This is a genomic window from Frigoribacterium sp. CFBP 8766 (genome assembly GCF_014841435.1).
Classification (GTDB): Bacteria; Actinomycetota; Actinomycetes; order Actinomycetales; family Microbacteriaceae; genus Frigoribacterium.
On record NZ_JACYTX010000002.1, the window covers coordinates 400,986 to 458,656 of the forward strand.

Annotated in this window: 56 protein-coding genes (2 of these 56 cut by a window edge); 11 read left to right on the forward strand and 45 right to left on the reverse strand. The window is 72.7% G+C overall.

The genetic code is table 11. From position 1 onward, the window contains the following. The 16 genes from carB to IFT90_RS07795 all read right to left on the reverse strand — a co-directional run. A protein-coding gene (gene carB, locus IFT90_RS07720; protein WP_192041700.1) for a carbamoyl-phosphate synthase large subunit crosses the window boundary here: on the reverse strand, positions 1-801 show its start. It extends 2,475 nt beyond the left edge of the window; 801 of the gene's 3,276 nt are visible here — the first part of the coding sequence; its start codon is at positions 799-801; its stop codon lies beyond the left edge, outside the window. Further along, positions 801-1,985: a glutamine-hydrolyzing carbamoyl-phosphate synthase small subunit gene (gene carA / locus IFT90_RS07725; RefSeq protein WP_192041701.1), complete on the reverse strand. Its 1,185-nt coding sequence runs from the start codon at positions 1,983-1,985 to the stop codon at positions 801-803. Before carA ends, carB begins: the two co-directional genes overlap by 1 nt. Then, positions 1,978-2,502, reverse strand: coding sequence for a hypothetical protein (locus IFT90_RS07730; protein WP_192041702.1), 525 nt, complete (start codon positions 2,500-2,502; stop codon positions 1,978-1,980). Before IFT90_RS07730 ends, carA begins: the two co-directional genes overlap by 8 nt. Beyond that, on the reverse strand, positions 2,499-3,869 hold the full coding sequence (locus IFT90_RS07735; protein ID WP_192041703.1) for a dihydroorotase: 1,371 nt from the start codon (positions 3,867-3,869) through the stop codon (positions 2,499-2,501). Before IFT90_RS07735 ends, IFT90_RS07730 begins: the two co-directional genes overlap by 4 nt. Next, entirely contained in the window at positions 3,866-4,822 is a 957-nt protein-coding gene (locus IFT90_RS07740) for an aspartate carbamoyltransferase catalytic subunit (RefSeq protein ID WP_192041704.1), read from the reverse strand. The genes IFT90_RS07735 and IFT90_RS07740 overlap by 4 nt, the downstream gene beginning before the upstream one ends. Next, positions 4,819-5,361 carry a bifunctional pyr operon transcriptional regulator/uracil phosphoribosyltransferase PyrR gene (pyrR, locus tag IFT90_RS07745; protein ID WP_192041705.1) on the reverse strand — a complete coding sequence of 181 codons (543 nt, stop codon included), beginning with the start codon at positions 5,359-5,361 and terminating at the stop codon, positions 4,819-4,821. The genes IFT90_RS07740 and pyrR overlap by 4 nt, the downstream gene beginning before the upstream one ends. A 104-nt stretch (positions 5,362-5,465) precedes the next feature. After that, on the reverse strand, positions 5,466-5,876 hold the full coding sequence (gene nusB, locus IFT90_RS07750; protein WP_123545902.1) for a transcription antitermination factor NusB: 411 nt from the start codon (positions 5,874-5,876) through the stop codon (positions 5,466-5,468). A gap of 18 nt (positions 5,877-5,894) precedes the next feature. Continuing rightward, positions 5,895-6,458, reverse strand: coding sequence for an elongation factor P (gene efp, locus IFT90_RS07755; RefSeq protein WP_123545904.1), 564 nt, complete (start codon positions 6,456-6,458; stop codon positions 5,895-5,897). An 80-nt stretch (positions 6,459-6,538) separates the two neighbouring features. After that, positions 6,539-7,630 carry a 3-dehydroquinate synthase gene (gene aroB, locus IFT90_RS07760; protein WP_192041706.1) on the reverse strand — a complete coding sequence of 364 codons (1,092 nt, stop codon included), beginning with the start codon at positions 7,628-7,630 and terminating at the stop codon, positions 6,539-6,541. After that, the gene (locus IFT90_RS07765; RefSeq protein WP_371740876.1) at positions 7,627-8,211 is read right to left on the reverse strand and encodes a shikimate kinase; all 585 of its coding nucleotides are present in this window, start codon (positions 8,209-8,211) and stop codon (positions 7,627-7,629) included. Before IFT90_RS07765 ends, aroB begins: the two co-directional genes overlap by 4 nt. Further along, the gene (mltG, locus tag IFT90_RS07770) at positions 8,208-9,455 is read right to left on the reverse strand and encodes an endolytic transglycosylase MltG (protein WP_192041707.1); all 1,248 of its coding nucleotides are present in this window, start codon (positions 9,453-9,455) and stop codon (positions 8,208-8,210) included. Before mltG ends, IFT90_RS07765 begins: the two co-directional genes overlap by 4 nt. 3 nt (positions 9,456-9,458) lie before the next feature. Continuing rightward, entirely contained in the window at positions 9,459-9,968 is a 510-nt protein-coding gene (gene ruvX, locus IFT90_RS07775; protein WP_192041708.1) for a Holliday junction resolvase RuvX, read from the reverse strand. A gap of 7 nt (positions 9,969-9,975) precedes the next feature. Then, complete coding sequence (alaS, locus tag IFT90_RS07780; RefSeq protein ID WP_192041709.1) at positions 9,976-12,648, reverse strand: alanine--tRNA ligase; 2,673 nt, start codon at positions 12,646-12,648, stop codon at positions 9,976-9,978. A gap of 67 nt (positions 12,649-12,715) precedes the next feature. Beyond that, positions 12,716-12,952: a hypothetical protein gene (locus IFT90_RS07785; RefSeq protein ID WP_192041710.1), complete on the reverse strand. Its 237-nt coding sequence runs from the start codon at positions 12,950-12,952 to the stop codon at positions 12,716-12,718. Positions 12,953-13,145: 193 nt separating this feature from the next. Beyond that, on the reverse strand, positions 13,146-13,775 hold the full coding sequence (rpsD, locus tag IFT90_RS07790; RefSeq protein WP_123545916.1) for a 30S ribosomal protein S4: 630 nt from the start codon (positions 13,773-13,775) through the stop codon (positions 13,146-13,148). A gap of 256 nt (positions 13,776-14,031) precedes the next feature. Further along, on the reverse strand, positions 14,032-15,441 hold the full coding sequence (locus IFT90_RS07795) for a replication-associated recombination protein A (RefSeq protein WP_123545918.1): 1,410 nt from the start codon (positions 15,439-15,441) through the stop codon (positions 14,032-14,034). An 83-nt stretch (positions 15,442-15,524) separates the two neighbouring features. Between IFT90_RS07795 and IFT90_RS07800 the strand changes: the two genes are divergently transcribed. The 3 genes from IFT90_RS07800 (at position 15,525) to IFT90_RS07810 (ending at position 18,281) form a co-directional block, all read left to right on the forward strand. Continuing rightward, positions 15,525-16,310, forward strand: coding sequence for a peptidylprolyl isomerase (locus tag IFT90_RS07800; RefSeq protein ID WP_371812183.1), 786 nt, complete (start codon positions 15,525-15,527; stop codon positions 16,308-16,310). Positions 16,311-16,394: 84 nt separating this feature from the next. Further along, a complete protein-coding gene (locus IFT90_RS07805) occupies positions 16,395-17,633 on the forward strand; it encodes a DUF349 domain-containing protein (protein ID WP_199861745.1) in 1,239 nt (412 codons plus the stop codon). Between the two features lie 93 nt (positions 17,634-17,726). Then, a complete protein-coding gene (locus IFT90_RS07810; protein WP_192041713.1) occupies positions 17,727-18,281 on the forward strand; it encodes a hypothetical protein in 555 nt (184 codons plus the stop codon). Between the two features lie 27 nt (positions 18,282-18,308). On the opposite strand, the gene IFT90_RS07815 is transcribed toward IFT90_RS07810, so the two are convergent. From IFT90_RS07815 to IFT90_RS07895, 17 genes are all read right to left on the reverse strand, one after another. Continuing rightward, complete coding sequence (locus tag IFT90_RS07815; protein WP_223269375.1) at positions 18,309-20,591, reverse strand: bifunctional (p)ppGpp synthetase/guanosine-3',5'-bis(diphosphate) 3'-pyrophosphohydrolase; 2,283 nt, start codon at positions 20,589-20,591, stop codon at positions 18,309-18,311. A 96-nt stretch (positions 20,592-20,687) separates the two neighbouring features. After that, positions 20,688-21,053 (reverse strand): rhodanese-like domain-containing protein, encoded by a 366-nt coding sequence (locus IFT90_RS07820; RefSeq protein ID WP_371740878.1) that lies wholly within the window; start codon positions 21,051-21,053, stop codon positions 20,688-20,690. Then, positions 21,050-22,063, reverse strand: a complete 1,014-nt coding sequence (gene secF, locus IFT90_RS07825; protein ID WP_192041714.1) for a protein translocase subunit SecF — start codon at positions 22,061-22,063, stop codon at positions 21,050-21,052. The genes IFT90_RS07820 and secF overlap by 4 nt, the downstream gene beginning before the upstream one ends. Next, a complete protein-coding gene (gene secD, locus IFT90_RS07830) occupies positions 22,063-23,823 on the reverse strand; it encodes a protein translocase subunit SecD (protein ID WP_192041715.1) in 1,761 nt (586 codons plus the stop codon). Before secD ends, secF begins: the two co-directional genes overlap by 1 nt. A gap of 93 nt (positions 23,824-23,916) precedes the next feature. Beyond that, positions 23,917-24,351: a preprotein translocase subunit YajC gene (gene yajC / locus IFT90_RS07835; RefSeq protein ID WP_192041716.1), complete on the reverse strand. Its 435-nt coding sequence runs from the start codon at positions 24,349-24,351 to the stop codon at positions 23,917-23,919. 82 nt (positions 24,352-24,433) lie between these two features. Further along, positions 24,434-25,459, reverse strand: coding sequence for a Holliday junction branch migration DNA helicase RuvB (gene ruvB, locus IFT90_RS07840; protein WP_192041717.1), 1,026 nt, complete (start codon positions 25,457-25,459; stop codon positions 24,434-24,436). Beyond that, the gene (ruvA, locus tag IFT90_RS07845; protein WP_192041718.1) at positions 25,456-26,070 is read right to left on the reverse strand and encodes a Holliday junction branch migration protein RuvA; all 615 of its coding nucleotides are present in this window, start codon (positions 26,068-26,070) and stop codon (positions 25,456-25,458) included. The genes ruvB and ruvA overlap by 4 nt, the downstream gene beginning before the upstream one ends. Then, entirely contained in the window at positions 26,067-26,642 is a 576-nt protein-coding gene (gene ruvC, locus IFT90_RS07850; RefSeq protein WP_192041719.1) for a crossover junction endodeoxyribonuclease RuvC, read from the reverse strand. The genes ruvA and ruvC overlap by 4 nt, the downstream gene beginning before the upstream one ends. Positions 26,643-26,651: 9 nt before the next feature. Further along, positions 26,652-27,416 (reverse strand): YebC/PmpR family DNA-binding transcriptional regulator, encoded by a 765-nt coding sequence (locus tag IFT90_RS07855; protein WP_123545939.1) that lies wholly within the window; start codon positions 27,414-27,416, stop codon positions 26,652-26,654. 108 nt (positions 27,417-27,524) lie between these two features. Then, positions 27,525-28,148 (reverse strand): pyridoxal 5'-phosphate synthase glutaminase subunit PdxT, encoded by a 624-nt coding sequence (gene pdxT, locus IFT90_RS07860; protein ID WP_192041720.1) that lies wholly within the window; start codon positions 28,146-28,148, stop codon positions 27,525-27,527. Further along, positions 28,138-29,058 (reverse strand): pyridoxal 5'-phosphate synthase lyase subunit PdxS, encoded by a 921-nt coding sequence (gene pdxS, locus IFT90_RS07865; protein ID WP_192041721.1) that lies wholly within the window; start codon positions 29,056-29,058, stop codon positions 28,138-28,140. Before pdxS ends, pdxT begins: the two co-directional genes overlap by 11 nt. 54 nt (positions 29,059-29,112) lie before the next feature. After that, positions 29,113-29,721, reverse strand: coding sequence for an HIT domain-containing protein (locus IFT90_RS07870; RefSeq protein ID WP_213016643.1), 609 nt, complete (start codon positions 29,719-29,721; stop codon positions 29,113-29,115). Between the two features lie 2 nt (positions 29,722-29,723). Beyond that, entirely contained in the window at positions 29,724-31,634 is a 1,911-nt protein-coding gene (gene thrS, locus IFT90_RS07875) for a threonine--tRNA ligase (protein ID WP_244638438.1), read from the reverse strand. Positions 31,635-31,813: 179 nt separating this feature from the next. Continuing rightward, positions 31,814-33,388: a phenylacetate--CoA ligase family protein gene (locus tag IFT90_RS07880; RefSeq protein WP_192041723.1), complete on the reverse strand. Its 1,575-nt coding sequence runs from the start codon at positions 33,386-33,388 to the stop codon at positions 31,814-31,816. Next, positions 33,385-34,437 carry a hypothetical protein gene (locus IFT90_RS07885; RefSeq protein ID WP_192041724.1) on the reverse strand — a complete coding sequence of 351 codons (1,053 nt, stop codon included), beginning with the start codon at positions 34,435-34,437 and terminating at the stop codon, positions 33,385-33,387. Before IFT90_RS07885 ends, IFT90_RS07880 begins: the two co-directional genes overlap by 4 nt. Positions 34,438-34,521: 84 nt before the next feature. Next, a complete protein-coding gene (gene sufU / locus IFT90_RS07890) occupies positions 34,522-34,971 on the reverse strand; it encodes a Fe-S cluster assembly sulfur transfer protein SufU (RefSeq protein ID WP_192041725.1) in 450 nt (149 codons plus the stop codon). Next, positions 34,968-36,326, reverse strand: a complete 1,359-nt coding sequence (locus IFT90_RS07895) for an aminotransferase class V-fold PLP-dependent enzyme (protein ID WP_371812184.1) — start codon at positions 36,324-36,326, stop codon at positions 34,968-34,970. The genes sufU and IFT90_RS07895 overlap by 4 nt, the downstream gene beginning before the upstream one ends. A gap of 160 nt (positions 36,327-36,486) precedes the next feature. Here IFT90_RS07895 and IFT90_RS07900 point away from each other — a divergent pair, with 160 nt between their 5' ends. The 3 genes from IFT90_RS07900 to IFT90_RS07910 are packed head-to-tail and all read left to right on the forward strand — an operon-like array spanning position 36,487 to position 40,473. Further along, positions 36,487-37,713, forward strand: coding sequence for a cobalamin-independent methionine synthase II family protein (locus IFT90_RS07900; RefSeq protein WP_192041727.1), 1,227 nt, complete (start codon positions 36,487-36,489; stop codon positions 37,711-37,713). 25 nt (positions 37,714-37,738) lie between these two features. Then, a complete protein-coding gene (locus IFT90_RS07905; protein WP_192041728.1) occupies positions 37,739-39,157 on the forward strand; it encodes a PLP-dependent transferase in 1,419 nt (472 codons plus the stop codon). After that, positions 39,154-40,473, forward strand: a complete 1,320-nt coding sequence (locus tag IFT90_RS07910) for an LLM class flavin-dependent oxidoreductase (RefSeq protein ID WP_192041729.1) — start codon at positions 39,154-39,156, stop codon at positions 40,471-40,473. Before IFT90_RS07905 ends, IFT90_RS07910 begins: the two co-directional genes overlap by 4 nt. Before the next feature lie 10 nt (positions 40,474-40,483). On the opposite strand, the gene IFT90_RS07915 is transcribed toward IFT90_RS07910, so the two are convergent. The 4 genes from IFT90_RS07915 to IFT90_RS07930 all read right to left on the reverse strand — a co-directional run bounded on the left by IFT90_RS07915 (position 40,484) and on the right by IFT90_RS07930 (position 43,695). Next, a complete protein-coding gene (locus IFT90_RS07915) occupies positions 40,484-41,308 on the reverse strand; it encodes an amino acid ABC transporter ATP-binding protein (protein ID WP_192041730.1) in 825 nt (274 codons plus the stop codon). Next, positions 41,295-41,960: an amino acid ABC transporter permease gene (locus IFT90_RS07920; protein WP_371740880.1), complete on the reverse strand. Its 666-nt coding sequence runs from the start codon at positions 41,958-41,960 to the stop codon at positions 41,295-41,297. Before IFT90_RS07920 ends, IFT90_RS07915 begins: the two co-directional genes overlap by 14 nt. 1 nt (position 41,961) lies before the next feature. Next, positions 41,962-42,828, reverse strand: coding sequence for a transporter substrate-binding domain-containing protein (locus tag IFT90_RS07925; RefSeq protein WP_371812185.1), 867 nt, complete (start codon positions 42,826-42,828; stop codon positions 41,962-41,964). A 114-nt stretch (positions 42,829-42,942) separates the two neighbouring features. Then, a complete protein-coding gene (locus tag IFT90_RS07930) occupies positions 42,943-43,695 on the reverse strand; it encodes an NRDE family protein (protein ID WP_192041731.1) in 753 nt (250 codons plus the stop codon). A 208-nt stretch (positions 43,696-43,903) separates the two neighbouring features. Between IFT90_RS07930 and coaBC the strand changes: the two genes are divergently transcribed. Then, positions 43,904-45,172: a bifunctional phosphopantothenoylcysteine decarboxylase/phosphopantothenate--cysteine ligase CoaBC gene (gene coaBC, locus IFT90_RS07935; RefSeq protein WP_192042314.1), complete on the forward strand. Its 1,269-nt coding sequence runs from the start codon at positions 43,904-43,906 to the stop codon at positions 45,170-45,172. Here the strand turns inward: coaBC and IFT90_RS07940 are convergent. After that, entirely contained in the window at positions 45,132-45,938 is an 807-nt protein-coding gene (locus IFT90_RS07940; protein ID WP_192041732.1) for a DUF817 domain-containing protein, read from the reverse strand. The two genes, coaBC and IFT90_RS07940, sit on opposite strands and share 41 nt — an antisense overlap. 194 nt (positions 45,939-46,132) lie before the next feature. On the opposite strand from IFT90_RS07940, the gene IFT90_RS07945 reads away from it, so the two are divergent. After that, on the forward strand, positions 46,133-46,405 hold the full coding sequence (locus tag IFT90_RS07945; RefSeq protein WP_123545960.1) for a hypothetical protein: 273 nt from the start codon (positions 46,133-46,135) through the stop codon (positions 46,403-46,405). A 78-nt stretch (positions 46,406-46,483) separates the two neighbouring features. Here IFT90_RS07945 and IFT90_RS07950 read toward each other — a convergent pair whose 3' ends face one another. From IFT90_RS07950 to IFT90_RS07980, 7 genes are all read right to left on the reverse strand, one after another. Beyond that, positions 46,484-47,563: an ATP-binding cassette domain-containing protein gene (locus tag IFT90_RS07950; RefSeq protein WP_192041733.1), complete on the reverse strand. Its 1,080-nt coding sequence runs from the start codon at positions 47,561-47,563 to the stop codon at positions 46,484-46,486. Continuing rightward, a complete protein-coding gene (locus IFT90_RS07955; protein WP_192041734.1) occupies positions 47,560-48,423 on the reverse strand; it encodes an ABC transporter permease in 864 nt (287 codons plus the stop codon). The genes IFT90_RS07950 and IFT90_RS07955 overlap by 4 nt, the downstream gene beginning before the upstream one ends. After that, positions 48,420-49,337 carry an ABC transporter permease gene (locus IFT90_RS07960; RefSeq protein ID WP_371740882.1) on the reverse strand — a complete coding sequence of 306 codons (918 nt, stop codon included), beginning with the start codon at positions 49,335-49,337 and terminating at the stop codon, positions 48,420-48,422. The genes IFT90_RS07955 and IFT90_RS07960 overlap by 4 nt, the downstream gene beginning before the upstream one ends. Before the next feature lie 2 nt (positions 49,338-49,339). Beyond that, complete coding sequence (locus tag IFT90_RS07965; RefSeq protein ID WP_192041735.1) at positions 49,340-50,473, reverse strand: ABC transporter substrate-binding protein; 1,134 nt, start codon at positions 50,471-50,473, stop codon at positions 49,340-49,342. Between the two features lie 181 nt (positions 50,474-50,654). Further along, a complete protein-coding gene (locus tag IFT90_RS07970; protein WP_192041736.1) occupies positions 50,655-52,043 on the reverse strand; it encodes a glycosyltransferase in 1,389 nt (462 codons plus the stop codon). Beyond that, entirely contained in the window at positions 52,040-53,128 is a 1,089-nt protein-coding gene (locus IFT90_RS07975; RefSeq protein WP_192041737.1) for a hypothetical protein, read from the reverse strand. The genes IFT90_RS07970 and IFT90_RS07975 overlap by 4 nt, the downstream gene beginning before the upstream one ends. After that, positions 53,125-54,057, reverse strand: a complete 933-nt coding sequence (locus IFT90_RS07980; RefSeq protein ID WP_192041738.1) for a WcbI family polysaccharide biosynthesis putative acetyltransferase — start codon at positions 54,055-54,057, stop codon at positions 53,125-53,127. Before IFT90_RS07980 ends, IFT90_RS07975 begins: the two co-directional genes overlap by 4 nt. Positions 54,058-54,311: 254 nt before the next feature. Here IFT90_RS07980 and IFT90_RS07985 point away from each other — a divergent pair, with 254 nt between their 5' ends. The 3 genes in view from IFT90_RS07985 to IFT90_RS07995 are tightly spaced (each overlapping or abutting the next) and all read left to right on the forward strand, a layout consistent with a single transcriptional unit that may run on beyond the window. Continuing rightward, positions 54,312-55,514, forward strand: coding sequence for a glycosyltransferase (locus IFT90_RS07985; protein WP_192041739.1), 1,203 nt, complete (start codon positions 54,312-54,314; stop codon positions 55,512-55,514). Continuing rightward, positions 55,511-56,728 (forward strand): glycosyltransferase, encoded by a 1,218-nt coding sequence (locus tag IFT90_RS07990; protein ID WP_192041740.1) that lies wholly within the window; start codon positions 55,511-55,513, stop codon positions 56,726-56,728. Before IFT90_RS07985 ends, IFT90_RS07990 begins: the two co-directional genes overlap by 4 nt. Further along, on the forward strand, positions 56,725-57,671 hold the 5' portion of the coding sequence (locus IFT90_RS07995; RefSeq protein ID WP_192041741.1) for a glycosyltransferase. It continues 118 nt past the right edge of the window; only the first 947 of its 1,065 coding nucleotides appear in the window; its start codon is at positions 56,725-56,727; its stop codon lies off the right edge, out of view. The genes IFT90_RS07990 and IFT90_RS07995 overlap by 4 nt, the downstream gene beginning before the upstream one ends.

Below are 57,671 nucleotides of genomic sequence, written 5' to 3' on the forward strand. Positions count from 1 at the left end.
GATGTCGCGGAGGTTCTGGTACTCGCGGTCGGTCAAGGTGAGCGCGGGCGCGACCGTGATCGAGTCGCCCGTGTGCACGCCGACCGGGTCGACGTTCTCGATCGAGCAGACGACGACCGTGTTGTCGGCCGTGTCGCGCATCATCTCGAGCTCGTACTCCTTCCAGCCGAGGATGCTCTCCTCGAGCAGGACCTCGGTGGTCGGGCTCTGGTGCAGGCCGTCGGTGACCATGCGGACGAGCTCGTCGCGGGTGTACGCGAAGCCCGAGCCGAGGCCGCCCATCGTGAACGACGGACGGATGACGAGCGGGTAGCCGAGGTCCTCGGCGAAGTCGACCGCCTCCTCGACGGTGTGCGCGATGTAGGACTTCGCGACGTCGGCGCCCGACTCGAGCACCAGCTCCTTGAAGAGCTGTCGGTCCTCGCCCTTCTGGATCGCCTCGACCTTGGCGCCGATCAGCTCGACGCCGTGCTTGGCGAGGATGCCCTCCTCGTCGAGCGCGATGGCGGCGTTGAGCGCCGTCTGGCCGCCGAGGGTCGGCAGGATCGCGTCGGGCCGCTCCTTGACGATGATCGCCTCGAGGACCTCGGACGTGATGGGCTCGACGTAGGTGGCGTCGGCGAAGTCGGGGTCGGTCATGATCGTGGCCGGGTTCGGGTTCACGAGGATGACGCGCACGCCCTCCTCGCGGAGGACGCGGCACGCCTGGGTGCCCGAGTAGTCGAACTCGGCCGCCTGGCCGATGACGATCGGCCCGGAGCCGATGACGAGGACCGAGTTGATGTCTGCGCGCTTGGGCATCAGTTGCTGCTTTCCAGGTCGGAGCCGAAGTCGACGGGCTGGCCGGACTTGCGTGCCACGACCGCCTCGCGGAAGCGGTCGAAGAGGTGGTTGCTGTCGTGGGGCCCGGCCGCCGCCTCGGGGTGGTACTGCACCGAGAAGGCCGGGATGTCGAGGGCGCGGAGGCCCTCGACGACGTTGTCGTTGAGGCTGAAGTGGCTGACCTCGACGCGGCCGAAGCCGGCGGGCGAGTCGAGCACGCCCTCGACGGGCGCGTCGACCGCGAAGCCGTGGTTCTGGCTCGTGATCTCGACCTTGCCGGTCGTCTTGTCGAGCACCGGCTGGTTGATGCCGCGGTGGCCGAAGGGCAGCTTGTACGTGTCGAAGCCGAGAGCCCGGCCGAACAGCTGGTTGCCGAAGCAGATGCCGAAGTAGGGCAGGCCGTCGCGGAGGGCGCCACGCAGCAGCTCGACCTGGGCGTCGCTGGCCGCGGGGTCGCCGGGACCGTTCGAGAAGAAGAGGGCGTCGGGCGCGAGGGCGCGGAGCTGGTCGGGTGTCGTGTCCTGCGGGAGGACGTGCACGCGGAAGCCGCGCTGGGCGAGGTAGCGCAGCGTCGACGTCTTGACTCCCAGGTCGAGCACCGCGACCGAGCCGACGAGCTCGCCCTCGGCCTCGAGCACGTAGGGCTCGACGGTCGAGACCTGGCTCGAGAGGCTGAGGCCGCGCATGTCGGCCGAGCCGCGCACGAGGGCGAGCTGCTCGTCGTCATCGAGCTCGGCGTCGGGGCCGCTGAACACGCCGCCGCGCATCGAGCCGACGTCGCGGAGGCGACGGGTCAGCGCGCGGGTGTCGATGCCGCGGATGCCCACGACGCCGTCGGCGACGAGCTGGTCGTCGAGGCTGCCCTGGGCTCGGTGGTTCGAGACGACGCGGCTGGCGTCGCGGACGACGAAGCCCGAGACCCAGATGCGACGGGACTCGGGGTCTTCGTCGTTGACGCCCGTGTTGCCGATGTGCGGGGCCGTCATGACGACGATCTGCCCCGCGTAGGACGGGTCGGTGAGGGTCTCCTGGTAGCCGGTCATGCCGGTGGCGAAGACGGTCTCCCCGAGCGTCCGCCCGACGGCGCCGTAGGCGCGGCCGGCGTAGCGGGTCCCGTCTTCGAGCACCAGGACGGCCCGGGTGGTGGTGGACGCGTCAGTCAATGGTCTGCTCTCCTGTGGTGGTGCCGGCCGTGGGGGCCGAGGTCGTGATGGTGCGGACGGCGTCGACGAGCGGGCGGGGGTCGTCCGTGACGCGCAGGTAGGTGTCGACGTCGGTGTCGCCGAGGCTCCAGGCGATGAGCACGAGCCCGTCGGTCTCGACCACGCGGTCGATGGTCCAGGTCGCGCGGCCGACGTCGCGGATCGAGGAGGCGCGGACCAGCTTCGCGGGCTCGCCCGCGATCTCGAGGCGCACGCCCTCCCGGTGCACCGAGATGACGGCCCGGCCCCGGAAGCCGAGCCCGCCGACCACGATCCGGTCGAGCGGGTCGCCCGACCGGGTCGTCGCGACGTAGAAGCCGTCGTGCTCGACGAGGGCCGGCGACAGGGCGTCGGGGGCCGTCTCGGGCAGGGCGATGTCCGCCTGACGCCGACCTCGGGCGCGCCAGGAGCGGACCATGAGGAGGACGACGAACACGAGCAGGACGAGGATGCCCGCGCCGATCACCCAGCGGTTCACGGGGCGCCCGCAGGCTCGGGGGCGGCCAGGACGGCCGCCGCGGCCACGCGAGCGGCGCGGTCGGCGATCTCGCGCTCGTCGACGACGAGGCCGTCACGGACGGTGGCGTAGCCCTGGTGCAGCGTCGTGACGACCTGCCCGGGCAGCGTGTGCCCGAGGAAGGGCGAGTTGCGGCTGCGGCCCGCCAGGTGCTCGGTGCCGAAGGTCCTGCTCACCCCTCGATCGTAGAGGGTCAGCTCGGCGGGCTCCCCGACGGCCAGCGGTCGTCCGTGCCCCTCGACCTGCCCGATGCGCGCCGGTGCGACCGACAGCACGCGGGCCACGTCCGCCCAGCCGATCAGGCCCGTCTCGACCATCGTCCGGTGCACGACGGAGAGGGCGCTCTCGAGGCCAACCATGCCGTTCGCGGCAGCGTCCCACTCGCAGTGCTTCGCCTCCGAGGTGTGCGGGGCGTGGTCGGTGGCGACGATGTCGACCGTGCCGTCGGCGAGGGCTGCCCGCAGCGCCTCCACGTCCTCCGCCCGGCGGAGCGGCGGGTTGACCTTGTAGCGCGAGTCGTAGCCCGAGACCAGGTCTTCGGTGAGGAGGAGGTGGTGCGGCGTGACCTCGGCGGTCACGTCGATCCCCCGCGCCTTGGCCCAGCGGACGACCTCGACGCTGCCCGCCGTCGAGACGTGGCAGACGTGCAGGCGGGCGCCGACGTGGTCGGCGAGCAGGACGTCGCGGGCGATGATCGACTCCTCGGCGACGGCGGGCCAGCCGCCGAGGCCGAGCTCGGCCGACAGGGCGCCCTCGTTCATCTGGGCACCCTCGGTGAGGCGCGGCTCCTGCGCGTGCTGGGCCACGACTCCCCCGAAGCCCTTGACGTACTCGAGCGCACGACGCATCAGCAGCGGGTCGGAGACGCAGTGGCCGTCGTCGGAGAAGACGCGGACGGCCGCCCGGGACCGGGCCATGGCGCCGATCTCCGAGAGCCGACGGCCCTCGAGGCCCTGGGTCACGGCGCCGATCGGCCGGACCGTGACGTAGCCCGCTCGCTCGCCGAGGGCCTGCACCTGCTCGACGACGCCCGCGGTGTCGGCGACCGGCGACGAGTTGGCCATGGCGTTGACCGCGGTGAAGCCTCCGGCGGCGGCCGCTCGGGACCCGGTGAGGACGGTCTCGGCGCCCTCGCCGCCCGGCTCGCGGAGGTGCGTGTGCAGGTCGACGAGGCCGGGCAGCGCGAGCAGGCCGTCGGCGTCGATCACCTCGGCGCCGGCGGCGCTGAGGCCGGAGCCGAGCTCGACGACGACCCCGTCGCGGACGAGGACGTCGGTGCGGGTGCCGTCGACGGTCTCGACGGCGCGGATCAGGTGGGTGGTGGTCACAGGGAGTCCTCCCGGTCGCCGGCGAGTGTGAGGTAGAGCACGGCCATCCGGACGGCCACGCCGTTGCCGACCTGCTCGCGCACGGTCGAGCGGGGCGAGTCGGCGGCGTCGTCGCCGATCTCGAGGCCGCGGTTCATCGGGCCGGGGTGCATGACGAGTGCCGTGGGCGGCAGCGACCGGAAGCGCGCCGCCCCGAGGCCCCAGGAACGGGCGTACTCGCGGGCGTTGGGGAAGAACGCCTCGACCATCCGCTCCTGCTGGATGCGCAGCATCATGACAACGTCGGGCTGCACCCGGGCGATCGCCTCGTCGAGGTCGTAGTGCACGTCGACTCCCAGGCGGCTGACGTCGACCGGCAGGAGCGTGGGAGGCGCCACCACCGTCACGTGGGCCCCCAGGGTCCGCAGCAGCCACGCGTTGGACCGCGCGACGCGCGAGTGCAGGATGTCGCCGACGATCAGCACCTCGAGGCCGTCGAGGTCGCGGCCGCGGCTCGCGTCGCCGTGGACCCGACGACGCATCGTGAAGGCGTCGAGCAGGGCCTGCGTCGGGTGCTCGTGCGTGCCGTCGCCCGCGTTGACGATCCCGGCGTCGACCCAGCCGCTGTCCGCGAGGACGCGGGGAGCCCCGGACGCCGGGTGCCGGATGACGATGCCGTCGGCGCCCATCGCGGCCAGCGTCTGGGCGGTGTCCTTGAGGGACTCGCCCTTCGAGACGCTCGATCCCTTCGCGGCGAAGTTGATCACGTCGGCGCTGAGGCGCTTGGCCGCCGCCTCGAACGAGATCCGGGTGCGGGTGCTGTCCTCGTAGAAGAGGTTCACGACGGTCGTGCCGCGCAGGGTCGGCAGCTTCTTGACCTGGCGGGTCGACACGTCGGCCATGTCCTCCGCGACGTCGAGGATGCGCAGGGCGTCGTCGCGACCGAGGTCGGCGGTGCTGAGGAGGTGCTTCACGAGTCGGAACCGCCCTCGATGGCGACGAGCTCGTCGTCGTCGACGCCGTGCAGCCGGACGAAGATGCGCTCGGCCGCCGACGTGGGCAGGTTCTTGCCCACGAAGTCCGCGCGGATCGGCAGCTCGCGGTGGCCCCGGTCGACGAGGACGGCGAGGCGGACGGCCCGGGGGCGGCCCAGCGCGCTGAGCGCGTCGAGGGCGGCGCGGATGGTGCGGCCGGAGTAGAGCACGTCGTCGACGAGGACCACGGTCGCGCCGTCGATGCCGCCGTCGGGCAGGCGGGTGGGCTGGCTGGCCCGCGTCGGGTTGCGGCGCAGGTCGTCGCGGTACATGGTCACGTCGACGGAGCCGGTCGGGACGGCGACGCCGGAGATCGAGGAGAGCTGGGCGCCGATCCGCTCGGCGAGGACGACGCCTCGCGTGGGGATGCCCAGCACGACGAGGCCGTCGGGGCCCCGGTTCGACTCGAGGACCTCGTGGGAGATGCGCGTCAGGGCGCGCGTGATGTCAGCCTGACTCAGCACGGTGCGTGTGCTCAATCGGACCTCCTTCCCCGCCTCTCGGGACGGAACTTAAAGGACGTCGGTGGTGGTGGTGCCGGAACGGTCGCCCCCGTCGAGGGTGCCCGTCGCCGGCACCGAGCCTAGCCGCTCGTGGCGATGCGCCCGAGAAGCCCGTTCACGAAGGGAGCCGAGTCGTCGGTGCTGAGCGACTGGGCCAGCTCGACCGCCTCGCTGATCGCGACGTGGTCGGGGACCTCGTCGTTGTGCAGCAGCTCGAAGACGCCGATCCGGAGGATGCCCCGGTCGAGCGTCGGCATGCGAGCCATCGTCCAGCCCTGGGCATACGTCTCGATCAGTTCGTCGATCTCGGCCTGGTGGTCGATGACGCCCTGGACGAGGTCGCGGGCGTAGCCCCAGCTGGAGTTCCGCTCGGGCTCCTGACGGGCCCGCGCCGTCTCGGCGGCCAGGGCGTCGGTCATGCTGATCTGGCGGATGTCGGCGACGTACAGGACGTCGAGGGCGCGCTTGCGCGCCTTGGTGCGTGCGCTCACTGTGCGGGTGGCCGCCGACTACTCGTTGACGCGGCCGAGGTAGCCGCCGTCGCGCGTGTCGACCTTGACCTTCGTGCCGGTCTCGAGGAACAGCGGGACCTGGATCTCGTAGCCGGTCTCGACGGTGGCCGCCTTCGTGCCGCCGGTGGAGCGGTCGCCCTGCAGGCCGGGCTCGGTGTAGGTGACCTCGAGGACGACGGAGGCGGGCAGCTCGATGTAGAGCGGGTTGCCGTCGTGCAGCGCCATCTGGACGTTCTGGTTCTCGAGCATGAAGTTCTTCGCGTCGCCGACGATGGTGGCGGGGACGTTGATCTGGTCGTAGTCCGTGGTGTCCATGAAGACGTAGCCGTCGGCCTCGGCGTAGAGGTACGTGTACTCGCGACGGTCGACGTTGGCGAACTCGATCTTGGTGCCGGCGTTGAAGGTCTTGTCGACGACCTTGCCCGAGCGCACGTTCTTCATCTTGGTGCGGACGAAAGCGCCGCCCTTGCCCGGCTTCACGTGCTGGAACTCGATCACGTTCCAGAGCTGGCCGTCCAGGTCGAGGACGGCGCCGTTCTTGATGTCGTTGGTGGTCGCCATGCGTGCGAGGTCCGATCGGGAGTGAGGTGGGTGGGGCCGGATCTGGCCGGGTTCGAGTGTAGCGGACGGGCCGCGAGCCCTCAGGAACCGATCTCCTGGTACGCCGCGAAGAGCAGGCTCGAGTCGGGGCCGGTGACGACCGTCGGCTTGCCGATGTCGTCGAGGACGATGAAGCGGAGCATGCCCGCGCGGGCCTTCTTGTCTCGCTGCATGGTGGCGAGCAGCGTGTTCCAGCGGCCGAGCGGGTAGCTCGTCGGCAGGGTCAACGACTCGAGGATGCGCCGGTGGCGGTCGACGGCGTCGTCCGACAGCCGCCCCGTCAGCCGGCCGAGCTCGGCGGCGAAGACCATCCCGACCGACACCGCGGCCCCGTGCCGCCACTGGTAGCGCTCGGCGTGCTCGACGGCGTGGCCGAGCGTGTGCCCGTAGTTGAGGATCTCGCGGAGGCCCTGCTCGGTGAAGTCCTGGCCGACGACCCGTGCCTTGAGGGCGATCGACAGCTCGACGACCCGCCGGAACTCGGGGGTCGTCGGGTCGACGGCGCGGTCGACGTCGGCCTCGACGATGTCGAGGATCTCGGGCTCGGCGATGAAGCCGGCCTTCACGACCTCGGCGAAGCCCGCCAGGATCTCGTTGCGGCTCAGCGTGTCGAGCATGTCCAGGTCGGCCACCACGGCCGTCGGGGCCCAGAAGGCCCCCACGAGGTTCTTGCCCTCGGCGGTGTTGATGCCGGTCTTGCCGCCGACGCTCGCGTCCACCATGCCGAGCACCGTCGTCGGCACCTGGACGAGCTGCACGCCCCGGAGCCAGGTCGCGGCCACGAACCCCGCGAGATCGGTCACGGCTCCCCCGCCGAGGCCGATCACCGCGTCGGTGCGGGTGAAGTCGGCCTGGCCGAGCACCTGCCAGCAGAAGGCGGCCACCTCGACGCGCTTGGCGTCCTCCGAGTCGGGGACCTCGGCGATGAGGGCCTCGAGACCGGCCTCGACCAGCGCGTCGCGGAGCTCGTTCGCCTTGCGCCCGAGCGTCGGCGCGTGCACGATCAGGATCTTCTTCGTCTGGGGGCCGAGCAGCGCGGGGATGCGGGAGCGGACCCCGTGGCCGACGAGGACGTCGTAGGGGGCCTCGCCCTCGACGCGGATGGTGGTGACGTCGGTCGTCTCGTCGGTCATGCGTCGTCTTCCTGTCGGTGGTGCGGGAGGTCGGGTGAGCCGGCAGCGGCGGCGAGCCAGGCGACCACGTCGTCGACGACGTGGGAGACGGGGCGCCTCGAGGTGTCGACGACCAGGTCGGCCAGGCTGCGGTAGACGGGCTCGCGCTCGAGCGCGATCGCCCGCCAGGCGTCCATCCCGCCCTGGGCGAGCAGGGGGCGACTCGACCCCGCGAGCCGGTCCGCCACCGCCTCGGGCGTCACCGTGAGGAGGACGACCGAGGCGCCCCGGAGCCGCTCCCGGGTGAGCGGGTCGAGCACCGCGCCTCCTCCGAGCGAGACCACGCCGGTCGAGGCGAGCGCCTCGGCGACGACCTCGCGCTCCAGCTCCCGGAAGCGCGGTTCGCCGTCACGGGAGAAGATCTCGGCCACGGGGCCGTGCCGCTGCACGAGCAGGCGATCGGTGTCGAGGAACCCCACGCCGAGGCGCCGGGAGAGCTTCTTGCCGATGCTGGACTTGCCCGCGCCCATCGGGCCGATCATCGCCACGGGGCGGTCGAGCGGTGCCGCGCCCGCGGCGTTCGTGTCGGTCGAGGGGGTCACTGGTACTCGGGGTGCTCCCGCATCCACGCCTGCCACACCTTCACGGCGGCCTCGTGCTCGGCCAACGTCGTCGAGAACGTCGTCTCGCCCGTGTCGAGGTTCGTCGTCACGAAGTACAGCCACGTGCCGTCGGCGGGCGCGATCGCCGCGTTGATCGCGAGGTCGCCCGGGTTGGAGATGGGCCCGACCGGCAGGCCGAGGTGCTGGTAGGTGTTGTACGGGTTCGACTCGTCACCGCGCTCCTCGTCGGTCGTCGTGACCCGGTGGGTGTTGCCGGTGCCGTAGGCGACGGTCGCGTCGGACTGGAGGAGCATCCCGTCGTCCAGGCGGTTCTGGAAGACGCGCGCGACCTTCGGGTAGTCGTCCGCGAGACCGGCCTCGCGCTGGATCAGCGAGGCGAAGACGATGACGTGCTGCTGGTCGGCCGGCGCGACGCCGGCGTCGACCAGGCGCTGCTTCATCGTGTCGACGAGGAGCTGCAGGTAGCCGTGCGCGTCGAGCCCGGGATCGAGCTCGTACGTCGCGGGGAACAACCAGCCCTCGAGGGACGTGGCCTCGGCAGGGAGGCCGAAGGAGGCCACGTCGGCCGCCGCGGCCTGGACGTCGGCCTCGGGGATCTCGGTCGCCGACGAGATGAGGCTGTAGACGTCGACGGCAGCGGTGCCCTCGGGGATCACCAGCTTGTCGGTCACCCGGTTGGCGCTGTCCTGCAGGGCGCTGACCGCCGACGTCGCGCTCATCTCCTGCTGGAGCGTGTACGTGCCGGGCTGGAAGGTGAGGGCGGTGTCGGCGACGAGCATCGCGTAGACCGACTCGAAGCTGGCCGTGACGCCGCTGTCGAAGAGGTTCGTGGCGATGTCCGAGCCGTTCTCGCCGCTCGTGATCGCGAACGTCACCTCGGTCCCGTTGCCGGTGCCCGGGTAGTCCTCGGGCGCGTCGTTCCCGCCGAGCTTCGCGACGAGGGGCGCGACCGCGCCCCACGCGGCGACGACGCCGGCGGTGCCGCCTCCCACCACGACGAGGGCGATGACGAGGAGGACGATGCCGCCCTTGCGGCTGCGACGGGGCCGGTGGCCGCCGTCGTCGCGGGCGGCACGGCGCTCAGCGCGTCGAGGGGCCTTCTCCTGCTCGCGCGTCGCCTTGCGGGTGGTCGGTGCGGCAGCGGGAGGGCGACCGGCGTCGTCCTTCGCCTCGGTGGGGGGCTGAGAGGAGAAGATGTCGTCCCAGTTCGGATCGTCGGCCACGCGTCATCGTCTTTCGTCGGTGTCGGGTCGGTCTCCGGCGCCGTCGTCGACGACCGGGGCGCTCACGAGCTGACCGGGCGGGAGACCGCTCGACCGCTCGAGCTCGAGCGCGTGCTGGACGATGATAACAGCGGCGACTTGATCGATGACGGATCGTTGTCTCTTGCCCTTGCGCCCTGAAGCGCGAAGTGCAGTCTGCGCGCTCACCGTCGACAGCCGCTCGTCGACCAGCCGAACGGGAACGGGCGACCGGGCCGCGATGGCCGTCGCGAAGTCGCGGGCGTCGCCGGTGGACGCAGTGTCGCCTCCCGACAGTGACAGCGGGAGGCCGACCACCACCTCCACGGCGTCGAGCTCCGACACGTGGCCGAGGATGGCGTCGACGTCAGCCGACCCCGACGCCGCCCGCGGCACCGTCTCGACGGGCGTCGCGATCATGCCCGACGGATCGGTGCGGGCGACGCCGATGCGGGCCTTCCCCACGTCGACGCCGAGGCGCACTCCCGTCCTCACGCGGCGCTCAGGACCGCAGCGCGGCGACGATGCCCGTGAGCGCCGTCGTGATCGCGGTGACGTCGGATCCGCCGCCCTGCGCCAGGTCGTCCTTGCCGCCGCCGCCTCCGCCGAGGATCCCTGCCGCCGTGCGGGCGAGCTGCCCCGCCTTGACGCCGGCCGAGCGGGCGGGCGCCGTCGTGGCGACGATGACGGCGGGCTTGCCGGCGACGTCGGCGGCCAGCGCGACCACCGAGGCCGAGTCGCTGCCCAGGCGCTCGCGCACCGACAGGACGAGCGACCGCAGCTCGTCGGTCGTCTTGACCGTGCCCACCGACTCGGCGACGACGGTGAGGGACCCGACGGCAGTCGCCTGCTCGACGAGCGCGGGGACGCGCAGCGACAGCTGCGCCGACTCGAACTCCGCGATCTTCTTCTCGGCCGCACGCAGGCTGGACACCAGGTCGCCGATCCGCTCCGGGAGCTGCTCGCGCGGCGTGCGGAGCGAGGACGTCAGCTGCGAGACGATGGCCCGCTCCGCAGCGAAGTCACGGAACGCGTCGAGGCCGACGAGCGACTCGACCCGACGGTTCGTGGAGCCGACGGAGGTCTCGCTGACGAGGTTGATCAGGCCGATCTGCGCGCTCGTGGCGACGTGGGTGCCCGCGCAGAGCTCACGCGACCACGGGCCGCCGATGTCGACCATCCGGACCGTCTCGCCGTACTTCTCGCCGAAGAGCGCCATCGCGCCCATCGAGCGGGCCTCGTCGAGGGGCAGCACGCGGGTGGTGACGGCGAGGTCCTCGCGCACGGCCGCGTTCGCGACCTCCTCGACCTCGCTGCGGGTGGCCGGGCTGAGCGCCTGGCTCCAGTTGAAGTCGAGGCGGAGGTAGCCGGCCTTGTTGTACGAGCCGGCCTGGTGCGCCTCCGGGCCCAGCACCTCCCGGAGCGCGGCGTGCACGAGGTGCGTCGCCGAGTGCGCCTGCGTGGCGCCGCGGCGGTAGGCAGGGTCGACGACGCTGGTGGCGGCGTCGCCGACGCCGACCTCGCCCGAGCGCACCTGGACCCGGTGGCTGACCAGGCCCTTCACCGGCTTCTGGACGTCGAGGACCTCGAGGTCGAAGCCCGTTCCGACGATGCTGCCGGCGTCGGCGTCCTGGCCGCCCGACTCCGCGTACAGCGACGTCTCGGCGAGGATCACCTCGGCGATGTCGCCCGCGACGGCGCGGTCGACGCTGGCGCCGTCGACGATGAGGCCGAGCACGCGCGTCTCGGTGTCGAGCACGTCGTACCCGGTGAACACGGTCTCGCCCTGCGCGCGGAAGGCGCTGTAGACGCTCAGGTCGGCGAGGGCCACCTTGCGCGACTTGGCGTCGGCCTTGGCGCGGGCGCGCTGCTCGCTCATCAGCCGGTCGAACGCCTCGCGGTCGACCGTGAGGCCGCTCTCCTCGGCGATCTCGAGGGTGAGGTCGATCGGGAACCCGAAGGTGTCGTGCAGCAGGAAGGCCGTGTCGCCGGCCAGGCGGGGTGCGTTCCCCGCGCCTGCCTTGTCCTTGGTGTCCTCGACGGCGATGTCGAGGATGCTCGTGCCGGCCGCCAGGGTGCGGAGGAACGTCTCCTCCTCGGCGAAGGCGAGGCCCGAGATCCTGTCCCAGTCGCGCTCGACCTCGGGGTAGGCCGACTTCATCGCGTCGCGGGACGCCGCGAACAGGACCGGGAAGGTGGTGCCCTCGACGCCCAGGAGGCGCATCGAGCGGACCGAGCGTCGCAGCAGGCGGCGCAGGATGTAGCCGCGACCCTCGTTCGACGGCCGGACGCCGTCGCTCATGAGCATCAGGGCGCTGCGCACGTGGTCGGCGATGACGCGCATCCGCACGTCGTCGTCGTGGACGGCGCCGTAGCGGCGCCCGGACAGCTCGGACGCGGCGTCGAGCACGGGACGGACCTGGTCGATCTCGTACATGTTGTCGACGCCCTGCTTGAGGAACGCGACCCGCTCGAGGCCCATGCCGGTGTCGATGTTCTTGTTCGGCAGCTCGCGGACGATGTCGAAGTCGACCTTCGACCGGACGTTCTCGATCTGGTACTGCATGAACACGAGGTTCCAGATCTCGACGTAGCGGTCGTCGTCCGTGGCGGGGCCTCCGTCGGCGCCGTAGGCCGGGCCGCGGTCGAAGAAGATCTCGGAGCACGGGCCCGCGGGGCCGGGCTGGCCGGTGTGCCAGTAGTTGGTGTCCTTGCCGAGGCGCTGGATGCGCTCGTCGGGGAGGCCCGCCACCTTCTTCCAGAGGGCGATCGCCTCGTCGTCCTCCTCGTAGACGGTGACCCAGAGGTCGTCGGGCGAGAAGGCGAGGCCGCCGTCGGCCTCGCTCGAGGTCAGCAGCTCCCAGGCGTAGCCGATGGCCTCCTCCTTGAAGTAGTCGCCGAACGAGAAGTTGCCGTTCATCTGGAAGAACGTGCCGTGCCGGGGGGTCTTGCCGACCTCTTCGATGTCGTTGGTGCGGATGCACTTCTGCACGCTCGTCGCCCGCGCGTACGGGGTCGGCACGAGACCGGTCAGGTACGGGATGAACGGCACCATGCCGGCCACGGTGAAGAGCAGCGACGGGTCGTCGCTGACCAGCGAGGCGGACGGGACGACGGTGTGCCCGCGCTCCCCGAAGTAGTCGAGCCAACGGCGGCGGATCTCGGCGGTCTGCATGGTTCTCCTGAGGGAGGGGGTCGGTCGGTGGGGCTGCTGACGAGGAGGCGCCGGGCGCCTCGCGCGGTCAGCTCGCGCTGGTGGAAGCGGCCGGCCCCGTCGTGGGCTCGCCGTCGTCGCTCGGGTCCGTGGCGCGGAGCTCGGCGTCACGGGAGCGGTACCCGTCGACCACCGCGGCGCGGAAGTGGTCGAGTCCGCCGTCGAGCTCGCCGAAGAACCGGCGGCCACGCGGGGTCGAGTTGAGGAGGTGCGCACCGACGAGGCCGAGCGCGACTCCGACGGACAGCAGGACCAGGTTCTTCACGGGTGCTCCTCACGACGTGTCCCGTGACGAGCACACGGGACGACACGTCAGCCTACTTCGTCGCCGTCGTCCGACGGGAACGGCGGTGGGAGGAGCTGTGCAGGGAACGGCACAGGGAGGACCTCCTCGGGGAACGACGGAGGGAGCGCCCCACGCGACGTGGAGCGCTCCCTCGGAAGCGGTGCGGGTGGTGCTAGCGGGCTGCGTAGTACTCGACGACCAGCTGGACCTCGCAGGTCACGGGGACCTCGGCGCGCTTCGGGCGACGCACGAGGCGGGCCTGCAGCTTGTCGATCTCGACCTCGAGGTAGCTCGGGGTCTTGGGCAGCAGGTCGACGTGACCGCCGGCCGCGGCGACCTGGAAGGGCTCGGTCGTCTCGCTCTTGGCCTTGACGTGGATCATCTGGCCGGGCTTGACGCGGAACGAGGGGCGGTCGACGAGCTTGCCGTCGACGAGGATGTGACGGTGCACGACCATCTGGCGAGCCTGCGCCGTGGTGCGGGCGAAGCCGGCACGCAGGACGAGGGCGTCGAGACGGGTCTCGAGCAGCTCGACCAGGTTCTCACCGGTCAGGCCCGAGGCCTTGCGGGCCTCGTTGAAGACGATCTTGAGCTGGGCCTCGCGGATGCCGTACTGGGCACGCAGACGCTGCTTCTCGCGAAGACGGACGGCGTAGTCGCTGTCGGTCTTGCGCTTGGTGCGGCCGTGCTCGCCGGGAGCGTAGGGACGCTTCTCGAGGTAGCGGGCGGCCTTCGGGGTGAGGGCGATGCCGAGAGCACGCGAGAGACGCGTCTTGCTCCGGGTGCGGGACTTGGTGGACATGCGTGTTCCTATCGAGATCTTGTCGGTGGTGATGTTCCGCCAGCCAGGCGCGTGAGCGCCGACGGGCCTAACAAGAGGGATGATCGCCGCGGCGGAGACCGGCTACAGGTCGGACCGCCTTGGTCGGGTCGTCATCAGCAGCCGCGCGTCGACGCCCGAGTGCAGGCAACCCCCCGAGCATACAGGAGCACGGTCTGGCGGGCGACCCCGACCTGGGCGCGTGTCGTCGGCAGGCCGAGGGCCTCCGGGGTCGTCGTCAGCCGCCGCGGGTGATCCGACGCAGCTTCTCGAGCCGGGCGGCGACGTCGCGCTCGTTGCCGTTGGCCGTCGGGTCGTAGTAGGTACGGCCGACGAGCTCGTCGGGCAGGTACTGCTGCTCGACGACCCCGAACTCGGAGTCGTGCGAGTACTTGTAGCCCTTGCCGTGGCCGAGGCGCTTCGCGCCCGGGTAGTGCGCGTCGCGGAGGTGCTTCGGCACCGGGCCGGCCGCGCCGGCGCGGACGTCGGCGATCGCGGCGTCGAGGGCGCTGTACGACCGGTTCGACTTCGGTGCGGTGGCCAGGTAGACGACGGCCTCGGCCATCGGGATGCGCCCCTCCGGCATGCCGATCATCTGCACGGCGGTGGCCGCCGAGACGGCGACCGTGAGGGCGTTCGGGTCGGCCATGCCGATGTCCTCGCCGGCGGACACGATGATGCGACGGCAGATGAAGCGGGGATCCTCGCCGGCCTCGATCATCCGGGCGAGGTAGTGCAGCGCGGCGTCGACGTCGGACCCGCGGACCGACTTGATGAACGCGCTGATGACGTCGTAGTGCTCGTCGCCGTTGCGGTCGTAGCGGAGGAGCGCACGGTCGACCGACTGGGCGACCGTCTCGGCGGTGATCACGGGCCGGTCGTCGGCGTCGTCCGGATCGTCGTACTCGGCGTCGGGGTCGTAGTCGGCGTCCGCGTCGGCGGACGGGTCGTCCGGACGGGCTCCGCGCGCCTCCTCGGCGGTCGCGGCGGCGGAGTGGGCCGAGGCCTCGAGGGCGGTCAGCGCCCGACGGGCGTCGCCGGACGCGAGGCGGACGATCGTCGCCAGCGCCTCGTCGTCCAGCACGACCCGGTCGGCCAGGCCGCGGGGGTCGACGACCGCCCGCCGGACGAGGTCGCCGAGGTCGTCGTCGCTCAGCTGCTCGAGCGTGAGCAGCAGCGACCGGGAGAGCAACGGCGTGATGACGGAGAACGACGGGTTCTCGGTCGTCGCCGCGATGAGGATCACCCAGCCGTTCTCGACTCCCGGCAGCAGCGCGTCCTGCTGGGCCTTCGTGAAGCGGTGGATCTCGTCGAGGAACAGGACCGTCGTCGTGCCGTAGAGGTCGCGGTTCGTCAGCGCCTTCTCCATCACCTGCCGGACGTCCTTCACGCCGGCCGTCACCGCCGAGAGCTCGATGAACTGCCGCCCCGACGTGTGGGCGATCGCCTGCGCGAGCGTCGTCTTGCCGGTGCCGGGCGGGCCCCAGAGGATGACGGAGACGGCGCCCTGCTCGCCGGTGGTGTCGCTCGCCAGGGTGACGAGCGGGGAGCCGGGCCGGAGGAGGTGCCGCTGACCGGCGACCTCGTCGAGGCTGGTGGGGCGCATGCGGACCGCGAGGGGGGTCGAGCTCTGCGGGAGAGGGCTCATGGGGGTCAATGGTAGACCGGGCCGCCGACACCGACCGGCGGCTCGGATACAGTCGTCCGGGACATCACCGGCATGGAGGACACGTGGCACCGAGCAGGAACCAGGACCGTGAGGCACGCGACCGGCTGAGGGCGTACACGGCCCGCCAGCGGGTGCACGAGACGCAGGTGCGCCGCCGCCGCCGGGACAACCTCCTCGCCGCCGTCGGCGTCGTGGTCGTGGTCGGCCTGGCGGTCGTCACCCAGGTCGTGTGGAACACGGACGGCAGCGGCGACGAGGCCACCGCCTCCGCCAGCCCCTCCTCCTCGGAGACGGCGTCGGCGACCGGGGACGTCCCGAGCGCCGACATCGCCGAGGGACGCACCTGGACGGGGCAGCTCGACCTCAACAACGACGTGCAGCTCGGCGTCGAGCTCGACGGGGCCACGGCGCCCCAGGCCGCCTCGGTGATCATCGACCTCGCGCAGCAGGGCTTCTACACCGACACGACCTGCCACCGGATGAGCGACGCCGAGACGGCGAAGTTCATCCAGTGCGGCTCGGCGAACGGGGACGGCACCGGCGACGCGGGCTTCACCTTCGGGCCCCTCGAGAACGTGCCGGCCGACGGCCTCTACCCGACCGGCACCATCGCGATGGCGCGGGGCGAGGCGGCGGACTCGCAGTCGACCCAGTTCTTCATCACCTACGGGGACACCTACCTCGACACGTCGACGGGCGGCTACACCGTCGTCGGGCGGGTGACGAGCGGCCTCGACCAGCTCACGGCGAACATCACGGACGCGGGCCTGACCCCGTCGACCGCCGAGGTCCCGAACGACGGCGCCCCGGTCGTGCCGACCACGATCACGTCCCTGACGCTGGAGTAGGCGGGCGTCCCTGCTCGTGCAATAGGCTGGGCACCCATCGCCGGGGCCCGTCCTGGGCTCCGCGACGAGCACCTCCAGCAAGGGATGACAGTGGCTACTGACGATCAGGCACCCTGGGGCCGCGTCGACGACGACGGAACCGTCTACGTGCGCGAGGGCGACGGCGAGCGGGCTGTGGGGCAGTACCCCGACGCCACGCCCGCCGAGGCCCTCGCCTACTACGAGCGCAAGTACACCGAGCTGAACGGGCAGGTCACCCTGCTCGAGCAGCGGGTCAAGCGGGGCGCCTCGGCGTCGGACGTGACCAAGACGGTGGCGCACCTGAAGCAGCTGCTCGTCGAGCCGAGCGCCGTCGGCGACGTCGCCGCGCTCCGCACCCGCGTCGACGCCCTCGACAGCACGGTGGGCGAGCTGACCGAGAAGCAGAGCGCCGAGGCGCAGGAGGCGCTGGTCGAGGCCGTCGCCTACCGCACCTCCCTGGTCGCGGAGGCCGAGGCCCTCGCCGCGCAGGACCCCGCCCGCGTGCAGTGGAAGCAGGTCACCGCCTCCGTCGACGACATCTTCGCCCGCTGGCAGAAGCACCAGACCGAGGGCCCCCGGATCCCCAAGGGCGAGGGCAACGACCTCTGGAAGCGCTTCCGCGCGGCCCGGTCGACCATCGACCAGCACCGCAAGGCGTTCTACGCCGACCTCGACGCGACGCACCGCGAGGCACGCCAGCGCAAGCAGGCGCTCGTCGAGTCGGCCGACACCCTCGCGAGCAAGGGCGCCGACGGAATCCCCGAGTACCGGCGTCTGCTCGACGACTGGAAGCGCGCCGGTCGTGCGGGCAAGAAGTACGACGACGCGCTCTGGGCCCGCTTCAAGCGCGCCGGCGACGTGCTCTACGCCGCCAAGGGCGAGATCGTCGCACAGGACGACGCCGAGTACGCCGACAACCTCACGGCGAAGCTCGCCCTGCTCGACGACGCCGAGAAGATCCTCACGAACGACGACCGCGTGTCGGCACGGGAGGCCCTGACCACGATCCAGCTCCGCTGGGACGAGATCGGGCGCGTCCCGCGCGACCAGGTGCGACCCGTCGAGGACAGGCTGCGCAAGGTCGAGTCGCACGTCCGCCAGCTCGACGAGACGCACTGGGAGAAGAACAACCCCGAGCGCAAGGCGCGGTCCGAAGGGCTCGCGAGCCAGCTGCAGGACGCGATCACCAAGCTCGAGGACGAGCTCGCCGCGGCCGAGGCCGGCGGCGACGCCCGCAAGGTGAAGGAGGCACGCGAGGCCCTCGACGCTCGTCGCGTCTGGCTGGACGCCCTCGGGTCCTGACCCGCGCCTCCCCTGGGTCCTGACCGCCCGCCGTTCTCCACAGGAGACGGCGGGCGGTTCGTCGTCCTGGGCCTCGGCCGTCATGCTGGGGCGGTGACCCCCACCCTGCCGAGACTCCTGACCGCTCGTGACCTGCCCGAGGTCGAGCTGCAGGCTGCGGCGCTCGACGGCGAGGTCTGCCGGGTGGCCGACAGCTGGGCGTCGATCGCCGATCCCGACGACGCGTGGCGGCGGGCGGAGGCGCTGGCCGACCGCCTCGGCACGGTGGTGGTGGCGGCACGGGGCACGGCCGCCTGGATCTGGAGCGCGCGCGCCGCTGCCCCTCGCCGGCTGGAGGCGGTGGTGCCGTCGTGGGCACGGCACCGCGACGATCGACCCGACGTCGCGGTGGGCGAGGTCCTCATCGACGCCGACGAGATCTCGCAGGTCGGGCGTGTCCGGGTGACAACCCCGACCCGCACCGTCCTCGACCTGCTCCGGGCCGACGACTGGTCGGCCGACGCGGAGCGCCTCGTGCGCACCCTGCTCGTCGAGCACCACGTCGATCCGCGGCGGGTCGCGGGCCTCGTGCGACGACACGGTCGGCTGCCGGGCCGACGGCGGGCGGCGACCCGGCTGCGGACGCTCGTGGACCCCCTGGTGGTCTGATCCCCGCGGTGGGGCGTCCGCCCCGGCTCAGCCGGCGCTGACCCGGTAGACGTCGTAGACAGCGTCGATCCGACGAACGGCGTTGAGCACACGGTCGAGGTGCGTCGTGTCGCCCATCTCGAAGACGAAGCGGCTGATCGCCAGGCGCTCGTCCGAGGTGGACACGTTGGCCGAGAGGATGTTGACGTGGTGCTCGGACAGCACCCGCGTCACGTCGGACAGCAGACCCGCGCGGTCGAGGGCCTCGATCTGGATCTGCACGAGGAAGACGCTCTTCGACGACGGGGCCCACTCGACCTCGATCATCCGCTCGGGCTCCTGCATGAGGCCCTGCACGTTGTGGCAGGTGGCCTGGTGCACGCTGACGCCCTGCCCCCGCGTCACGAACCCGACGACCTGGTCGCCGGGGACGGGCGTGCAGCACTTCGCGAGCTTGACGAGGATGTCGGGCGCACCACGGACGAGGACGCCCGAGTCGCTGTTGCGCAGGGGCCGCGAGACTCCCTTGCTCGGGAACTCGTACTCCCCCTCGACCTCGGTCTGCTGCTGGACCGAGGCGAGCACCTTCTCGATGACCGACTGGGTCGACAGGTGGCCCTCGCCGACGGCGGCGTAGAGGCTCGAGACGTCGTCGTAGCGCAGCTGGGACGCCACTTCGGTGATGCTGTCCTGGTTCATCAGCTTCTGCAGCGGCAGGTTCTGCTTGCGCATCGCGCGGGCGATCGCGTCCTTGCCCTGCTCGATCGCCTCGTCGCGGCGCTCCTTCGTGAACCACTGCCGGATCTTGTTCCGGGCGCGGGGGCTCTTGACGAAGCCGAGCCAGTCCTGGCTGGGTCCGGAGTCGGGGTTCTTCGAGGTGAAGACCTCGACGACGTCGCCGCTGTTGAGCACGCTCTCGAGCGGGATGAGGCGGCCGTTGACCTTGGCGCCCATCGTGCGGTGCCCGACCTCGGTGTGGACCGCGTAGGCGAAGTCGACGGGCGTCGCTCCCGACGGGAGGCCGATGACCTTGCCCTGGGGCGTGAAGACGTAGACCTCCTTCGCGCCGATCTCGAAGCGGAGGCTGTCGAGGAACTCCCCCGGGTCGGCCGTCTCGGCCTGCCAGTCGGAGATGTGCGCCAGCCACGCCATGTCGGTCTCGGTGCGGGCGCCGGTGGCCGTGTCGTCACGACCGCCGTTCATCCTCTGCTTGTACTTCCAGTGGGCCGCGACGCCGAACTCGGCCCGCTGGTGCATCTCGTGCGTGCGGATCTGGATCTCGACCGGTCGCCCCTTGGGCCCGATGACCGTCGTGTGGAGCGACTGGTAGAGGTTGAACTTGGGCGTCGCGATGTAGTCCTTGAAACGACCGGGTATCGGGTTCCAGCGGGCGTGGATCGAGCCGAGCACGGCGTAGCAGTCGCGCAGCGACGTGACGAGCACGCGGATGCCGACGAGGTCGTAGATCTCGTCGAACTCGCGCCCCCGCACGATCATCTTCTGGTAGATCGAGTAGTACTGCTTCGGCCGGCCGACCACCTCGCCGCGGATCTTCGTCGACTTGAGGTCGGACTTGACCGCGTTGATGACGTTCTGGACGAACTGCTCGCGCTGCGGGGTGCGCTGCTTGACGAGGTTGTCGATCTCGACGTAGAGCTTCGGGTGGAGGACGGCGAAGCTGAGGTCCTCCAGCTCCCACTTGATGGCCTGGATGCCCAGCCGGTGAGCGAGGGGGGCGTAGATCTCGAGCGTCTCGGTCGCCTTGCGCGTCGCCGACGACGACTCGACGAAGCCCCACGTGCGCGCGTTGTGCAGCCGGTCGGCGAGCTTGATGACGAGCACGCGGATGTCCTTCGACATCGCGACGACCATCTTGCGCACGGTCTCGGCCTGGGCGCTGTCGCCGTACTTCAGCTTGTCGAGCTTCGTCACCCCGTCGACGAGCATGGCGATCTCGTCGCCGAAGTCGCGCTGCAGCATGTCGAGCGTGTAGTCGGTGTCCTCCACGGTGTCGTGGAGCAGCGCGGCGGCGATCGTCTTCGAGCCGATGCCGAGGTCGGCGAGGATCTGCGCGACGGCCACCGGGTGCGTGATGTAGGGCTCGCCGCTCTTGCGCAGCTGGCCGCGGTGAGCCTTCTCGGCGACCGTGTAGGCCCGCTCGATGACGACCAGGTCGGCCTTCGGGTGGTGCATCCGGACCGTCTTGACGAGACGGTCGACGGCGCCGGCCGGCTGGCTGCGCGAGAACAGCCTCGGCAGCAGGGTGCGGAGGGAGGCCGTGCCGCCCTGCTCGGGGCCTGCGGGGGTCTCCCTCGTGGTGATCTCAGTCACGACCGCGCCTCCTCGTCGTCGCTCGCGCACGGTGACGCGCCTCCGGGAACGGGCGTCGGGTCGTGCACGAGTCGGGACAACGCTACTCGCTCCCGGTCAGTCGACCGTCGGGCGGGCGTCGCCGTCGCTGACGACGTCCCCGTCCGCGTCTCGCCAGGCGAGCATGCCGCCCTCGACGTTCACGGCCCGCAGGCCCGCGCGGCGGAGCGCGGCCGTGGCCCGCATCGAGCGCATGCCCGAGTGGCAGACGACGAGCACGTCCCGGTCCGTGGGGACCTCGTCCACCCGCTCGCCCAGCTCGGAGAGCGGGAGGAGCACGGCCCGCGAGGCGTGGCCCGCGTCCCACTCCGACTGCTCGCGCACATCGAGGAGGTAGGCGCCGTCGCCGACCAGGGCCACCGCCTCCTGCGCGGTCACCTCGGGCATCGAGGAGGCGGGGCCACCGCCCAGGGGCGCGCTCACGACGCGATCACCGAGGCCGCCGCGGCGTCGGCGTCACGCGCACGATCGGCGCGCTTGCGGTCGTCGCGCTTCTTGATGTCAGGCTCGCCGATCCGGAGCGTCGCGTAGAGCGGGGACGCGATGAAGATCGTCGAGTAGGTGCCGACCAGGATGCCGATGAAGAGGGCGAGCGAGATGTCCCGGAGCGTGCCCGCACCGAGGACGAAGGCGCCGATGAAGAGGATCGCGGCGACGGGCAGCAGGGCGACGACCGAGGTGTTGATCGACCGGACCAGCGTCTGGTTGATCGCCAGGTTGATCGACTGGCCGAAGGTGCGCCTCGAGCCTTCGCCGTCTTCTGCGGTGTTCTCGCGGATCTTGTCGAAGACCACGACGGTGTCGTAGAGGGAGTAGCCGAGGATCGTGAGAAAGCCGATCACCGCGGCGGGCGTGACCTCGAAGCCCACGATGCCGTAGATCCCGGCGGTGAGCACGAGGTCGTGCAGCAGCGCCGTCATGGCGGCGAGCGACATCTTCCAGGTGCGGAAGTAGAGCGTCATGCCGATGGCCGCGAGGATCAGGAAGATCACGAGGCCCTTGATGGCCTGGCCCGTGATGTCGGCTCCCCAGGAGGCGCCGATGAACGAGGAGGTGACGCGCTCGGCGGGGACGTCGTAGGCCGTGGCCAGGGCGTCGGCCACGTCGTTGGTCTGCGTCGCCTCGAGCTGCGAGGTCTGCACGCGGATCGTGTCGCTGCCGACCTGCGTGACCCGGGGGTTCGAGCCCGGGGCGACGTCGTCGACCGTCCGCGTCGCGACGTCCTGGTCGAGCTCGGCGGGCTGGGCCACCTGGAACTCGGAGCCGCCGGTGAACTCGATGCCGAAGTGGTAGCCGCCCCGGAGGAACGGCACAGTCGCGCAGATCACGATGACGACCGCGGCGATGATGTACCACGTGCGCCGGCGGCCCACGATGTCGTAGGAACGGGCCCCCGTGTAGAGGTCGTTGCCGAACTTGGAGAAGCTGGCCATCAGCTGTCCTTCCCTTCACCGCGCGCAGAGTCGTCGACCCGGGTGCTCGTGCTCTCTGCCGCCTTGCGTTCGGCGATGGTCTGGCGCTTGGCAGCCTCTCGGCCGCCCGCGCCCTTGCGGGCCCCCGTGGGGACGGGGGTGCGGAACTGGGCCCGACCGCGGTACACGGCGCCGAGCGCCTTCGGGTTCAGCCCGCTGAACGCGTGGCCCTCGCCGAAGAACCGCGTGCGGGCGATCAGCTGCAGCATCGGGTGCGTGAAGAGCGCGACGACGATCAGGTCGATCACCGTCGTGATGCCGAGCGTGAGGGCGAAGCCCTTCACGTTGCCCACCGCGAGGATGAACAGGGTGATGGCGGCGAGGAAGTTCACGGTGTCGGAGGCGACGATCGTGCGGATCGCGCGCTTCCAGCCGGACTCGACGGCGCTCTCGAGGATCCGGCCGTCGCGCAGCTCGTCGCGGATGCGCTCGAAGTAGACGATGAACGAGTCGGCCGTGATGCCGATCGCCACGATCAACCCCGTCACGCCGGCGAGGGAGAGCCGGTAGCCCTCTCGCCAGGACAGGATCGCGATCACGAGGTACGTGAGCAGCGCGGCGATCATCAGCGACAGGACGGTGACGAAGGCGAGCGCGCGGTACTGGATCAGGGAGTAGATCACGACGAGGATCAGGCCGATGAGGCCGGCGATCAGGCCGCTGACCAGCTGGGTCTGGCCCAGGGTCGCGGTGATGTTCTCGTTGCTCTGCACGGAGAAGCTGATCGGCAGGGCGCCGAACTTGAGCTGGTCGGCCAGGGTCTTCGAGGTGTCCTGCGTGAACGAGCCCGTGATCTGGGCCTTGCCGTCGGTGATGGCGGCGTTCGCGGACGGGGCCGTGATCACCTGGTTGTCGAGCGTCACCGCGAACTGGTTCTGCGGGGCCTGCAGGGCGACCAGCCGCGACGTGACGTCGCTGAACCGGTCGGTGCCCTGGCGGTCGAACTCGAGGTTGACGGCCCACGTGTTCGTCGAGTTGCCCTGCGAGTCGGTGGCGAGGCCGTTGGTGGCGTCGCTGATGTCGCTGCCCTGCACCTCGACCGGGCCGAGGATGAACTTAGCGGTGCCGTCGGTCGAGCAGGTGACGAGCGGCTCGTCGTCGCGAGCGGTCGACAGGTCCTTGTCGGCGGCGCACTGGTAGTTCGTGTACTCGTCCGCGAGCTGCTCCGTGATCCAGTTCAGGTCGGAGGCGTTCGTCGGCGAGGCCGTCGGGGTCGAGTTGAGGTCGGGGTTGGGCGTGTAGGGCGTCGCCGAGGGACTCGCCGTGGCGTCGGCGTCGCCGCCCACCGCGGCGTTGCTCACGGCCTCCGTGTAGAGCACGGGGCGGAAGGTCAGCTTGGCCGAGGCCTCGATGCGCTCGAGCGTCTCGTTGTCGGGCCGGCCGGGGATCGACACGACGATGTTCTGCGCGCCCTGGCGGGTGATCTCCGACTCGGAGACGCCGGCGCTGTCGATGCGCTGGCGGATGATCGTCACGGCCTGGTCGAGCTGCTGGCTGGACACGGACTGGCCGTTGTCGAGCTGCGCGGCGAGGGTGATCTGCGTGCCGCCCTGCAGGTCGAGCGCCAGCTCGGGGACCCAGCTCGCGCCGTCCCACCAGCCGTCACGACCCGAGTCGTTGAGGGCGGTGGCGGTGCCGTTCAGCGCGGCGAGGCCGGCGATGATGACGAGCAACCACGTCAGGGAACGAATTGCCTTCTTGACCGGCGTCGAACGTGCCACGGAGGTTCTGCTTTCTCATGGGAGCGCGCGCCCCGAGGGGCGCGCGCCGTCGTCTGGGCCGGGGCTCACGAGTGGGCCCCGGCTGTCGGCGGGTCAGGCCTTGTTCGGCTTGTCCGTGTCGGTGGTGGAGTCGAGGCGCGTCTCGTCGACCCGCTCGCCGTAGGCGGGCGACGTGCGGTCGGCGGTCGTGCTGTCGTCGACGATCAGGTCGTCAGCCGGGCGGGCGTCGAGCTCGTCGGCGTCGGAGACCACGGCGTCGTCGGCGACGACGGGCTCGACGACGCGGCCCAGGGTCTGGCGGTGCACGCGCAGGACGGTGCCGGGCGAGACCTCGACCTCGGCGATGTTGGCCTCGTCGTCGATCGAGACGAGCGTGCCGTAGACGCCGAAGCTCAGCATCACCTCGACGCCGGGGACCATCTTCGACTGCAGCGTCGCCTGCTGGGCGTCGCGCTTGCGCTTGTTGCGGAACATGAAGAAGACGAGGACCACCAGGAGGAGGACCATGATGATTGTTGTGGCGTCCATGAGGAACTGCCTTTCGAAGCTCGGGGGGATGGGCGGCGCGGGCGGTGGTGAGGGTGCCTCGCGCCGACAGGCCTAGCGGCGATCATAGTTCATCGCCGAAGAGCGCCCCTGACGGGCGCGGCAGCCCGAAGTGCCGCCAGGCCTCCGGCGTCGCCACGCGGCCCCGGGGGGTGCGGATCAGCAGGCCGATGCGGACGAGGAACGGCTCGACGACGGACTCGATCGTGTCCGCCTCTTCCCCGACCGAGACGGCGAGCGTGCCGAGCCCGACGGGGCCGCCGCCGAACCTCGTGAGCACGGTCGACAGGACCTCGCGGTCGAGCCGGTCGAGGCCGAGGTCGTCGACGTCGTAGAGGGCCAGGGCGTCCCGCACCGTCGCCAGGTCGGCGTCCCGTCCGTGGACGAGCGAGTAGTCGCGGACGCGACGGAGCAGGCGGTTAGCGATGCGCGGCGTGCCCCGGCACCGACCGGCGATCTCGGCCAGGGCGTCGCCGTCGACGGGGATGCCGAGCAGGGTCGCGGCGCGGCGGAGCACCTCGGTGAGCTCGGCGGCGTCGTAGAACTCGAGGTTGGCCGTGAAGCCGAACCGGTCGCGCAGGGGGTTCGGCAGCATGCCGCTCCGCGTGGTGGCGCCGACGAGCGTGAACGGCGACAGCTCGAGCGGGATGCTCGTCGCCCCGGCGCCCTTGCCGACCATGATGTCGATCCGGTAGTCCTCCATGGCGAGGTACAGCATCTCTTCCGCCGAGCGCGCCATGCGGTGGATCTCGTCGATGAAGAGCACCTCGCCGGGGACGAGGGCCGAGAGCACGGCGGCGAGGTCGCCCGCGTGCTGGATGGCCGGGCCGGACGACATCCGGAGCGGCCGGCCGCTCTCGTGCGCGACGATCATCGCGAGGGTGGTCTTGCCGAGCCCGGGAGGACCCGCCATGAGGATGTGGTCAGGGGTCCGGCCCTGCATCGACGCCGCCTTGAGCAGCAGCTCGAGCTGTCCGCGCACCTTCTTCTGGCCGACGAACTCGTCGAGCGAGGTGGGGCGGAGCGCGCCCTCGAAGGCGAGCTCGGCCTCGGACTCGACGACGGGTCGGGTGAGGTCGGCGTCGCTCACGCGCGCGCGCCCAGCGACTTCTGCGGGCCGAGGTGGCCGAGGGCGGCACGCAGGAGCGACGGCACGGAGAGGGCGACGTCGGGCCCGCGGTCGGCGACCACCGAGTCGACGGCGGCCTGCGCCTCCCTCTCGGACCAGCCCAGCCCGACGAGGGCCGTGAGGACGTCGGCCGAGGTCGAGGAGGCGCTGGTCACGGTGGGCGCGGCGGCCCGGACGTCGAGCTTGCCCGCCAACGAGAGGACGATCAGCTTCGCGGTCTTGGGCCCGATGCCGGACACGCGTCGGAAGGGCGCGTCGTCGTCGTCGGCGACCGCGTGCGCGACCTGCGACGGGCTGAGCGTGGCGAGCACGCCCTGGGCCGACTTCGGGCCGACTCCGGTGACGCTCCGCAGCAGGTCGAACACCTCGAGTTCTTCGAGCTCGGGGAAGCCGAAGAGCGAGAGGTCGTCTTCTCGCACGATCAGCGTCGTGAACAGCTGGAGCGTCGTGCCGACCGTCGCCGTGAGGGCGAGCTGAGGCGTCACGCCGACCCGGAGGCCCACTCCCCCGACCTCGACGACGACGCTGGTTCCGGAGGCGGACAGCACGGTGCCGCGGACGCTCGAGATCATCTGCCCAGCCTAGGAGTCCGCGCCGACTTCTCCGCCTCGCGCCACGCCTTCTGCGCGGCCGTGAGACCGCCGCCGGCCGGTGCCGAGGGGAGGCCGCCACGACGCCACGCGTGGCAGATCGCCAGGGCCAGGGCGTCGGCGGCGTCGGCGGGCTTCGGGGCCTCGGCGAGGCCGAGCAGGCGGGCGACCATTGCGCCCACCTGGGCCTTGTCCGCCGAGCCGTAGCCGGTCACGGCCGCCTTGACCTCGGACGGCGTGTGCATGGCCACGGGGACGGAGCGCTCGGCGGCGGCGCGCAGCGCCAGGCCGCTCACCTGGGCGGTGCCCATCACGGTCGACAGGTTGTTCTGCGCGAAGACGCGCTCGATGGCCATCGCGTCGGGACGGTGCTCGTCGACGAGCCCCTCGATGCCGCGCCCGATCGTGAGGAGGCGCTGCTCGAGCGGCATGTCGGCCGGCGACCGGATCACGGTCACCGCCACGAGGGTGGCCCGGCGGGTCGCGTCGACCTCGACGACGCCGACCCCGCAGCGGGTCAGGCCGGGGTCGATGCCGAGCACCCGCAGGGTCACCTCGGCGGCTCAGTCGTCGTCGTCGTCGAGCGCGGCCTGCACGTCGGCGGGGACGTCGTAGTTGGCGTAGACGTTCTGCACGTCGTCGTCGTCGTCGAGCGCGTCGACGAGGCGGAACACCTTGCGGGCGGTCTCGAGGTCGACCTCGATCTTGAGGCCGGGGACGAACTCGACGTCGGCGGAGTCGTAGTCGATCCCGGCCTCCTGGAGCGCCGTGCGCGCGGGCACCAGGTCGGACGGCTCGGTCACGATCTCGAAGCCCTCGCCGCGGTCGGTGACCTCTTCGGCACCGGCGTCGAGCACCGCGGCCAGCACGTCGTCCTCGCTGAGCTCGCCGGTCTTCATGACCGCGATGACCCCCTTGCGGCTGAAGTTGTAGGCGACGCTGCCCGGGTCGGCCATGGTGCCGCCGTTGCGCGACATGACCGTACGGACGTTCGCCGCCGCGCGGTTCTTGTTGTCGGTGAGGCACTCGATCAGCAGGGCGACGCCGTTGGGGCCGTAGCCCTCGTAGACGATGGTCTGGTAGTCGACGGACTCGCCGCTGAGGCCCGCGCCGCGCTTGACGGCGCGGTCGATGTTGTCGTTGGGGACCGAGGTCTTCTTGGCCTTCTGGACGGCGTCGACGAGCGTCGGGTTGCCGGACATGTCGGCCCCGCCCTGCTTGGCCGCGACCTCGATGTTCTTGATGAGCTTGGCGAACGACTTGGCGCGACGGCTGTCGATGACGGCCTTCTTGTGCTTGGTCGTGGCCCACTTGGAATGCCCGGACACGGTGCTCCTCACTTCCGGTTGACGATCCGGACCATCCTACCGGCAGGCCCGCCGCCGGGGCGGCAGCGACGGGTGAGGACCGGGCAGGGCCCGGGACGAGGAGGCGCGTCAGCGCGAGGACCAGGCGCGCGCCTTCTCGAGGAACCGCGCGTGGAACCGGAGCTCGCCGGTCACCTCGGGGTGGAAGGACGTGCCGAGCAGGTTTCCCTGCTCGACGGCGACGACCCGACCGTCGTCCAGGACGCCCACCGCCGTGGCGAGCGGACCGACCTCGGCCACCACGGGCGCCCGGATGAAGACCGCGTGCACGGGCTCGTCGCCCACGACGGGCACGAGGAGGTCGGTCTCGAACGACTCGTTCTGTCCGCCGAAGGCGTTGCGGCGCACGGCGACGTCGAGGCCGCCGATCGTGCGCTGCCCGGCGGAGCCGTCGACGACCCGGTCGGCGAGCATGATCAGCCCGGCGCACGTCCCGTAGACGGGCAGGCCTGCGTCGACGGCGGCACGCAACGGCTCGGCCATGCCGAAGGTGCGGCTGAGCTTGTCCATCACGGTCGACTCGCCGCCCGGGATGACGAGACCCGACACGCCCGCGACCTCGTCGGGCCGGCGCACGGGCACGGCGACCGCTCCGAGGGAGGTCAGCACCGCGAGGTGCTCACGGAAGTCGCCCTGGAGGGCGAGGACCCCGACCCGCGGGGCCGCCGCCTCCTCGTGTCGGCTACCAGCCACGCTCGGCGAGGCGGTGCGGCGCGGGCAGGTCGGGCACGTTGATGCCGACCATGGCCTCGCCGAGGCCACGCGACGCGTCGGCGACGACCTGCGGGTCGTCGAAGAACGTCGTGGCCTTCACGATCGCAGCGGCTCGCTCGGCGGGGTTGCCCGACTTGAAGATGCCGGAGCCCACGAAGACGCCGTCGGCGCCCAGCTGCATCATCAGCGCCGCGTCGGCGGGCGTCGCGACGCCGCCGGCGGTGAAGAGGACGACGGGCAGCTTGCCGGTCTCCGCGATCTCCTTGACGAGCTCGTACGGCGCCTGCAGCTCTTTCGCGGCCACGTACAGCTCGTCGGTCTTGAGCCCTTGCAGCTGCGCGATCTCCTTCGAGATGGTGCGGATGTGCTTGGTCGCCTCGGACACGTCGCCGGTGCCGGCCTCGCCCTTGGAGCGGATCATGGCGGCGCCCTCGGTGATGCGACGGAGCGCCTCGCCGAGGTTCGTCGCACCGCAGACGAAGGGGACCGTGAAGTTCCACTTGTCGATGTGGTTGACGTAGTCGGCGGGGCTCAGCACCTCGGACTCGTCGATGTAGTCGACGCCGAGCGTCTGGAGGATCTGTGCCTCGACGAAGTGGCCGATGCGCGCCTTCGCCATGACGGGGATCGAGACGGCCGCGATGATCTCGTCGATCATGTCGGGGTCGCTCATGCGGGCGACGCCGCCCTGCGAGCGGATGTCGGCGGGCACGCGCTCGAGGGCCATGACGGCGACGGCGCCGGCCTCTTCGGCGATCTTCGCCTGCTCGACGTCGACGACGTCCATGATGACGCCGCCCTTGAGCATCTCGGCGAGACCGCGCTTGACGCGGTCCGATCCGGTCGTGCTGCCGGCGGACGGGACGGAGGTGGGGGTGCTGTCGCTCATGATGGCCTCAGTTTAGGCGCTGCCCGGGGGCGTGCGTCGCCGATGTGCCGCTCGTCACCGAGTGGCCTGGTCTCCCCCGGCGGGCCAGGCAGCCGCCAGCGCCTCGCGGACGTCTCCGAGCAGCTGGGTGACGGCCTTGGTCTGGGCGATGATCGGGAAGAAGTTCGAGTCGCCGCCGTAGCGCGGCACCACGTGCTGGTGCAGGTGCTCGGCGATGCCGGCACCGCCGACCGACCCCTGGTTCATGCCCATGTTGAAGCCCTGGGCGTGCGAGACCTCGCGGACGACGCGCATGGCGGCCTGGGTCAGCGCGCCGATCTCGGCGACCTCGTCGGGCGTGGCCAGGTCGTAGGTCGAGATGTGCCGGTAGGGGCAGACCAGCAGGTGGCCGGGGTTGTACGGGTACAGGTTCAGCAGGACGAACGCGTGCTGCCCCCGGGCGACGATCAGCGCCTCCTCGTCGCTGCGCGAGGGCGCGGCGCAGAACGGGCACGCGTCGTCGTGGGCGCCCTGGCCGCGGCTGACGTACACGGCACGGTGCGGCGTCCAGAGGCGCTGGAACGCGTCGGGCGCCGACGCGAAGTCGTCCGCCGACTCGACGCGCGCCGACTCGTCGCCGACCGGGTCGACGTCGGCCGGCAGCTCGTCGGCGCCCGCCCCCACGGTCAGACCTGGGCCTTCGTCTCGATCGCCTCGAGGATCTTCGCCACGGCGTCGGCGACGGGCACGCCGTTCTCCTGGGAGCCGTCGCGGTAGCGGAAGCTCACTGCACCGGCGGCGCGGTCTTCTTCGCCCGCGATGAGCTGGAAGGGCACCTTGGACTTCGTGTGCGTGCGGATCTTCTTGGGGAACCGGTCGTCGCCGTGGTCGACCTGGGCGCGGACGCCCTTCTCGCGCAGCTGGCGCACCACGTCGTCGAGGTAGTCGCCGTACTCGTCGGCCACGGGGATCGCCACGACCTGGACCGGGGACAGCCACACGGGGAACGCCCCGGCGTAGTGCTCGGTGAGGACGCCGAAGAAGCGCTCGATGGTGCCGAACAGCGCACGGTGGATCATGACGGGACGCTGCCGGGTGCCGTCCGCGGCCGCGTACTCGAGCTCGAAGCGCTCGGGCAGGTTGAAGTCGAGCTGGACGGTCGACATCTGCCAGGTGCGGCCGATGGCGTCGCGGGCCTGCACCGAGATCTTGGGGCCGTAGAACGCGGCTCCGCCCGGGTCGGGGACGAGCTCGAGGCCGGACTCCTCCGCGACCTCGCGGAGGGTCTGCGTCGCGGTGTCCCAGATGTCGTCGTCGCCGACGTACTTGACCGGGTCCTTCGTCGAGAGCTCGAGGTAGAAGTCGGTCAGGCCGTAGTCACGGAGCAGGGACAGGACGAAGTTCAGGGTGCCGGTCAGCTCCTCCTTCATCTTCTCGCGCGTGGTGAAGATGTGCGCGTCGTCCTGGGTCATGCCCCGCACGCGGGTGAGGCCGTGGATGACGCCCGACTTCTCGTTGCGGTAGACGGTCCCGAACTCGAAGAGGCGCATCGGCAGGTCGCGGTACGACCGCGGCTGCGAGCGGTACGCGAGGATGTGCATCGGGCAGTTCATCGGCTTGAGGTAGTAGTCGGCGCCCTGGCGGGTGACCTCGCCCTCGTCGTTCCGGGCCTCGTCGAGCTTCATGGCCGGGAACATGCCGTCCTTGTACCAGCCGAGGTGGCCCGAGGTCTCGAACAGGCTCGCCTTGGTGATGTGCGGCGTGTACACGAAGTCGTAGCCGGCGGCCTCGTGGCGACGGCGGGAGTAGTCCTCCATCTCGCGACGGATGATGCCGCCCCTCGGGTGGAAGATCGCGAGGCCCGAGCCGATCTCGTCCGGGAACGAGAAGAGGTCGAGCTCGACGCCGAGCTTGCGGTGGTCGCGCTTCGCCGCCTCCTCGAGGCGAGCCTGGTACTCGCGCAGTTCGTCCTTCGTGGGCCAGGCGGTGCCGTAGATGCGCTGCAGCTGCGGGTTCTTCTCCGAGCCGCGCCAGTAGGCGGCGGCGACGCGCATCAGCTTCGTGGCGTTGCCGAGGACGCGGGTGCTCGGCACGTGCGGGCCGCGGCAGAGGTCGGACCAGAGCACGTCGCCGGACTTCGGGTCGACGTTGTCGTAGATGGTCAGCTCGGCACCGCCCACCTCGACGGACTCGCCGTCGTCGCCGATCTCGTCGGCCGAGCCGCCCTTGAGGCCGATCAGCTCGAGCTTGTAGGGCTCGCCGGCGAGCTCGGCGCGGGCCTCGGCCTCGGTGACGACGCGGCGGCGGAAGCGCTGGCCCTGGCGGATGATCCGCTCCATGCCCTTCTCGATCGCCTTGAGGTCGTCGGGGGTGAAGGGCTCGGCGACGTCGAAGTCGTAGTAGAAGCCGTCGGTGACGGGCGGGCCGATGCCGAGCTTCGCCTCCGGGTTGATGCCCTGCACGGCCTGCGCCATGACGTGCGCGGCCGAGTGCCGCAACACGGCCAGGCCGTCGGGCGAGCCGACGGTGACGGCCTCGGCGACGTCGCCCGGGTGCAGCTCGGACGCGAGGTCGCGCAGCTCGCCGGCGACGCGCATCGCGACGACGCCCTTGTCCGTGAACAGCTCGAGCCCCGTCGTGGTCTCGGTCGCCTCGACGGTCTCAGGTGCGGCGGCGAGGGCGGCGGGGGCAGGCTGGTCTGACACGGTGGAGGGCTCCTGACGATCGAGGGGACGCGCGCCAGTTTAGTGCCGCCGGCAGCGGCGGACGCCGCCGGTCAGGCCTCCCTCGGCGCCGTCCAGCCCAGGTCGAGGTCGTGCTGGTCGACCTCGCCGGGGCCGAGCTGCCAGACGTACTCGTTCTTCAGCTTCGCGCCGTCGCGGGCGAAGGGGCCCGTCCGGTGCGCGTAGAAGGCGACGGTGGGGAGGGTCGCGGGCGCCGCGGTGCGGATCGCGTTCGAGAAGTCGAGGTTCAGGCGCCGCAGGCCGCTCACGACGACGTCGCGCCACGGGCCGGTGTCGACGTCGCCGGCGTGGGCCGAGAGCTGCAGCGCGATGTGCAGCTGACGGTCGCCCGCCGCGTCCTCGAAGGCGATGAGCCGGTGGTTCTCGACGGCCTGCAGCAGGGCAGGGTCGCCCTGGAGCACGTCGCGGAGGGCGTCGGGCGCGACGACGGCGCCGTTGTAGTCGACCGAGAGGTCGCTCCGGCCGTAGTGGAACAGCAGCGGCAGGTCGAGGAACTTCTCGGCGACGACCGCCGACAGCCCCTTCTCGCGCAGCACCGGCAGGACGTCGCGCATCCGGGTGACGTGCCCCCGGTCGTGGATGTTGTAGCGGATGCGGGGGCTGATGTTCTCGGCGCGGGCGATCGTGACGACGAGCTCGCCGGCCTCGTTCGTCTCGATCAGGTACCCGAAGGGGTTGAACTGGAAGATCATCGGCAGCACGCCGTACTCCTGCTGCCGGGTGAGCCGGGCCGCGAGGTCGGGGTCGTCGGCGATCGCACGGCGGAGGGCCACGGTGAACTCGGTCTCGATGCCGAGGTTGATCTCGAGGTCGCTCGCGCCGTACGAGCCGAGGACCGCGCGGGCGTACTTGAGGATGTGTCCGCGCATGTTCTCGCTGATGCCCTCGCCCCCGAACGCGGCGACGATGGTGTACTGCGACCAGTCGAGCCGATCGTCCTCGAAGAGGCCCTTGAGGAACGGCGGGTAGCTGAGGATGACGTAGGTGAAGCCGGTGCCGAACTCGCGCATCGTCTGGATGATCTTGTCCGGGTCAGGTCCGATCGACTTGATCATCGTCGACTCGGTGAGCGACGCGGTGACGTTCATGCCGGTGGCCCAGGCGCCGAGCGAGAACGCGTTGAGCACGAACGGCGGGTGCGGCAGCTCGGCCGACGTGCGGGCGAACCCGAGCTGCAGCAGCTGTCTCGTGGCCTGGCGCTCGTCGGGGCCGCGCACCCAGCTCGTCGGCACGCCCGAGCTGCCCGACGACTCGTCGACGACCACCCCTCGGCGCGGGAGGCGGCCGCCGAGGCAGCGCTCGGCGATGCTCCAGCGCTTGACGTACGACTCCTTGTCCATCTCGGGCAGTCGGGCGAACGCCGCCTCGACGCCGTCACGGGTGTCGAGGCGACGGCCCTGCCCGTGCTCCCGGAGGAACGCCCGGTAGGCGGGCACCGACCGCGCCGCTCGCTCCATGGTGCGCCAGGCGCGCCAGCGCCCGAGCCGCCAGCGCAGCGGCTCGATGCCGGGGACGAGCAGGAGGCGGTGCGTCTCGACCCGGGGCATCGCGAGCTTGACGAGGCCGTCGACGACCCGGAGGAGCGTGAAGACCACGAGCCGCTTCATCGTCCCTCCCCCGCCCCGATCGTCATCGCGGCGGCCGGGCGTCGGTGGGCCACGGGCGGCGGAGCGCTCCGCCCCAGCCGGAACAGCATCCAGGCCATGCGCCCGTCCTGCTCGTCGACGTCGACGGCGCGGACGAACGCGGCGTGCGACCGCGGGTTGGTGATGACGGTGCCGAACGGGTGCAGGGCGACGCCGTGCCGCGACAGCTCGAGCCACACCTCGAGGAACGCCCGGCCCGCCTCGACGTGGTCGGCGGGGCCCGCGAACGGGCCCTCCAGCCAGGCGAGCTGGCGGACGCCCTTCATGGTGCCGAGGTAGACCCGCCTGACGGCGTCGCCGACGACCGGCGCCGTCCAGAGGCCGCGGTGGCCCATGGCGAACCGGAGCACCGGCCCCGGCATCAACATGGTCTCGGCGCTCAGGCCGTCGCCGGTCTCTGCCGCGTGCTTCGCCGAGAAGCGCAGCCAGGTCATGATCTCGGCGTGCACGTCATCATCCTGCAGGTCGTCGAAGAGCGTCTCCTGGTTGATGCGGACGACGTCGTCGACCGTCGCGGCGTCGGTCGTGCTGCGGAGGAGGTGCCCGTGGGAGGCGGCGATCGCGCGGGCGCCGGCCAGCACCTCCTCGTCCACGGTCGTCGCGTCGTAGGGGCGGCGCGACGTCTGCCGGGCGAGGAAGGCGTCACGGGCGGCGCGGTCGGCGTCGGTCGCCTCGTAAGGCTCGAGCACGACCTCGGCCAGGCGGTGCAGCCGGGCGTCCCCGCCGAAGTCCATCGGCGCGAGGTCGAGCGCCTCGCGGACGACGAAGCCCTGGGCGCGGGCGACGATCGCGAGGCCGGCGAGGAACACCCCGCCGCAGACGTGGGCGAACGGGATGCCGAACGACTCGGCGGGGAGGCCCCGGTCGAGGTCGTACCAGACGGTCGCGGTCGTCGGCGACGTCGGCTGCACGACGATCGGCTGCGAGTTGTGCGGCGACGGGTAGTGCCGCGCCTGGTCGATCAGTGCCGGCCAGGGCGTCGTCGGCCGGTCGCTCCCCCGAGGTTCCATGGGCCGACACTAGTGCGGGCGGCCGCCCGCGCACTTGCACCTCAGGGATGAACCAGGGGTGGCGCACGAGCTGGTGCGCTGGTGTCAGCGGGCCGCCAGCTCCGCGCCGCAGGCCTCGGCGGCGACCCAGGCGAGCATGCCGCACTTCACCCGCATGACGAACTTCGAGACGCCGTGCAGCGCGACGGCGTCGCCGAGCACCTCGTCGTCGGGCTCCCCCGCGCCCCGCGACCGCATCATCGTGCGGAACTCGCCGACGAGCGCCGCCAGCTCGGACAGCGACCGGCCCGGTGCGAGGCCGGAGAGGACCGACGCCGACGCCATCGAGATGCTGCAGCCCGCGCCCTGCCAGCGCAGGTCGGCCACGCGGTCGGTGCCCGGCTCGAGCCGGACCCGCACCGTGATCTCGTCGCCGCAGGTCGGGTTCCGCTCGAAGTGCTCGGCGTCGGCGTCGGGGAGCTCGCCGTCGCCGTGCCGCGCCTTCGCGTGGTCGAGGATCACCTGCTGGTAGAGCGAGTCGAGGGAGGCGCTCATCGGGCGTCCCCCGCCCCGAAGTAGCCGCGGACCTCGGCGACGCCGGCGACCAGACGGTCGACCTCGGCGGCGGTCGTGTACAGGTAGGTGCTCGCCCGCGTGGTCGCCGTCACGCCGAGCCGACGGTGCAGCGGCTGCGCGCAGTGGTGGCCGACGCGCACGGCGATCCCCTGGGCGTCGAGGTACTGGCCGACGTCGTGCGCGTGCACGCCGTCGACGACGAAGCTGGCGAGGCCCGACCGCGGCACGCCGGCGGGCGGGCCGACGACGCGGACCCCCGGGAGCGCGGACAGGCCGACCACCAGCTGCTCGGCCAGCGCCTCCTCGTGGTCGCGGACGCGCTCGAGGCCGACGGCCTCGAGGTATCGCACGGCCTCGGCGAGGGCGACGGCCTGCGAGACCGGCTGCGTGCCGGCCTCGAAGCGCTGGGGCGCGGGCAGGTACTCGGCGGACTCGAGCGTCACGGTGGTGATCATCGAGCCTCCCGTGCGGAACGGGGGCAGGGCGTCGAGCAGCTCGCCACGGCCGACGAGCACGCCGATGCCGGTGGGCCCGAGCATCTTGTGGCCGGAGAACGCGGCGAAGTCGACGCCGAGGGCGCGGACGTCGACGGGGCGGTGGGGCACCGACTGGCACGCGTCGAGCACGACCAGCGCGCCGACCCCGTGGGCGAGCTCGACCAGCTGCTCGACGGGCGCCACCAGCCCGGTCACGTTCGACACGTGGGCGAAGGCGAGCACCCGCGTGCGCTCGGTGACGACGGCACGGGCGTCGTCGAGCGTCCAGACGCCGTCGTCGTCGACCGGCACGACGCGCAGGACGGCCCCGGTGGTGGCCGCCACCTCTTGCCAGGGAACGAGGTTCGCGTGGTGCTCGGCCTCCGTCACGACGATCTCGTCGCCCGGGCGGAGCGCGAAACGGCGGGCGGCCTCGCCGCCGCGGCCGAGGGTCGCGGCCGTGAAGCCGTGCGCGACCAGGTTGATCGCGTCGGTCGCGTTCGCCGTCCAGACGACCTCGTGGGAGGCGGCGCCCACGAAGCGCGCGACGGTCTCGCGCGCCTCCTCGAACGCCTCCGTCGCCAGCGCGGCGAGGGTGTGTGCACCGCGGTGCACGGCCGAGTTGTCGGTCTCGAGGAACCGGCGCTCGGCGTCGAGCACTGAGCGCGGGCGCTGTGCCGTCGCGCCGGAGTCGAGGTAGGCCAGGGGCTCGCCCGAGACCTGCTGCCCGAGGATCGGGAAGTCGGCGCGGAGCCGCTCGACCTCGACGTCGTCGAGGGGGCGGGCGGGGGCGGCGGTGGTCTGTTGCGGTGTCTGAGCTTGCTGGGGTGTCTGAGCTTGCTGCGGTGTCTGAGTCACGGTGTCCCTTCCCGACGATCGTAGCCAGGGCCGGTCGGCGGTCGACGGGGGCAACGACCTGCGTGCCCGTCCTGTTCCCGCACCGCCGCCTCCTGCGCCTTCGTGACGGCGCGTGACGCAGCCACGTGACACCGGTGGGACCGAGGTCCACCATCGGGACATGACGAACCAGAGGATCGAGACCAGCCACGCGGGAAGCCTGCCCCGCACGCCCGAGCTCATCGCGGCCAACGACGCCCGCCGCCTGGCCGACGACGGCCTCACGCTCGAGCGCACGCCCGAGTTCGACGAGCTGCTGACCGCCGCGGTGGTCGACCTCGTTCGCCGCCAGCAGGACCTCGGCATCACCGTCGTCGGCGACGGCGAGTACGGCAAGGCCATGACGAGCGCGGTCGACTACGGCGCCTGGTGGTCGTACTCGTTCCAGCGGGTCTCGGGCCTGACCGTCACGGGCGCGGACATCTTCTCTCAGGAGCCGGTGCGCTCGTCGCCGGGGGACGTGCGGCTGACGTCGTTCCCCGACCGGCGCGACTGGACGATCTTCGCCGACGCCTACCAGGACCCGACCTCGGGCATCAGCACCGGCAAGACCGCGACCGCGTTCCCCAGCACGACGGGGCCGCTCGTGTACGTCGGGCAGTCGGCCATCGCCTCCGACATCGCCAACCTCAAGGCGGGGCTCGCGGCGACCGGCGCCGACCCGTCGTCCGGCTTCATCACGTCGCTGTCGCCCGGCAGCGGCGCGCGCATCGCGAACGACTTCTACGCGACCGAGGAGGAGCACATCTGGGCCTGGGCCGAGGTGCTGCGCGAGGAGTACACGGCGATCGTCGAGGCCGGCCTCACGGTGCAGATCGACGACCCGTCGATCGCCGAGAACTGGGACCAGATCGTCCCCGAGCCGCGCGTCGAGGACTACCGCGCCTTCACGCGCATCCGGGTCGAGGCGCTGAACCACGCCCTGCGCGGCCTGCCCGAGGACCAGATCCGGTTCCACCTCTGTTGGGGCAGCTGGCACGGACCGCACACCACCGACATCGAGTTCCGGCACATCGCCGACCTCATGCTCGAGATCACCGCCGGCGCGTACTCGTTCGAGGCGGCCAACGTGCGGCACGAGCACGAGTGGAAGGTCTGGCGCGACCTCGACCTGCCGGCGCACAAGAAGATCATCCCCGGCATCGTGAGCCACGCGACGAACGTCGTCGAGCACCCCGAGCTCGTCGCGGACCGCATCGAGGCGTTCGCGTCGGTGGTGGGGCCCGAACGGGTCGTCGCCTCGACCGACTGCGGGCTCGGCGGACGCATCCACCCGCAGATCGCCGTGGCGAAGCTCGCCGCGCTCGGCGAGGGCGCGCGCATCGCGAGCTCGCGGCTGTTCGGCTGACCACACGGACCAGAGGAGGCGCACGGTGAGCCAGGCACACCCGCGAGCAGACCACGACCGGCACGGGTTCACCACCGAGCAGGTGCACGGAGGCGCGGCGACCGACGGCGACTTCGGCGCCCGCGTCTCGCCGATCCACCTCAGCGCGGGCTTCGTCTTCGACGACTTCGCCCAGGCCAGGGACCGCTTCGCCGGCGACGACCCCGGCTACGTCTACACCCGGAGCGGCAACCCAACCACGGCCGCGGTCGAGCGCCGCCTCGCGCTGCTCGAGCACGGCACGGACGCGCTGCTCGTCGGCACCGGGCAGGCGGCGATCACGGTCGCCCTGCTCGCCCTGCTCGAGGCGGGCGACCACCTGGTCAGCGCGAGCAGCATCTACGAGGGCACGCGCGGCATCTTCGTCGACAACTTCGCCCGGCTCGGCATCGACGTCTCGTTCGTCGACGACGCGGGCGACCCCGAGGCGTGGCGACGGCTGATCCGTCCCGAGACGAAGCTGCTCTACGGCGAGCCGATCCCGAACCCGAAGAACGACCTGCTCGACGTGGCCGCGATCGCCGGGGTGGCCCACGAGGCGGGTCTGCCGCTCGTCGTCGACAACACGCTCGCGTCGCCGTACCTCTGGCGTCCCCTCGACGACGGGGCCGACCTCGTGGTGCACTCGGCGAGCAAGTTCCTCGCGGGGCACGGCACCGCCCTCGGCGGCGTGGTCGTCTCGGGCGACGCGTTCGACTGGACCGGGGTCGACGCGGGCGGCGCGCCGCGGTTCCCGCACCTGGTCGAACCGCGTCGTGCGCTGGCCGGCGTGAGCTACACGGAGCGGTTCGGGGCGCGGGCGGCGCTCGCCTACGCCCGCGAGGTCGTGGCCGCCCGGATCGGGCCGGCGCCCTCGCCGTTCAACGCGTTCCTCATCCAGCAGGGCGTCGAGACCCTCTCGCTCCGCGTCGAGCGGCACTCGGCCAACGCCCTCGCCGTCGCCACGTGGCTCGAGCAGCAGCACGAGGTCGAGTCCGTCGACTACGCGGGCCTCCCGTCGAGCCCGCACCACGCCCTGGCCGAGCGGTACCTGCCCCGGGGCGCGGGCAGCGTCTTCTCGTTCACGCTGCGCGGCGGGATCGCGGCGGCCGAGCTGTTCGTCGACGCCGTCGAGCTGGTCAGCCGCATGACCCACCTCGGCGACGTCCGGTCGCTGATCCTGCACCCGGGCACGACGACGCACGCGCTCCGCACGCCGGACGAGCAGCGGGCCGCCGGCATCTGGCCCGGGCTGCTGCGGCTGTCCGTCGGCATCGAGGACGTCGACGACCTGCTCCGCGACCTCGAGCGCGGCCTGGAGGCGGTGCGCCGGGGGCCGACCGTCTCGGGGCAGGGAGCCGAGCGGCCGGCCGGCACCGCGCCTCCTCGGCTGCACCCGGCCGCCGCAGAGGAGGACGCGGCGTGACCCGGCTGCAGCACTTCGGCTGGTTCTTCTCCCGCGGCTTCGGCCCGCAGGGCTGGGGCCACCCGTACCGGGAGTGGAACCACGACTGGACGAAGCCCGCGCTCTACCAGCAGTCGGTGCGCGAGCTCGAGCAGGCCGGCCTCGACCTGGTGATCATGGAGGACGCGCTGTCGCTCGGCTCGCCCGAGACCCTCGACCTGCGCGTCCGGGGCGCCTACGGCGGTCCGAAGCACGACCCGCTCATGCTGGCGCCCTACCTGTTCGCCGCGACGTCGCGCATCGGCATCGCTCCGACGATCAACGCCGGCGCGTACCCGCCGTACCTCGCCGCGCGTCAGTTCGCGACCCTGGCCCACCTCAGCGACGACCGCTTCGGCCTCAACCTCGTCACCGACACCGGCAGCGCCCGGCACTTCGGCCTGCCCGCGCTCGGGCACGACGCCGCCTACGACCGTGCCGACGAGTGGATGGCGGTCGTCCGACGCCTGTGGCACAGCTGGGGCGAGGAGGCGCTGGTCGCCGACCCGGGCACCGGTCGCTTCGCCGACGGGGCGGCGCTCGACGCGTTCCGGCACGTGGGCGAGCACTTCGACGTCGCTGGCCCGCTCAACGCGGTGCCGTTCGAGCGCGGCGACCCGGTCGTGGTCTCCCCCGGCGGATCGGCTCGCGGCCTCGCGTTCGCGGGCACGCAGTCGGACGTGCAGCTGGCCCTCGCGCCGCTCGACGCGGGGAGCGTGCGCGACTACCGCGCGCGCATCCTGACGGCGGCGGCCGAGCGAGGGCGGACGCCGTCGGACATCCGCGTGCTCTTCGTCGTCAAGCCCGAGATCGTGCCGAGCCGCGAGGAGGCGCAGCGGGTCGTCGAGGCGTCCCGGCACCCGTCCGACGACGCGCTGGAGGCGATCGCGCTCGGCCAGTCGAGCGACCTCGAGACCGACCTGACAGCGCTGGACCTCGACCGGCCGGTCGACCCGGCGATCTTCGGCGAGCACGTCTCGCACGGCTCGGTCAAGGGCCTGCTCGGCGGTGCCGGGTCGTTCGCGGACGCCACCCTGCGCGAGCTGCTCACGGTCAAGGCGCGCAAGGGGCTCGTCAGCGAGCGGGCCGGGTTCGTCGGGACGGCGGACGAGTTCGCGGACTTCGTCGAGGAGCTCGGCGACGACGGCGGCAGCGACGGGATGATCTTCTCGGGCGACCTGCACCCCGTCACCGTGCACCGGATGCTCGACGAGCTCGTGCCGGTGCTGCGGCGGCGTGGAGTGCTGCGGCAGGAGCTCGGCGACGGCGGCCTGCGGGCCAACCTCTTCGACTTCTAGCGGCGCGAGGTCAGTCGTCGAGGGGCTTGAGCACGCGGCGGAGGAACTGCTGCGTGCGCGGCTCGCGGGGGCGGTTCAGCACCTCGGCGGGGGCGCCGCGCTCGACCACGACGCCGTCGTCCATGAAGACGACCTCGTCGGCGACCCGGCGGGCGAACTCGAGCTCGTGCGTGACGACGACCATCGTCCAGCCCTCGTCGGCGAGCTCCTTGACGACGGACAGGACGTCGCCGACGAGCTCGGGGTCGAGAGCGCTGGTGGGCTCGTCGAAGAGCAGCAGCTCCGGCCGGAGGGCCAGGGCGCGGACGATGCCGACCCGCTGCTGCTGGCCGCCCGAGAGCTCGACCGGCCAGGCGTCGACGCGGGAGGCGAGGCCCACCCGCGCGAGGAGCTCACGGGCCTCGGCCCGCGCCTCCTCGGGGTCACGGCCCTGGACGCGGATCGGCCCCTCGACCACGTTCTGCAGCACGGTGAGGTGCGGGAACAGGTTGAAGTGCTGGAACACCATGGACGACCGGTCACGGAGGGCGAGCAGGTCGCGCTTCGCGACCTTGCCGCCGAAGTCCACGACCCGGCCGTCGGACAGGGTCGCCCGCCCGGCGTCGGGGACCTCGAGGCTGTTCAGGGACCGCAGCACGGTCGTCTTGCCCGAGCCGGACGGCCCGATGATCGCCACGACCCGGCCGCGCCGCACCTCGAGGTCGATGCCCTTGAGCACCTCCGTGGCGCCGAACGACTTGCGGAGGCCCTCGACGCGGAGGACGAGCGCGGCCGCCTGGCCGGGGCGACCCGGCCGGGCGGAGGCGCCGGACAGGGGCGGGTCAGCGGGCGACATGTCGGTCCAGTCTCTTCTCGAGGGCGTCCTGCCCGAACGACAGCACGAGGCAGATCACCCAGTAGATCAGGGCCGCCTCGAGGTAGATCAGCAGGAACTGGTTCGACACGGTCGCGATCTGCTGCGCCTGGCGGAACAGCTCGACGACGAGGATGACGCTGGCGAGCGAGGTGTCCTTGACGAGGCTGATGAACGTGTTCGACAGCGGGGGCACCGAGACGCGCGCCGCCTGCGGCAGGATGATCCGCCGCAGCGCCAGGCCGCGCGACATGCCGATGGTGTGCGCCGCCTCCCACTGGCCCTTGGGCACCGAGAGGATGGCCGCCCGGATCACCTCGGCCGCGTAGCCGCCGACGTTGAGCGAGAACGCGATGATCGCGCTCGGCCACGGGTCGAGCCGCACGCCGATGGACGGCAGCCCGTAGAAGACGACGAACAGCTGCACGAGCAACGGCGTGCCCCGGATCACTGACGTGTAGAACCGCGCCAGCCCGGACAGCCAGGCGCGCCCCGACAACCGCATCATCGCGACGACGAGGGCGATGACCAGGCCGATCGCCATGGAGGCGAGGGCCAGCGGGATCGAGGCGACCAGGGCACCCGACGCGATCGGCCAGAACGCCCGGCCGAAGAGGTCGAGTGAGGACTGCACGTTACTCGCTGACGTCCTGGCCGAAGTACGTGGAGGAGATCTGAGCCAGCGTGCCGTCGGCCTTCAGCTCCGCCAGCGCGTCGTCCATCGCCTGCACGAGGTCGTCGCTGCCCTTGGTCGTCACGAGCGCCGAGCGCGACACGTCGTCGGTCGTCGCCGCGATCTTGATCGCCGCCGCCTGCTCGGGGTTGGTCTTCACGTAGTCGAGGAAGGTGAGCTCGTCGTTGACGGTGGCGTCGATGCGCCCCTGCTCGACGAGGGCGACCGACTGGGCCCAGCCCTCGACGACCTGGACGTCGGCGCCGGCGTCCTTCGCCGTGTCGTAGAAGTTGCTCGACTGCGACTGCGCGGTCGTCTTGCCGGCGAGGTCGGCGAGCGACGTGATCGAGGTGTCGTCGGCGGCGGTCACGACGACGCCGCGGCTGACCGTGTACGGCGTCGAGAAGTCGAAGGTCGCCTCGCGCTCGTCGGTGATCGAGATCTGGTTCGCGACGACGTCGAAGCGACCGGCGTCGAGGCCCGCGAGCAGCGCGTCGAACTGGGTCTCCTGGAAGCGGGGCTCGACGCCGAGCTTCTCGGCGACGGCGGTGGCCACGTCGACGTCGTAGCCGGTCAGGGCTCCCGAACCGCCCTCGTGGTACGTGAAGGGCTGGTAGGTGCCCTCGGTGCCGATGACGAGCACGCCGGCGTCCTGGATGTCGGAGAGGCTCTTCGCCGCGCTGGTGTCCGCCGTGGCGCTCCCGGTCTGCGAGACGACGTCGTCGGTCGAGGCGGGCGCGCACGCCGTCAGCAGCAGGGCTGCGGCGGAGGCGACGCCGACGGCGAGGATCCGGGTCGTGCGGGAGAGGCGGGGAGTCGAGAACGTCACGGGTGATCTTCCTGGTCGATGAGCTGCCCGGGTCTGCCGGGCCTCCGACCCTAACCGCGCAGGCGCGGCGGTGATTCCCCGTGTCGTCTCGTGACGTCGGCGAGGGCGCTCGGGTCAGCGTCGGCGGGCGGCGAGGGCGCCCGGCAGGTCGACGCCCGAGCCGGCGTCGAGCCGGAGATGCTCGTGGGCGACGCGGTCGGCGGACAGCGCCACGAGGCTGAGCGAGAGCGAGCCGAACCAGGTGCCCTGCAGCAGGTCGGCCCGGACCAGCGCCTCGTCGTCGGACAGCGGCAGCCCACTGCTCTCGCGCAGCAGGTCGAGCCACGGCCGCCAGCTGCCCTCGTCCTGCTCGGGCAGCGGGCCCACCGGTGCGGCGACGCCCCGGAACCGGGGCAGCCAGCGCGCCACTCGGGCCACCTGGTCGTCGTCGGGCGCACCGTGCGTGAGGACGTGCACGCCCGGCGAGAGCGGCACGCTCGCGAGTCGGTCGCCGTCCCAGCTCGTGTGGACGGCTCCGGAGGCATCGGCCGAGAGGAGGTTGAAGGTGCGGGTCGCGGGACGTCCGGTGGGCAGCTCTCCGGCGGCGGCCGCCTCGAGCGGCAGCGCACCGCGGGTGCGCCAGCCCCCCTCGGGGACCGGCGGCTGCTCCCGCCGGTTGAGGACGACGGAGGCGCGGGCCGGCCCGGTCGCCGTGGCCAGCCAGGCTCCCCCGGCCTCGCGGTCGTGCAGGCCCTCGACGCGGTCGCCGAGCTCGGGCCACCAGGCGGCGGGCGCGTCCCAAGGGCGGTCGGCCGACTCGTCGCGGAGCCCGAGGAACACCACCGGCCACTCGGCGCCGGGAGCGACGGACACGACGACGGTGCACACGGTGCGGCCTCCTCCGGCACGATCCGTCGGGATGCGGCATCGTGGTGGCTGCAACGCTACCCGCCGACGGGCACCAGCTCGGCGGCCGACCGACAGGGGCACCACCGTGACCGACAGCACCGCCGCCGCCGCCGACGCCGCAGGAGAAGCCCACATCGCAGCAGCCGCAGCCGCAGCCCGCGACGCGGTCGGCCCCGACGCCCGCCGGCTGACCGTCGTCGTGGGCATCTGCGGCGGCATCGCCGCCTACAAGGCCGTGTCCGTGGTGCGCGAGCTCGTGCTGCGGGGCCACGACGTGCACGTCGTCCCCACGGAGGCGGCCCTCCGGTTCGTCGGCGCCCCCACCCTCGAGGCGATCAGCCGCAACCCGGTGCACACCTCCGTCTTCGACGACGTCGCCCAGGTGCGCCACGTCGCCCTCGGCCAGCAGGCCGACCTGATCCTCGTCGCGCCGGCGACCGCGCACACCCTCGCGAAGCTCGCCCACGGGCTGAGCGACGACCTGCTAGGCACGACCGTCCTCGCGAGCACGGCGCCGCTCGTCGTCGCGCCCGCGATGCACACGCAGATGTGGCAGGCGGCCTCGACCACCGACAACGTGGCGCTGCTCCGTGCGCGGGGCGTCGTCGTGGTCGGTCCCGACGAAGGCCCGCTGACCGGCGGCGACAGCGGCCCCGGCCGGCTGAGCGAGCCCGACGTGATCGTCGACGCGGCGCTCGCGGTCGTCGCGGGCCGGGCCGAGGAGGCGCGGCGGCGTGACAGAGCCGGTCGCGACCTCGTCCGCCGCGTCGTCGTCGTCACGGCCGGCGGGACGCGCGAGCCCCTCGACCCCGTGCGCTGGCTCGGCAACCGCTCGAGCGGCAAGCAGGGCCTCGCCGTCGCCCGCGAGGCCACGGCCCGTGGCGCCCGCGTGGTCTTCGTCGCGGCCCACGTCGACGACGAGGTCGCGGCTGCGGTCGCGCAGCTGGCGGGCGTCGAGGTGCGGACCGCCGGCACCGCGGCCGAGCTGGACGTCGCCACCACGACGGCGGCCGAGGAGGCCGACGTCGTCGTGATGGCGGCCGCGGTCGCGGACTGGACGCCCGCCTCCGTCGCCGACGCCAAGCTGAAGAAGGACGACGCGGGCGACCGACTCACCCTCGACCTGATGCGCACCGTCGACGTGCTGGCCGGCCTCGTGGCACGGCGCCGGACGGGCCAGGTCGTCGTGGGCTTCGCCGCCGAGACCTCGACCGGGCGGGACGACCTGATCGCCCTGGGCCGCCGCAAGCTCGCGCGGAAGCCCGCCGACCTGCTCGTGCTCAACCAGGTCGGCTGGGCCGAGGGCTTCGGCCGGGACGAGTCCGTCGCGGTCCTGCTCGGTCGGGAGGGCGCCGTCGTCGGGGAGTCGAGCGGCACCAAGGCGGACACGGCGCGCGCCCTGCTCGACGCCGTGGTCAGCCTGCTCGGCGCTGCTTCAGCCACAGCACGAGCGTGAAGCTGAAGACGACGAGCACCATCCACGACCCGATCTTGCTGGGGTGCACGATCGACCAGCCGTCGACCTGGGAGGCGTAGGTCCACGCGCCCATCAAGGTCGCCGCGTTCTCGGCGACCCAGATGAAGAAGCCGATCAGGGCGAAGGCGACGAGCAGGGGCATCCTCCGGTCGCGGCCCCGCACCCGGAACGTCACCCCCTTGCGTCCCAGCAGCACGGCGGCCACGCCGAGCAGCGCCCAGCGCAGGTCGACGACCCAGTGGTTCGTGAAGAAGTTGACGTAGAAGGCGAGCGCGAGGGCGAGGGTCGGCAGCATCCGCAGCCGGTCGACCCGCAGGTCGAGACGCCGCCAGGCCTGGCAGACGTAGCTGCCCACCGCCGCGTACATGAAGCCGCTGTAGAGCGGGACGTCGCCGATCCGCAGCACGCCCGGCTCGGGGTACGACCACGACCCGACCGCCACCTTGAACACCTCGAGACCGAGGCCGAGCAGGTGGAACAGGCAGATCACGACGAGCTCGTCACGGGTCTCGAGCCGGGTCGCGACGAAGACGACCTGCACGAGCACGCACCAGACCAGCATCGCGTCGTAGCGCGGCAGCCCGAGGTCGACGACGCTCGTCAGGGCGAGGCCCGCGAGCACGGCCACGGCGAACGCGCACGACAGCGCCTGCTGCACGCCGAACGCGACGAGGTCGCGACCGGCCTCGAGGAGGCGGTCGGCGCCTCCTGCGCGGCTGCCCGCGACGGATCGTGCACCGGTCACGACGTCCTCCCCCCGACGCCGGTGGTCGACGTCGGGTCGACGCTACGAGCAGAGGGCCCGACGGCGCGTCGTCCTCGGGGAGCATCTGGCTCGTCCGTGGTGAGGAGATCGACACGTGTCGTCGGCGGGGGACGTCGACCGCCGACCGGGGGACGCCGACTTGCGCGTTAACCTCGGTGCGACACAATGCCCTCGTGAGCAAGAAGATCGACGCAGCCCTCAAGTCCCTCGTCAAGGCCCTCGAGCACCACGGCGAGGTGATGAGCGACCGTCCCGTGAGCGCCAAGCGCGCGGGCCGGGCCACCGAGAAGGTGCGTCAGGCCGCCTCCGCCTACACCCAGGTCGTCGCCGACAAGACCGGTCAGCCGAACCCCTTCGTCGACTTCCTCGACCCCGAGACCGTGCAGTCGCTGCGCGGCGAGCGGGACGCCATCGCCACGAAGAAGACGAAGAAGCACGACGACTAGCGGGCACGCCGCGGCGGCCCGGCCGCCGTGGCCCTGCCCTCGGACGTGCCCGCCGCAGCCGCAGCACCGGCCGCAGCGTCAGTCGATCGCGGCGACCGCGACGGCCCGCGCCGTGATGGCCAGGCAGACGGTGTCCCCGACGGCGCGCCGCCGGTCGGCCCGGTGGTCGAGGGTGATCAGCACGTCGCCCGCCGTCCGCACGATGGTCCGCACGGTGGCCCCGCGGAACGACACCTGCTCGACCGTGCCGGCGAGGCCCCGGTCGGCGAACACCACGTCCTCCGGCCGCACGTAGGCCCAGACCGGGCCGTCGGCGCAGACCCCCACGGCCGGCACCTCTCCCCCGGGCAGGCGGACCCGACCCGAGACGACCTCGGAGCGCAGCCGGTTGCTCGTCCCGACGAACTCCGCGACGAACTGCGTCGCCGGCGTCGCGTAGAGCTCCTCGGGGGCACCGATCTGCTCGATGCCGCCGGCGTGCATGACCGCCACGCGGTCGGCGACCGCCAGCGCCTCCTCCTGGTCGTGGGTGACGAACAGCGTCGTGATCGACAGCTCGCGCTGGATGCGTCGGATCTCGTCGCGGAGCTGGACGCGCACCTTCGCGTCGAGGGCGCTGAGCGGCTCGTCGAGCAGCAGGACGCGCGGCCGGGTGACGAGGGCGCGGGCGAGGGCGACACGCTGCTGCTGGCCGCCCGACAGCTGGTGCGCGTACCGGGAGCCGAGGTCGCCGAGCCCGACCAGGTCGAGCATCTCGACAGCGCGCCGTGCCCGCTCGGCCCGGGCCACGCGTCGCATCCGCAGGCCGAACTCGACGTTCTGCTGGACCGTGAGGTGCGGGAACAGCGAGTACGCCTGGAACACCATCCCGACGTCGCGCCGGTGCGTCGGGACGCCGACGACGTCACAGCCGTCGATCGAGACGGTCCCGCTCGTCACGGCCTCCAGCCCGGCGAGGCTGCGGAGGGCGGTGGTCTTGCCGCAGCCCGACGGCCCGAGCAGGGCGACCAGCTCGCCGGCACCCAGGTCGAGGTCGAGGCCCGTCAGGGCGCGGTGGCCGGCGTACTCCTTGACCACGGACCGGAAGGCGACGGTCGCGCCGGCGGCACCGGTCGTCGAGGAGGCGGCGGCGGGCCGGTCGGGCAGGGTGGCGGTCACGAGAGGGCCTTCCGGGAGGTGGAGGAGGGGGCGGCGGGACGCGCCGTGCCGACGGAGCCGACCCGGCCCATCACGACGAGCAGCACGAACGCGAAGGCGAGTGCGAGCAGGGCGACGATCACGGCGGCGAACGGGTCGCTGCGGCTGATCTGGACGAGCGAGGTCTGCAGGGTGACGCGGTTCAGCAGCGACGAGATCGTGTACTCGCCGAGCACGACGGCGACGGTGATGAAGGCGGCGGCGAGCAGCCCGCGACGGAGGCTCGGCACGACGACCAGCACCAGGGTCGAGAGCCAGCTCGAGCCGAGGGTCCGCGACGCCTCGGTCAGGGTCCGCAGGTCGGTCGCCGCGAGGTCTGACTGCACGGCCCGGTAGGCGTAAGGCAGCACGGTGACCCCGTAGGCGAGGGCGAGCGTCCAGGCCCCCGAGCCGAGGAGGCGCGCCACGACCGAGTAGACGGGCGCGAGCCCGACGACGAGCACGATCGCCGGCACCGTGATCGGCACGAGGCAGACGAACTCGAGCACGCGCGACAGGCGCGGGTACCGCAGGTGGACGAGCACCATCGCGGGCACCAGCATCACGAGGACGAGCACCGCGGTGACGACCGCGAGCACGAGGCTGTTCGTGACGCCCTCGACGAGGTTGCGGTAGGCACGGCCGTTCTCCGGGTCGGCCAGGGCGAGCCAGTGGCCGAGGTCGTGGCCGGTGCCGTCGGCGCTCCGCAGCGAGAAGGCGATCATGGCGGCGATCGGCACGGCGAAGACGAGGCCGATGACGACGAGGGCGGCGCGGCGGGCGGCGGGCGACGCGGCGCCGGGGCCGCTGCCGCGGGTCGTGCCGCGGCCGGCCGCGCTCATCGCGTCCACCGGTCGGTGCGGCGCTGCAGCAGGGAGTAGCCGACCATGAGCACGACCATCACGAGCACCATCCCGAGGGCGAGCACGCCCGCGACGTTCTCCCGGCCGAGCACCGTCTCGCTGACGAGGGCGGCGCGGATCTGGAGCGGCACGATCTGCGAGCCCTGGCTGATCAGGGCCGCCGCGGTCGCGTAGGACGAGAACGCGTTGGCGAAGAGGAGGAGCAGGCTGCCGGTGAAGGCGGGCGCCAGCACCGGGACGACGACGCGCACCAGGTGCTGGCGGGGCGTCCCGCCCAGGGTGGCGACCGCCTCCTGCCACTGGGGCTTGAGGCCGGTCACCGCGGGCATGAAGGTGATGACCATCAGCGGCACCTGGAAGTACAGGTAGGGCAGGAGGAGACCGGGGACCTCGTAGATCCACGCCCCGCCGGCGAAGATGTCGACGCCCGCCCGGGTCAGCAGCAGCTGCGTCACGACGCCCTGGATGCCGATCGTGGCGGTGAAGGCGAAGGCGAGCATCACGCCGCCGAACTGGGCGAGCACGCTGGCGGCGCCGTCGACGAGGCTGCGGACGAGCCCGTCGGGGCGGAGGGCGGTGAGGCCCCAGCAGACGACGGCGCCGACGACCGCTCCCCCGACGGCGGTGATGCCCGAGACGAGGAACGAGCTGGCGAAGGTGCGCAGCACGACGGGGTCGCCGAGCGCCGTCAGGGTCGACAGCGTGGGCCGGCCGTCACCGTCGACGAGGCCGGTGCCGAGCGCGAGCAGGCACGGCAGCACGAGGAACGCCAGCACGTACAGCACGAACGGCGTGAGCCCCCACCACGCCGCCGGACGGCGCCGGACCCTCGTGGGCGCGACGCCGTCCGGGGTGACGGAGGCCTGGGGGACGGTCTCCGCCAGGGTGGTCACGATCAGCCGATCGCCGCGGCCCACGACTGCGCGAGCAGGGCCGAGGCGGCCTCGGTCTGCTCGCTCGTCAGCTGCACGGTGTCCTCGGGCTGCTCGCCGACGGCGTCCAGGGCGTCCTGGTCGACGGTGCCGGCCTCGACCATCGCGGCCAGGCGGACGGGGTAGGCGCCGGCAGCGAGGTACAGGTTCTGCGCCGTGTCGCCCATGATGAACTCCTGCCACAGGCGCGCGGCGGCCGGGTGCGGCGCGTCCACGTTGATCGCCTGGTTGTAGTAGCTGGCGAGGGCCGTGCCGGGCAGGACGGCAGTCTTCCAGTCGCGGCCGCCCGCGTCGGCCGCGGCGGCGAGGTTGTTGTAGCTCCAGTCGAAGACGACGGGCGTCTCCCCCGAGGCGATCGTCGCCGGGGTCGGGTCGGTCGGCAGGAAGTTGCCGGCGTCGGCCAGCTGGCCGAAGAAGTCGACGCCCGGCTGCACGTCGTCCGCGCTGCCGCCGTCCTGCAGGGCGGCCCACTGGACGGCGGCCGCGGCCGCGCCCGCCTGGGTCGGGTCGCCGTTGATCGCGATCTTGCCCTTGTAGTCGTCGCCGAGCAGGTCGTCGAGGCTGGTGGGCTCGGGGACGGCGTCCGCGTCGTAGCCGACCGACATCAGGCCCGTGTAGTCGTAGACCCAGGTGCCGTCGACGTCCTTGTGGTCGTCGGCGATGTCGTCCCACGTGGTGACCTTGTAGGGCGCGAACTGGTCGGTGTTCGCCAGCGCGACGGCCGAGCCGAGGTCGAAGACGTCGGGGGCGCCGTCCTGCCCCGCCAGGTTCTGAGCCGCGGTGATCTCCTCGGCGCTCGACACGTCGGGGCTGTCCGAGTTGACGGTGATGTCGTACTCGGCCTCGAAGGCGTCGATGATCTTCCCGTAGTTGGCCCAGGTGTCGGGCAGGGCGATGACGTTGAGCTCGCCCTCCGCCTCGGCGGCGGCGACGAGGGCGTCCATCCCGCCCAGGTCGGCGGCGCTGGTCGCGGTGGCGGCGTCGGTGTCGGAGGCGCCTGCCGCGTCGGACGCGTCGGCGGAGGCCGAGCAGCCGGTCAGGCCGAGGGCGAGGGCGCCGAGGGCGGCGGCGGCGGCGAGGTGTCGCTTGTCGATCACGGGTGGGTCCTCCTGGTGCTCGGCCGCCGGTCGCGTTCTGGGGATCAGCTCGCGGAGGGGCGTCGGTCGGCCTGCGTGCACGGTAGGGAGGCCCGGCGTCGGTCCGGGGGGCGCCGGGTGGAGCGCGGGTGAACGGTCGATGGCGCGCGGGCCTGCGGCCGCCGGGCCTGCCCGCCCCGGGTCAGCCCCAGCCGCCCAGGTAGGCCGCGAGCGACGGCTCGCCCTCGACGCGCTCGCACCAGGTCGCGGCGAGGCGGCGGGTCTCGAAGAGCTCCTCGGTGCCGTGCAGGAGGGCGCGGGCCTCGGCCCGGCTCGAGCGGACGCGCAGGACCGGACCGCCGCCTCCTTCGCCCGGTGCGCCGTCCTGACCGTCGCTGGTCGCCCCCTCCGTGACCTCGACGGTGCCGAGGGCCCCGACGCCGACCGACGAGACCGCCTCGAGCAGGGGGACGGCGTCGCGGACGCGCACCGGGGCAGGCAGGTCGACGGTCACCCGCGCCGTGCGCGTCGCCCGGGCGGCGGCCTCGTCCGAGGCGCCCACGACCCGGGCGTCGGCGGCGAAGACGGACACGTGCTCGTCGGGCACCACGACGACGGAGCCGGGCAGCGCGGCCAGGACGGTGTCGACGCAGAGCCAGGCGGTGCCCGCCGAGGGCGCCGCGGCGAGCCGCACCAGCACGTCGGGGGTCGCCCCGCGCAGTCCCCGCGGCCGCGACCCCTCGACGGGGACGAGCCCGCTGAGCACGAGCGTCTCGCCGTTCTTCTGCCGCTGGCGGTCGACCGAGTCGCGGCCGGCCCAGTCCGGGCCGTCGTGCCAGGCGACGGCGGCGGGCTCGTGGGCGAGGAGCGCGCCCCCGCGCCAGGCACGCCAGGCCCACTCCCAGTCCTCGCCGCCGTAGGTCGTGAAGTCCTCGTCGAAGCCGCCGACCGTCTCGAGGAACGACCGGGAGCACGCGAGCACGGCTCCGATGACGTGTCGGTACGAGCGGTTGTCGGCATCGAGCAGGTCGCGGCTGCCGCGGTAGGCCTCGTCGAGCCAGCGCGGTGCGGGCAGCTCGTGCCGTGGCCCCTCCTGCTCGACCGGGGCGTCGACGGCGACGCCGGTGAAGTCGGCGTGCCGGCGCGTGCCGACGACGACGGCCTCCGACGCGAGGGCGGGCAGCCTCGACATGGCCGTCACCCAGCCGGGCTCGGGCGCCGTGTCGGCGTCGAGGAAGCAGATCACCTCGCCCGTCGACGAGCGCACCCCGAGGTTGCGGGCGGCCGAGAGGCGGAAGCCCTCGTCGGCCTGGACGACGAGCCGCACGCCGGCCGGCACCCGGGGCGTCTCGGGCGAGCCGTCGTCGACCACGACGACCTCGAGCAGCTCGGCCGGGTGGTCCTGCCGCGCGAGGGCGGCGAGGGTCCGGTCCAGCTCGGCCTGCTGGCGGTAGTGGGCCACGACCACGGAGACGGTCGGCAGCGGGTCGGGCACGAGGCCGTCGAGCAGGTCCCAGCGGTTGCCCGGGACACCTCTCGGCTGCCTCGGGGGCCGGGCGGGCGCCTCCTCGTCTCGTCGCTCGTCGGTCACGACGTCGCTCCCGTGCGCTCGCGGTGGGCCTGGTCGCGGCCGGGCCGCTCGCGTCCGGACCACCACGCGAGGTACGCCGCCGCGACGTCGTCGATGTCGGGCGCTGTCCGGGCGTCGGGAGCCAGCCAGGTGGACCCCGGGTCGGCGACGGCCCGCGCGACGGCCTCGGCGAGGGCGTCGGGGTCGTCGTCGATCAGGGTGAGGGTGCCGGGCCGGAGCGCCGCCATCTCGCGGGAGTACCGCGTGTCGGGCACGATCGGGCGTCGCCCGGCGCCGATCCAGGTCGCGATCGAGCCCGACGCCGAGACGTGCCGGTGCACGGCGACCGGCACGGAGGCGCGGCGGCAGCGGTCGAGGAGCACCGCGTCGTCGAGGTACCCGGTCACGTCGAGGACGACCCCGAGGGAGGCGGCGTCCGACACGAGCTGGTCGGTCTCGGCCTCGTGCCCCGCGCTGGCACGGCCGAGCGCGGTGACGCGCAGCGACCCTGCCGCGTCGTCCCCGCGGGCCCGCAGCCGGGCGACGGCGTCGACGAGCTCCGCGTGGCCCTTGCCGGGGTAGACGAAGCCGATGACGGCCGCGGTGCCGTCGGGCGCGGGCCGTCCGGTCAGCGGCGGGGCGAGGTCGACGGGGAGCGGGACGACGCCGGGTCGCACCCCGTCGGTCGTGTGCTCGGCGAGCAGCAGCGCCTCGTGTTCGCTGTTGACGACCGTGCCCGCCGCGGCCTCGACCACCCGCCGGTAGCAGTCGCCGCGCCGGACGAGGTTGCGCTCGCCGTCGGACGGCTGGGGCAGGTCGTGCAGGGTGACCGTCAGCGCGACCCGGCCGGCGAGGTCGACGAGGCGGTCCGCGGCCTCCTCGGGCGACGACGCCCACAGCCGGTCGGTGAAGTGCAGGTGGGCCGAGGCGGGCGGCCTGGGCCCGGTCAGGTCGTCCGGCGACACCACGAGTTCCCGGCCCGTGCGGTGGGCGACCGCGTCGGCGACGCGCCGGGCGAGGACCGTCACGCCGTGCTGCGGGTCGTCGGTGACGACGAGGGCGGGCACAGGAGAGACGTCCGGTGCGTCCGGGAGCCCGGCGCTCACGCGAGCCCCAGCAGCGCCAGGGAGTCGGCGTGGCGGGCGAGGCCGGCGTCGACGACCTGCGGCTCGCGCTCGTACCACCGGAGGTGCGCCTCCCGGACCTCCTCGCGGGGCACACGGGTGCCCTCGACGATCCAGTGGTCGGTGGCCTCGTCGTCGAGCCCGAAGGCGTCGACGACCGCCTGCAGCCGGGGCGCGTGGACGCTGTCGAGCAGCTGCCGCCCCGGGTCGACGACGTGCTCGGGCAGCCCCAGGCGATCCCGCACGCGGGACGCGAGCGCCGTCCACACGGGGTTGCCCGGGTGGTTGAGGGTGCGCATCTGGGCGAACGACGGCTCGTCGAACAGGTCGGACGCGACCACCGCGTCGTGCGCCTGCTCGCGCTTCCGGAGCTCGTGCAGCGAGAGCGCGGCGACCGACCGGACCGCCTCGGCGTCCATCCGCGGGACCGGGGGCGTCGTGCCGTCGCGCCGGGCGGCCGCCTCGGCCAGCACGACGAGGTCGTGGTAGTCGACCAGCGGCGGCACCAGCGACGGGTCGTGCGGCGGCCGGACGATCGCCGACGTCGGGTAGAGGCCCGCGAAGCGGACGACGGGCACGGCGACGACGCGTGCCCCGGCGCCGAGACGGGCCGTCAGCTGCCGCGTGCCGAGCGGCAGGTCGTGGTAGTCGTCGCGCACCGGCTGGGAGACCAGCACGGAGGCGCGGGCCAGCCAGCGGTCCAGGTGCGGCAGGTCCGCGGTGACGAGCTCGTGAACAGCAGGTGTCCGGACGGTGCGGAGGCCGCCCCCGTCGAGTGCGACCCGAAGCGACTCGGCCTGGCAGTTGCCGATCACGACGGCGACGGGACCGTCGCCCTCGGGCTCGCCGAGACCGTAGAAATGCCCGTAGTGCCGGGTGCGGCCGTCGATGGCCGGGGTGTGCTGGGTCATGGTGCCTCTCCGTGGCGTCCCTCGAGAGGCGGACGCGACGATCCCATCGTGCTGGATGCGGGGCCGTCAGGGCCAGCATCCGCGAGCGGGCACGGGGGGCCCCCACGGTCTATGGTGCAGGAAGGCCGCTCCCATCGGCCCCCTCCCTCGACGCGAACCGGGCCCCCGGTCTCCCCAGGGTCCCCGAGTCGCCCCGGCTCACCTCCCGACGGTCTCCCCCGACCGTCGTGCCCCGCCTGAGCCGAGGAGGCCCGATGATCGACACCCCGCCGCCCGCCCGCGACGCCCTGCGCGTCGCGTCCGTGCCCGCCGGCCACCCTTACGTGCGCCACCTCCAGCCGGTGGACGACTCCGCCGTGGCCCGGGCCGTGGTCCGTCTCGCCGACCCGCTGCCCGACCCCTCGGAGCCCGCGCGCTGGTGGCCGCCCGTCGTGCTCGACGCCGGCTGGATCGCCGAGCACGCCGCCGAGGTCGACGTGCTGCACGTGCACTTCGGCACGGAGTCGTACGACCTCGCGCACCTCCGCCGCGTCGTCGACGCCGCCCGTGCCGCACGGCTGCCGATCGTCCACACCGTGCACGACCTCGTCAACCCGCAGCTGGTCGACCAGGAGCCGCACCTCGCCCACCTGGGCCTGCTCGTCGCCGAGGCCGACGAGCTGCTCACGCTGACGGAGGGTGCCGCCGAGGAGGTCGAGCGCACCTTCGGACGCCGGCCCGTCGTGGTGCCGCACCCGCACCTCCTTCCCCTCGACTCGGTCGCGCCGACCGGGACCGCGCACGACGACGTCGTCGTCGGCGTCAGCCTGCGCGACCTGCGACCCAACGTCGACGGACCGGGCTCCGTGGCCACCCTGATCGCGGCCGCCGGGCTGCTGGCCGAGGCCGGTCGGCCCGTCGCCGTGCGGGTCGACGTCAACGAGCGCGTCCGCGACGCCGCGGCGCTCGCGGAGGTGCGGGCCCTGGTCGCCGACGCGCCCGGTCACCTCGACGTCTCGCTCGCGGTCCACCCGCGGCTGGACGACGACGAGCTCGCGGAGTCGCTGGCCGACCTCGACGTCGTCGTGCTGCCGTACTCGCACGGCACCCACTCCGGCTGGGTCGAGCTGAGCTGGGACCTGGGCGTGCCCGTCGCGGCGCCCCGGGTCGGGCACGTCGCCGACCAGCACCCCGCCGCCGGGGACACCGCGTCCTTCGACGCCGGCGACGCCGGTCAGCTGGCGGCCGCCGTCTCCTCGCTCGTGCGGCCGCGCGGAGACGCGCCGGCCCGGCCCGGCTCGGCGACCCGACGGGCCCTCGTGGCGGAGCGCCGGGAGCAGCGACGGGCCCAGCGCGACGCGATCGCGCAGGCGCACCTCGCCGCCTACGAGCGCGCCGTCGTCACGGCGGCGGCCCGTCGTGCGTCCGGCGCCACCGCCCCCACCTCGTCCGCCCGACCCTCGGAGCTGGTCTCGTGACGGCCCTGTCCGGGACGGGCACCGCCTCCTCGGGGGCCGGGCTCGTCGAGCCGGCGCGCACGGCCGCGCGTCCGCGGCGCATCGTCGTCGTGGCCCCCCTGCGCTACCCGATCGCCGAGCCCCACGCGGGCGGCCTGGAGTCGAGCGTGTGGCACCAGGTGCGCGTCCTCCGCTCCCGGGGGCACCAGGTGCTGCTCTGCGCGGTCGAGGGCAGCGACCACCTGCGCGGCGGGCCTGCCGAGTTCTCGCTCCCCGCCGTCCACTGGGACGACCCGGCCGACGCCACCGACTCGACCTATCCCGACGGCTACCTCGACGTGGCCGTGCCCGCCCTGCACCGCGCCCTGGACTGGATCCGCGACCACTCCGACGAGATCGACGTCGTCGAGAACCACTCCCTGAGCGGCCACGTGCTCTCGCGGGCCGGCGAGCTCGGCGTGCCCGTCGTCTCGACCCTGCACACCCCGACCTTGCCCGACCTCCTCGAGCACCACCGGGCCGGCGTCGAGCCGCGCAGCGCGTTCCTCGCCGTGAGCGAGCACACCGCGGCCGTCTGGCGGGCCGAGGGGGTCGAGGCGCGCGTGCTGCCGAACGCGGTGGACACGGACCTCTGGCCCCTCGGCCCCGGCGGCGACGACCTGGTCTGGACCGGACGGATCGTGCCCGAGAAGGGTCCGCACCTCGCGATCGAGGCCGCTCGCCTCGCCGGTCGACGCATCGTCCTCGCCGGGCGCGTCGGCGACGTCGACTACCACGAGTCCATGGTCGTGCCCCTGCTGGGGGCGGACGCCGAGCACGTGGGGCCGCTGCGGCAGCCCGAGCTCGCCGAGCTCGTCGGCCGGTCCGCCTGCGCCCTCGTCACGCCCTGCTGGGAGGAGCCGTTCGGGCTCGTCATCGCGGAGGCGCTGTCGACCGGCACGCCCGTCGCCTCCTTCGCGACCGGCGGCGTCCCCGAGGTCGTCGGCTCGAGCATCGGGGCCGGCCTCGTCGCGCGGGACGACGTGGCAGGGCTCGCGCACCTGGCGGCCGGGCTCGCGGCCGAGGCGTCGACGACTCCGGGCTTCCGCCGGAGGGTGCGGGCCGACGCGCTCGCCCGCTTCTCGTTGCACCGCCGTGCCGAGGTGGTCGAGGAGGTGCACGAGGCCCTCGTCGCCGGTCACCTCACCGGTGCCGGGAGGGCCAGGGCCCTGCTCGCCCCCGAGGCCGTCGCGTGACCGCGCGTCCCCTCGTCGGCTGGTACGTCCACCACCACGGTGCCGGCCACCTGACGCGGCTGCTGGCGGTGCGGCCGCACCTCGACGCCGACGTCGTCGTCGTCAGCTCCCTCGCCGCGCCGGCCGTCCTGCCCGAGGGCACGACCTGGCTGCAGCTCCCCCGGGACGACCACGACGTGGTCGCCCCGGACGGCACGACCCGGCCCCCCGGCGACCCCGAGTCCGGCACCGACCCGACGGTGCGCGGGCTGCTGCACTGGGCGCCGCTGCACCACGACGGCCACGCCGGCCGCCTCGCCGCCGTCGCGACCTGGATCGCGCACGCCCGGCCCCGGGCGTTCGTCGTCGACGTCTCCGTCGAGGTCACGCTGCTCGTCCGCCTGCTCGGGGTGCCGCCCGTCGTCGTCGCCCAGCCCGGCGACCGCTCGGACGCCCCGCACGCCCTCGGCTGGGACGCGGCGGACCGCGTCCTGGCGCCCTGGGCCGAGGGACTGCACGTCTCGCCGGCGCTCGACCGCGTCCGGGACAGGGTCCGTCTCGTCGGCGGGATCTCGCGGCACGACGGCCGGGTCGACGGCCCCGGCTCGCCTGCACCCGGCACCGTCCTGGTCCTGGCCGGCGGCGGCTCCGAGGGCCGCGAGGGGCTCGCGCAGCGCGTCGCGGAGGCCTCGAGGGCCACGCCCGCCTGGCGCTGGTCCGTGCTCGGCGGCTCGGCCGACAGCTGGGTCGACGACCCGTGGCCGCTCCTCCGCGGGGCCGAGGTCGTCGTCTCGGCCGCGGGCCAGAACAGCGTCGCCGACCTCGCGGCCGCCGGCACCCGCGCCGTGGTCGTCCCCCAGGACCGTCCCTTCGACGAGCAGCGGACGACCGCGCGTCTCCTCGCCGCCCGCGGGCTCGCCGTCGTGCCCGATCGCGGCCGTGCCGACCACGGCTGGCCCGCGCC

Coding starts and splice junctions, on each gene's coding strand:
- efp (WP_123545904.1), bottom strand. CDS start 6,458: ATGGCGACCACCAACGACATCAAGAACGGCGCCGTCCTCGACCTGGAC.
- aroB (WP_192041706.1), bottom strand. CDS start 7,630: ATGACCGACGAGACGACCGACGTCACCACCATCCGCGTCGAGGGCGAG.
- alaS (WP_192041709.1), bottom strand. CDS start 12,648: ATGCAGACCGCCGAGATCCGCCGCCGTTGGCTCGACTACTTCGGGGAG.
- rpsD (WP_123545916.1), bottom strand. CDS start 13,775: ATGTCCACCAAGTCCCGCACCCGGAGCAAGACGCGTCTCTCGCGTGCT.
- IFT90_RS07795 (WP_123545918.1), bottom strand. CDS start 15,441: ATGAGCCCTCTCCCGCAGAGCTCGACCCCCCTCGCGGTCCGCATGCGC.
- IFT90_RS07805 (WP_199861745.1), top strand. CDS start 16,395: ATGACAGTGGCTACTGACGATCAGGCACCCTGGGGCCGCGTCGACGAC.
- secF (WP_192041714.1), bottom strand. CDS start 22,063: ATGGCCAGCTTCTCCAAGTTCGGCAACGACCTCTACACGGGGGCCCGT.
- yajC (WP_192041716.1), bottom strand. CDS start 24,351: ATGGACGCCACAACAATCATCATGGTCCTCCTCCTGGTGGTCCTCGTC.
- ruvA (WP_192041718.1), bottom strand. CDS start 26,070: ATGATCTCGAGCGTCCGCGGCACCGTGCTGTCCGCCTCCGGAACCAGC.
- pdxS (WP_192041721.1), bottom strand. CDS start 29,058: ATGAGCGACAGCACCCCCACCTCCGTCCCGTCCGCCGGCAGCACGACC.
- thrS (WP_244638438.1), bottom strand. CDS start 31,634: ATGCGCGTCGCCGGCGAGCTGCGCGACCTCGCGTCCGAGCTGCACCCG.
- IFT90_RS07880 (WP_192041723.1), bottom strand. CDS start 33,388: ATGAAGCGGCTCGTGGTCTTCACGCTCCTCCGGGTCGTCGACGGCCTC.
- IFT90_RS07885 (WP_192041724.1), bottom strand. CDS start 34,437: ATGGAACCTCGGGGGAGCGACCGGCCGACGACGCCCTGGCCGGCACTG.
- sufU (WP_192041725.1), bottom strand. CDS start 34,971: ATGAGCGCCTCCCTCGACTCGCTCTACCAGCAGGTGATCCTCGACCAC.
- IFT90_RS07900 (WP_192041727.1), top strand. CDS start 36,487: ATGACGAACCAGAGGATCGAGACCAGCCACGCGGGAAGCCTGCCCCGC.
- IFT90_RS07915 (WP_192041730.1), bottom strand. CDS start 41,308: ATGTCGCCCGCTGACCCGCCCCTGTCCGGCGCCTCCGCCCGGCCGGGT.
- IFT90_RS07955 (WP_192041734.1), bottom strand. CDS start 48,423: ATGAGCGCGGCCGGCCGCGGCACGACCCGCGGCAGCGGCCCCGGCGCC.
- IFT90_RS07980 (WP_192041738.1), bottom strand. CDS start 54,057: ATGACCCAGCACACCCCGGCCATCGACGGCCGCACCCGGCACTACGGG.
- IFT90_RS07985 (WP_192041739.1), top strand. CDS start 54,312: ATGATCGACACCCCGCCGCCCGCCCGCGACGCCCTGCGCGTCGCGTCC.